Source organism: Nonomuraea sp. bgisy101, from assembly GCF_057708945.1.
The window spans coordinates 1-57,003 of record NZ_JBYITD010000036.1 but is presented as its reverse complement, the minus strand read 5'-3'; the positions used below and the strand labels follow the sequence as shown (position 1 = coordinate 57,003).

The window sequence follows — 57,003 nt, the reverse complement described above, 5'->3', positions numbered from 1 at the left end:
GGTGAGCGTGCCGGACGCTCGGGCAGCCGTCCGTTCCCCGCCGCGAGCACCCGCAAGGTGGCCGTCATGATGGCGGTCCTGCGCGCCGCGCACCGTGGCGAGGTGGATCTGGGGCAGCGTGTCACCATCGACGAGCGCTACCGTGATCGCGTCTTCACCGGCTCACTCCAGCATCTGGAACCCGGGCTGTCCCTGTCGCTGCGTGAAGCGGTGACCCTGATGATCATCCTCAGCGACAACCTCTGCACCGCCCACGTCATCGACCTGATCGGGCTGGACGCGGTCAACGACCTGTGCGCGGCGGCCGGCCTGACCGGCACCCGGCACCGGCACGCGCTCATCCCCCCGCTGGCCCCCGACCACCCGGTGGACGCCAGCAACGTCACCACCCCCGACGACCAGGCCCGCCTGCTGGGACTGGTCGTCAGCGGCGCCGAGGGCACCGACGAACGGCTCGGCTGCCCGCCGTCCCTGTGCTCCTTCGCCCTCGACGTCCTGCGCGGCCAGCAGTTCCGCGACGCACTGCCCGCGCTGCTGCCGTATGGAACCCCGATCGCCCACAAGAGCGGCGTCGGCTGGCGCGACGTCAGCGACGCCGGCGTCTTCTACACCGACGGACGGCCCCGCTACATCCTGGCCGTCTACACCGACGAGGTCCCCGCCGTCCTGCCGGACGGACTGCCGGGGGCCGCCCTTGCGCGTACCCACATCGCCACTCTCAGCCGGGCGTGCTGGGAGGAGCTGCAGCCGTGAGGAGACCCTTATGACCCCACTGACCGGCCGCTTCGCAGCGGCCTGCCTGGCCGTCACCACCGCGTGCGCGCTGACCACGGCGTGCGGAGGCGGCACCGGCACCGGCCCGACCTCCACCGCACAGAGCGGCGCCGTCCTCCGCTTCGCCTACACCGCCTTCCCCTCGACGCTCGACCCGCACAAGGCCTCCACCGCATGGGACGAGCTGTACATCCTCCCCGTCTACGACCGCCTGGTCACCATCACACCCACCGGCCAGATCGCCCCGATGATCGCCGAGTCCTGGACCGTGGACAAGCAGAAGGCCACCTTCACCATCCGCGGGGGAGCCACCTTCCACGACGGCACCGCGCTGGACGCCGAGGCCGTCCGCGCCAACCTCGACCGAGCCATGAACGACCAGGCCTCCACGGCCAAGCCGTTGCTGAAAATGATCACCTCGGTGCGGGCGGAGGCGGGGAAGGTGACCATCGAGTTCACCGGCTCCGAGGCCGACCTGCTCAACGCGCTCGCGCATCGCGGCGGCGCGCTCGTCAGCCCGCGCGCCTTCACCAAGGCCGACCTCGACCGCGCGCCCGTGGGGTCAGGCCCGTACCAGGTCACCGGCTACCGCAGAGACGACCGCGTCACCTACCGACCCTTCGCCGGCTACTACGACAAGAGCGCGCAACGGCTCAAGGGGCTGGAGATGACGTTCGTCAACGAGGACGACACCCGGCTCAACGGACTCAGGTCAGGCCAGTACGACGCCACCCTCATCCGGCCCGAGCAGGTCGGCGCCGCCCGCGACGCGGGACTGCAGATCAACGAGTTCCTCACCGGCCTGGTCTACCAGCTCAACATCAACTCCTCCCGATCGAAGTTCGCCGACAAGCGCGTACGGCAGGCACTCAACTACGCCGTCGACCGCCGCGCCATCGCCGACGAACTGCTCCTCAACTCCTGCCAGCCGACCGTCCAGCCCGCACCCCAGGGACACTGGGCACACGAACCCTCGCTCGACACCGCCTACGCCTACGACCCGGACAAGGCCAAGAAGCTGCTCGCCGAAGCCGGCGTCCCCGACGGGTTCTCCTTCACCGCCCTGGTGTTCAACAACGCCGCCTTCGTCCAGCTCGCCGAAGCACTGCAGGACGGCTTCACCGCGGTCGGAGTGGAGATGAAACTGCGCCCGATGAGCGCCGACCAGTCGATCGACCTCTACCAGAACAAGGGAGAGGCGGACGCGCTCGTCAGCCAGATCGGCGCGGCGGGCACCGACCCGCGCCTGGTCACCCAGCAGAACTACCTGAAGGACGGGCTCAACAACCCGGGCGACCTTACCGTGCCCGAGATCGAGAAACTGGCCGAGCGCGCGGCCACCGCCGACCGTGCCGTCCAGCAGGAGAACTACCGGGAGATCGTCAAGCTCGTCGCCGACGCCGCGTACAACGTCCCCATCTGCAACCGCAAGCTGTTCTTCGCCACCAACGACAAGGTGAAGGACTTCGACAAACTCCTCACCGGATACGACGACATCCGCGTCGTGGGCATGAGCTGACGATGGTCGTCTACCTGGCCAAACGGATCGCCGGCGCGGCGGTGGTGCTGGCGGTCGTGTCGGTGATCACCTTCGCGCTGGCCTTCCTGGTACCCGGCGACCCCGCCATCCACCTGGCCGGCGAGCACGCCACCAGGCAGGAGATCGCCGCCGTCCGCGCCGAACTCGGCCTGGACCAGCCGCTGGCCGTCCGCTACCTCACCTGGGCCGCCGGCGCGCTCCAGGGCGACCTCGGCACCTCGCTCTACAACTCCCAGCCGGTCAGCGAGATCCTCGCCGACCGGCTGCCTGTGACGCTCTCGCTCGCGGTGGCGGCCATGGCCGTCGCCGTGGCGATCTCCCTTCCGCTCGGCGTCCTCGCCGCGGTGCGGCGCGACGGCAGGCTGGACCGGATCATCTCCTCCGTGACCGCCCTGGCGGTCGCCACCCCGTCGTTCTGGCTCGGGCTCATGCTGATCCTGGCCTTCGCGATCGCCCTGCCGGTCTTCCCCGCCACCGGCTACCGGCCGCTCGAGGACGGCGTGACGGTCTTCGCCGCGCACCTCGCGCTGCCCGCGGTGACTTTGGGCGTGGCCGCCGCCGTCGAGCCGACCAGGCAGCTTCGCGCCGCGCTGGCCGACGTCCTCGACGCCGACTTCATCCGCACGGCCAAGGCCAAGGGACTGCTGCCCGCCGCCGTCGTCAGCCGGCACGCACTCCGCAACGCCGCGGTGCCGTACGTGACGGTGATCGGCCTGGAGACGGGACAGCTGCTCGGCGGCGCCGTCGTCGTGGAGTCCGTCTTCGGGTTGCCGGGGCTCGGAACGCTGGCCGAGATCACGGTGACCCGGCAGGACCTGCCCGTCCTGCAGGGCATCGTGATCGTCAGCACGGTCGTCGTGGTGGCCGCCAACCTCGCGGTCGACCTCGCCTACCGCTGGCTCACTCCGGGAGCAGCCGCGTGACCATCATGACTCTGAGATCGCGGGGCGGACGGACGTGGGGCAGGCGGGTGGACGTCACGCTCGCCGTCGTCCTGCTGGCCCTTCTCGTCCTGGCCGCCGTCCTGGCCCCGATCATCGCGCCGTACGACCCCACCGACCAGGATCTGCTGCACCGGCTGGAGGGCCCGGGCGCCGCCCACTGGCTCGGCACCGACGAGTCCGGCCGTGACGTGCTCAGCCGGCTGCTGTACGGCACCCGCGTCTCGCTCGGCGCCTCCCTGCTCGCCGTCGCGGTTGCGGTGACCTGCGGCGTACCCTCCGGCGTGGTGGCCGGCTACCTGGGCCGCGGCTTCGACCTGGTCGTCTCGCGCGTCGCCGACGCCGCCCTGTCGATCCCCGGACTCGTCCTGGCCATCGCGATCGCCACCGCCCTCGGCCCCAGCCTCACCAACGCCATGATCGCCGTCGGCCTCGTCTACGCGCCCGGCTTCTACCGGGTCGCGCGCGGCGCGACGATCGCGGTACGCGGGCGGACCTACGTCGAGGCGGCGATCACGACGGGATGCTCCACCCCGCGGATCATCGTCAGGCACGTCCTGCCCAACGTCCGAACCCCGCTCGTCGTCAAGACCTTCCTCACGTTCGGCTACGCCATCCTCGCCGAGGCGAGCCTGAGCTTCCTCGGCATCGGCGTCCAGCCGCCCGAGGCGAGCTGGGGGTCGATGCTGAAGCGGGCCGTGCGGCACCTGGAGCAGGCGCCGCTGCTGGTCATCCTCCCCGGTCTGGTCATCCTCGCGGCGGTGCTCGCCTTCAACACCATCGGCGACGGCCTGCGCGACACGCGGGCCCACAGAGAACGGGAGCCGTCATGACGCTGCGGGTATCGGGCCTGTCCATCTCCGCCGGCGCCGGCGACCGGGCGGTCCCGCTGGTCAGGGACGTGTCGTTCACACTCGGCCCCGGCCAGGCCTTCGGCCTGGTCGGAGAGTCGGGCTCGGGCAAGTCGATGACGGCTCTCGCGCTGCTCGGCCTCCTGCCTCGCGGCGTGTCCGTGACCGCCGGATCGGTGAAGCTCGGCGACACCGAACTGGTCGGCCGCGACGACAGAACCCTCGCCGACCTGCGCGGACGCAGGATCGCGATGGTGTTCCAGGACCCCATGGCCTGCCTCAACCCCGCGCTCCCCGTGGGCCGGCAGATCAGCGAAGTGCTCACCCGCCACCTCGGGCTCGGCCGCTCCGCCGCCCGGCGGCAGTCCGTCGACCTGCTCGGCGCCGTCGGCATCGAGGATCCCGGCAGGCGGGCGGGGGAGTACCCGCACACCTTCAGCGGCGGGATGCGCCAGCGCGCGATGATCGCCATGGCCGTGGCCTGCGAGCCCGACGTGCTGGTCGCCGACGAGCCGACCACCGCACTCGACGTGACGATCCAGGCGCAGATCCTCGACCTCCTCGTCCGCATGCAGGACGAGCTCGGCATGGCCATGCTGCTCGTCACCCACGATCTCGGCGTCGTGGCCGCCACCTGCCACCGCCTGGCCGTCATGTACGCGGGCACGCTCATGGAGGAAGGCCGGGTGGGAGAGGTCTTCGAGGACCCGCTCCACCCCTACACCGCCGCCCTGCTGGCCGCCGCCCCGGAGAACGCCATGCGCGGCCGCCACCCGCTCGCGCTCCCCGGCACCGTCCCCTCGCCGGGGGCGCTGCCGGACGGCTGCGCGTTCGGCCCACGCTGCCCGCACGCGCGCCAGGAGTGCCGGACACCACCGGCCGACCGGAGGGTCACCGACTCCAGACGGGTGCGGTGCGCCAGACACGACGCGCTGACCCTGGAAGGAGTCGACCGGTGAGCATCGTGCTGGAGGCACGCGAACTGACCAGGACGTTCCGTGGCGCGGCACGGCCCGCCGTCCACGAGGTGTCCTTCACCGTGGCGGCCGGCGAGACGCTCGCCGTCGTCGGCGAGAGCGGATCGGGCAAGTCCACCACGGCCAGGATGCTGGTCGGCCTGGTCAAGCCCGATCGCGGCCAGGTACTCCTGGACGGCGATGACATCGCGAACCTGCGCGGACGCGCGCTGCGCTCCCGGCGCAGGGACCTGCAGATGGTCTTCCAGGACCCGCTCGGCTCGCTCAACCCCGCCATGACGGTCGGCGACAGCATCGCCGAACCGCTGCGGCTGCACACCGACCTGGACGCCGCGGCACGCGCCGAGCGCGTCGCCGAACTGCTGCAGCGGGTCGGCCTGCGGCCCGAACACGCCGGTCACCCACCCACGCGGTTCTCCGGCGGCCAGCGCCAGCGCATCGCCATCGCCCGCGCGATCGCCTGCCGTCCCCGCGCGCTGGTCTGCGACGAACCGGTCTCGGCGCTGGACGTCTCCACCCAGGCCCAGATCCTCGACCTGCTCGCCGAACTGCGCGAGACGACCGGCTTCGGCTGCGTCTTCATCTCCCACGACCTGTCGGTGGTACGGCTGATCGCCGACCGGATCGGCGTCATGCGCCGCGGCGAACTCGTCGAGATCGGTCCGGCCCCGCAGGTCTACGAAGACCCCCGGCACGACTACACCAGAGCCCTGGTCGCGGCGGTGCCGTCCCTGCGCGCCCGCCGCCCCCTCACCACACGACCCGTCACGAAGGAGGTGGATGGGTGAACGAGCCCGTCCGGCTGACCGAGATCGACGTCATAGGCGACGGCAGGGCCGCAGGTCACGCCTACGGCGAAGCCGTCCGCCACCTGGTCCGCGACCATCACGGCCTGATCGTCGAAGGGCTGGCCGCCCGCGGCATGCCGGTGTCGGAGGCCAGGAGACACGCGCTGGCCGTACGGGAGGCCACGGCACCGTTCGCGCCCGACCTGGCCGCCGAGGTGGACGGGGTGGGGGAGGGGGCGGGCCTGACCGCCGCCGACGCCTGGATCCTGCAACTCCGCGCGGAGCTGACCGGCTGGGGCACCGCCGTACCCGAGTGCAGCTCGCTCGCCCTGGTCGGCCCCGGCAGACCGGCGGGGCCGCTGGCCGCCCAGAACGCCGACCTGCCACCCGCCTACGGGTCGCTGTTCGTCGTGCTCAGGCGCCGCCCGTCCCGCGCGCCGGCACTCATCACGGTCACCCCGGCAGGGCAGCTCGGCCACCACGGGATGAACGCGGCGGGGGTCACCGTGTTCGGCAACTTCCTGCGTGCCGCGGGCTGGGGGATCGGGGTGCCCCGCTACCTCCTCACCCGCATCGCGCTGGCCAAGACCAGCAGGCGGCGCGCGGCCGACGCGGTGGGCGCGGTGCCCCGCTCGGGCCCGCGCAACCTGCTCATCGCCGACCCCGAAGGCGCGCTCGACATCGAGACGACCCCGTCGGCCGTCGGACGGCTCAAGCCCGTCGACGGTGTCCTGATCCACACCAACCACTTCGTCAGCGACATCTCCGCACACGAGCGGGCACCGAGCGCCTGGCTGCGCAACTCACGGGCCAGGCTGGCCCGCCTCGGCGACCTGCTGTCCGCGGCGGGCCCCACCGCGGGAGTGGCCGAGGTCGCCACGATCCTGGCCGACAGGACCGGCGCACCCGACGCCCTCTGCCACCACGCGGCCGACGCGCCGGACGTGGACATCGCCACCGTGATCTCCACCATCGCCGACATCGGCGCCAGGCGGCTGCATGTGTGCGCGGGACCTCCCGACACCGGCGTCTACACCGTCTACCCCCTGCAGGAGTCATGATGAACGAGCTGGTGTACCTGTCGGCCGCACAGGCGGTGGCCGCGTTCACCGCCCGCGAGCTGTCACCGGTGGAGGTGATGGACGCCGTCATCGAGCGGGCCCGCCACACCGAGGACACCGTCAACGCCTTCGCCGAGCGATGGTTCGAGCAGGCCACCGAACAGGCCCGCCAGGCCGAACGCCGCTACGCGGACGGCACCGCGCGGCCACTCGAAGGGCTGCCCGTCGCGATCAAGGAGGAACAGCCCATCGCCGGGCATCCACACCGCGACGGCTCGCTGATGCTCGCCGACGAGATCGCCACCGTCACCCACCCCATCGTGGACAGGATCGTCGCCGCGGGCGGGATCATCCACGCCCGCACCACCACACCCGAGTTCTGCGCGGGCGGCTTCACCCACAGCGACCTGTGGGGAGTGACCCGCAACCCGTGGAACCCCCGCTACTCCAGCGGCGGTTCCTCCGGCGGCTCGGGCGCCGCACTCGCCGCGGGCACCGCCATGCTCGCCACCGGGTCCGACATCGGCGGCTCCATCAGGATCCCGGCCTCGTTCAACGGCGTCGTCGGCTACAAGCCGCCCTACGGGCGGGTGCCCGGGCTGGCGCCGTACAACCTCGACCACTACTGCCACGACGGGCCCATGGCGCGCACCGTCGCCGACTGCGCGCTGCTGCAGAACGTGATCGCCGGACAGCACCCCCGCGACCCGGTGTCGCTCCCCGCGCCGGCTCCCCTCCCCACCCGGCCGGGCCCGGTGGCCGGGCACAGGATCGCGCTGTGCCTCAACCTCGGCGACTACCCGGTCGAGGCCGAGGTGGCGGCCGCGACCCGGCGGGCGGCCGACACGCTCACCGAGGCCGGCGCGGTCGTCGAGGAGATCGAGCTGCCGTGGAACCGGGCCGAGATCATGCGTGCGGCCTGGGCCCACTACGGCAGCATCTTCGGGCCGTACATCGCCCACGAGGTGAGGACCCGCGGCGACGGGCTGACCCGCTACGCCCGCGACTTCATGGAACGCAGCCTCAAGGCCGCCGCCGAGACCGGCTTCTACCGTGCGCTGGAGGTCGAGACACGCGTCCACGCCGACCTGGCGGATGTCTTCGACCGCTTCGACGCGATCGTCTGCCCCACCTCCGGCACCCCCGCCCTCGTCGCGGGCGAGGACCACCTCGAAACGCCGCTGGTGGTCGACGGTGTCACCCTCGACCACAACCTCGAAGCGCCGCTGACCGTGCCGTTCAACCTGGCCAGCCGCTGCCCCGTGCTGAGCGTCCCGTCAGGACGGTCGGCGACGGGAGTGCCGACCGGCATCCAGGTGGTCGGCAGGCCATACGACGACCACACCGTCTTCGCGATCGGCACCGTGATCGCCGCCGCGCTGCCCTGGTACACCCGCGACGACTGGCGGCCCACGCTGTGAGCCGCCGCCACGGGACCACGCAGACCAACGACGACCTGGGCCGGACACCGTTGTTCCCCGTCCTGCTCGACCAGGTCCGTGACTTCTTCGCCCACATGGAGGGATCTACATGCCGTTGCTGGTCAAGATAGGTGTCCTCGAACTGACAGTCGGCGTGCTGACAGGTTGGTTCATGGTCTACATCACGCGCACGCCACGCGCCGAACGCCTCAGAAGAGGTCTGCGCGACCCCCGCAGGGTGCGGCAGGGACACATCGAACTGCTCATGATGGGCACCATGCTCATCGCCATCGGCGCCGCCGTGCCGTCGGTGCCGACGGTGGCGCTGATCCCGATCGTGGTGTTCTCGTGGGTGGCGCCGCTCTCGTTCTTCCCCGTCGCGATACAGCCGGAGCTGGCCGAGCACCCAGTGATGCGCTGGCTTGACAACGCCATGTTCGTGGGGCTCTCCGCCGGATACGTGGTCCTCGCGGTGAGCGTCCTGGCGGCGTAGCGGGGTCGTGCGATTGCGGGCCGGCCCGGCCGGTGCAGGGTCAGCCCGCAGGATTCCCATGAGGTCGGCCCACGCTGGGCTGCCGGCTGCAGCACGGCCCCCAGCTCAAACGGCGGGCGTTCTTCTTCACGGCATGGTGGGGCGGGGCCGCAGGCCGTGGTCGAAGATCTCCAGGCTGCGCTCGATCTCGGCGCCCACCTCGCCGGGATCGATGCGGCAAGTCGATCGCCAGCGGCGACCAGGATGCTCAGCAGCCGTGCGTTCGCCGGTCTGTGGATCACCGGGAGCGCTGAAGGGGCCGGAGAGGAAGGTCTGGGTGCGGCGGGCATCTGCGGTTGGTTCGCCATGTGGTCAACCTGGAATCCGATCCGAAGGCTCGAGAGGTCGAGAGCGACCGTGACGGTCCTGACATAAGGCGCCGCTCTCACGGCTACGGCCACGGCCGGAGCAATCTGAGTCATCACCGGCAGGGCAGAGGGCCGGCTCGTTCCGGTTCCTCATCCGTGACCGGGATGCCAAGTTCACCGCCGTCTTCGATGAGATCTTCGCCGGCGAGGGTGTCACGGTGCTTAAGACTCCGCCGCGGATGCCGCGAGTAAATTGCTATGCCGACCGCTGGGTGCGCGCCGTGCGAGCTGAGTGCACCGGCCAGATGCTGAACTGACCCGATGAAACGCCAGCTCAGACCACATGTACGAGTTTTGAAGCAGTACAGGCGAACCGTCGCCCGAAAGTCAGCGCCGGGAGCTGGGGTCGGCTGCCGATTGAGCCAGACGGAGCAGCGACAGCAGGGCGGTCCGCTGGTCGACGTTGAGCACCGAGATGATCGGCGCTCTCTCGAACAGATGGGTTAGGAGACGGCCCCGAAGGTCCTGCCCCGACGCGGTGAGAACGAGTCGCTTGGCCCTTCGGTCATCAGGGTCGGGTTCCCGCCGCAGGAAACCGCACTGCTCGAGAGCATCTGCGATCCCGGTAACGTGGGAGGGTTCGCAGTGCAGTTGGCCGGCTATCTGGCCCATACGCTGAGGTTGCCCAAGCTGAAGCAGTGTGTGAGCCTGCGGCACGGTCACGCCGACTGCGGCGGCGGTCTCCTCAAAGTGAGCCCGCAGAGCCGCATCCGCAGCGAATAGGCGTTCCACGATCTCCTGGCCCTCGGGGTCTGGCCAATCGATGTATTGTTCCGCCACGACTTCCCCCGCCGCCCTCACTGTTTCAGTTATTGAACTATCTCATGCCTCTTGTGTGTTCCAAGCACAAGGGGTAAAGCAAGTCCTTACCCGAGGGTGGGACGGCGAAGGAAGGCCGGCATCATGCCAGGTCGATACCCAGACACGCGCTGACTTCCTCCTGCCGCGCATGGAGCAAACCCGCCGCCCCTGGGTCACTTGCATCACGGCCACCGCACGCAGGCCGTGGCCCGGCTGGAGGAGCTCGTGTCGAACCTCAGGTGGCGGCGGGCCGGTGCGACATCGAGCGGTAGACGAACTCCGCGTCGTTCTTCCTGGTCAGCTCGGTGATGAGGCCGTGGTCGGGGGAGAGGGCACAGGCCGGGTCGGTACGGCCGGCGTCACCGGTCAGCGCGAACGCCTGGCAACGGCACCCGCCGAAGTCCTCGGTCTTGCGTGGGCAGCCACGGCACGGCTCGGGCATCCAGTCCGTGCCGCGGTAGGCGTTGAAGGCAGGCGACTCGGACCAGATCCACTCCAGCTGGTGGTCGCGCACGCTGGGCAGGTCGAGCGGCAGGCCGTACGCCGCCGGGCAGGGCAGCACCCGGCCGTCCGGCGCCACGGTCAGCGAAATGGCTCCCCAGCCGCCCATGCACGGCTTGGCCACGCCGTCGAAGTAGTCGGGCACCACCCAGATGAGTTCGACGTCGGTACGGTGGCGCCAGGACTCGACCACCCGGGCGGCCCGGGCGAGCTGTGCGCGGCTGGGCATCAGGGCTCGCCGGTTGACCAGGCCCCAGCCGTAGAACTGGGTGTTGGCCAGTTCGATCCTGGCCGCGCCCCAGGCGATGCCGAGCTCGATGATCTCGTGGACCGTGTCCAGGTTGTGCCGGTGCAGCACGACGTTGAGGCCCAGCGGCAGGCCCGCGTCCTTCACCACGGCGGCGGCCCGTTCCTTGGCCGCGAACGACGCGCGTCCGGCGATCCGGTCCGACGCGGCCGCCGTATGCGCCTGGACGGAGAGCTGCACGCTGTCGATCCCGGCCGCGGCCAGTTCGGCCAGTCGGGCGGCGGTCAGCCCGACGCCGCTGGTGACCAGCTGGCAATAGATCCCTTCCGCTGCGGCGACGATCTCGGCGAGGTCGCGTCTGACCAGCGGCTCGCCGCCGGAGATGTGGGCATGGACCACGCCGAGCGCAGCCGCCTGCTTCATCACCCGGCTCCAGTCCGCGGTGTCCAGCTCGGCGGACCTGCGGACCAGCTCGGCGGGGTTGGAGCAGTACGGGCAGCGCAGCGGGCACCCGTGCGTGACCTCGGCGAGCATGGCCCAGGGCGGTGGCACGGTCGCGTTCATCGCAGCCACCCCTGGCCTCGGAGGTCGTCGAGGAAGTCGGTGACGTCGTCGGGGCCGGCCTGGGGGAAGTGTCGCGAGATCTCGGTAGCCGTGCGGGTGCCGTCGCACAGCCGCACGATGGCCGCCGCCGTGTCGTTCAGCACCACGATCCGCTCGGGCACGATCAGGAGCTCCGCCTGCCGGATGTCGCAGTGACGCAGCCGGGCCGCGGGAGCCAGCGCGGGCTTCCAGCTCATGTGTACGCCCGGTCGACGGCGTCGAGCAGCGTCCACAGCACCTCGCACTTGTACTCCAGCGCCTTGATCGCTTTCGTCCTGTCCGCCTCGGTACGAGCCCAGTCGAGGACCAGCGCGAGCGCCTCGCCGCTGTCGCGGCGGCCTTGGCCGACCCGGGCGCGGAAGTAATGCAGGCCTTCCGGGTCGATCCAGGGGTAGTGCTTCTCGAACGCGGCGATCCTGGTACGCATCAGGTCGGGCGCGAACAACTCGGTGAGGGAAGAGGCCACGCACTCCAACGGGCTGCCGGTGCGGCACAGGTTCACGTAGCCGTCCACCGCCAGCCGTACGCTGGGCAGGACGCCGGCGCCGGACCACAGGTCGGCGCGCGGGATGCCCGCCGCCTCGCCGAGCTGCAGCCAGCGCTCGATGCCGCCCTCGCCGGGCTCGGAACCATCCTGGTCGGTGATCCGGTGGATCCAGATACGGCGCAGCGCCGGGTCCTCGAGCTTGGCGAGGATCAACGCGTCCTTGATCGGGATGTGCCGCTGGTAGTGGAACCGGTTGAGGATCCAACCGCGCAGCTCCTCCTTCGACAGCAGCCCGTCGTGCATCCGCCGGTTGAACGGGTGCAGGTGGTGGTAGCGGCGTGCGGGTACGGCGCGCAGCGCCTTCTCGAACTCGTTCACAGGTCGATCACCATTCCGTCTCGCGCCACCTCGACGCCCAGGCCCTCGTGCAGCGGCGAGCCCGGGTCGACGAGCGGATTGGTGTTGTTCAGGTGCGTGTAGAGGCAGCGGGTGCCGAGCCGGGCCAGCCGGCCCCTGGTCGCCTCGATCGGCAGGTGGCCCATCTGCGTCGCGGTCCGTTGGCCGAAGGACAGCGGCTCTGCGTCGGTGTAGAAGGTGCCATCCACAAAGAGGACCTCCGCGTCGCCGGCGGTGACGTCCGGCCAGACGCCCATGGCCGGTGCGTAGAGCAGGCCGGCCCAGCGCAGCGCACTCACCCACGCGCCGGGCGGCCGGGCGGAGGCGTATCTCGGCCGCTTGCCGGAAACGGGCACCGCCTCGGCTCCGATGTCCGCGAAGGTCAGCCACTCGATGGTGACGTACGGCTCGAGCATGGCGAGGATCTCGTTCACCGCCTGCCGTACCGTGTCGGTAGCGACCACCCGGAGCGTGTCGGCCTCGCGCAGCCGGGCCAGGCCCAGGGTGTGGTCGAGTTCCGCGTCGGTGAGGATGACACCCGCGAGCGCGCTGGACCTGCCTTCCGGGCGCAGCCACGCGCACGTCTCGATTTGCTCGCCGATGTCGGGCGTGGCGTTGACCAGGAAGACCTGCCCGGACCCCGCCTCGATCGCGAGCGAGGCGTGCAGCCTGCGCCACGACGGGTTGGCCCGGGCGCCACGACAGCCCGGGCAGCCGCAGTTCCACTGCGGAACGCCGCCGCCCGCGGCCGTACCCAGGACCTGCAGGCGCACCGCGGTTCCGGCCCTACCTGGTGGCCAGGAGGTAGGCCGACATCTCCATCGAGGCCTCGACCACCTGGTACGCGGGCTTGTGCCAGATGACGTCCTCAGCACGTGCTCGCTGCTTCTTGGCGTGGACGGGCCGCTCGAGCTTGTCGCTCTTCTGCTTGTCCATGGGTCTTCTCCTCGGAGTCTGTCCCACATGGATACAGGTGAATAATGGCCCAATCCCGTGCTGGTTTATCCCATAAAACTGCAAATGTCGTATATAGCGGGACATGTGCTAACTCGTGTATGGCACGGCGAGAATCGCGCCCGGGTTGGCCAGCGCCGTGGTCGGCGCGCCGTTCGCGCCCCTGGTGATCCCGCTGCTGTCGGTCGCGATGTAGAGCGTCTTGCCGTCGGCGCTGAGCGCAGTGTCGCGGTAGCGGTTGATCGTGTCGAACAGCTTCTCCCGGTGTTCGCCGTCGTCGTCCATGCGGTAGACCGCGCCGTCCTTCATCGAGGTGACCAGCAGGTCGTCGCCGGCCACCTCCACACTGGCGGGGGCGATGGTGGGCCAGCAGATGTAGGCCGAGACCGGGTCCGGGCACGTGCTCGTGGTGCCCAGGGCGTACCCGGTGTCCACGGTGGTGCCGTACGTGGTCAGCGGCTTCTCGAAGTTCTGGTCGAACGCGCTTTCCTTGGTCTGCGGCACCTGTACGGGCACCTGGGCCGGGTCCGCGGTGAACGTGAGCTTGGCGCAGCCGCCCTCGGCCTTGGACCAGTTCGCGTAGGCGTAGTTCCTATCGTCCTTGTTACCGGCGACATCGGGCCAGCCGTAGTTCTTGCCCGCGTCGATCTCGTCCAGCTCGTCGTCGGTCGCCGGGCCGTGCTCGGCGACGTAGAGATCCCTGCCCTTGAAGGCCAGCCCGTTTGGGTTGCGCAGGCCGTACGCGAAGACATGGCTGCGCACGCCGTTGAGTTCCGGGTTGTCGCCGGGCACCGACCCGTCCAGCTCGATGCGCAGGATCTTGCCCTTGTAGAGCCCGAAGTCCTTGGCGTCGACTTGCTCCTTGGTGGGCAGCGACTGCGCCTGGTTGGGCACGCAGTAATGCTTCTCGTAGTTGGCGCCCTGGTCACCGACGGAATAGTAGAGCTTGCCGTCCGGGCCGTAACGCAGCCTGGCCGCCTGGTGATCGTCTCCGGAAGGCAGCCCGACGATCACGTCTTTCGGCTCGTTCAGTCTGCCGTCCGCCCAGGTGTACCTGGAGATCTTTGTCGCGTTCCCGCCGTTGCCCTCGTAGGAGTAGGCCAGGTAGACGTAGTCGGATCTGCGGCCCTTGCCGAAGTCGGGGTGCAACGCCATGCCGAGCACGCCGTCCTTGCCGTGTGGGCTGTGCACCGCGGTGCCGGTCAAGTCGAGCACCACGCTCGCCGCCCCCGTGTCCGGCTTGACGCGCTTGACCTTCAGCCCGCTCTTCTCCGTCAGCCACAGGTAACCGTCCGGCCCCATGAGCAGCTCGTAAGGATCGGCGAGCCCGCTGACCACCACCTTGGGCTTGGCACCGGCCTCGGAGCTCGCCGTCGGCGCGTTTGCCAGACCTACCGCCTGCAGGCCGGTGCGCCCGTGGTAGTGCCGCACGAACCGATCAGGCCTGCCACGGGTGGCCACAGCACAGGCATAAAAAGTCGCTCTCATGCAGCCATATATCTCCCAATAATGCACACATCGCTACATATCGATGTATTTAGGGGCAATTATTAATTTCGTCCTGACGGGAGCTTGTATTCACGGCGCACAGCCGCGACGGCGCGGGGAGCGGGTCGCGGCCGGCGGCGTGGATGCGGTGGTCCTTGCCCCGCACCCGGTGGGATCTTCGCGTGGCGACGCGTCGCAGGCCACGTCGGTATTGGAGGTGGCCAGAAGCACGAAGGGCAAGCGCGCGATGATATGTCCTACCTTGATCTTTAGCCCGGCACTGGTTGTTCGGATGGTGCGGGAGAACCCGGCCCGGGGGGCACATCGGCGGATCCAGGGCGAGTCGGCCCGCCTGGGTTACGCCATCGCGGCCTCTACGGTGTGGGAGATCCTCATGCGGCGGGTATCGATCCGGCGCCGGGCCGGGCTGAGCCGGCGGCAGTTCCTGTCCGCTCAAGCCCACGCGATCACCGCGTGTGACGTCGTGGTGGAGGCCGAGAATGAACGCCATCTGCGAGCGGGTCATCGGCGCGCCGTGAACTCCTGGACCGGATCCTGATCCTCGGCTCCGTCTGGCTCGATCGGCAGCCGGCCCCCGCTCCCGGCGCTGATTTTCGGGCGACGGTTCGCCTCCCTCTCTACGCCACTGCTGCCCATGGCGACCGCATGCGCACTGCGTTCCCGCTCGCTCGGTGCTGCTCCTCTCACGACACCGCAAGTTGGACCCCCTGGCGTCGGCTGCGATAACTTCTGGTAGAACATATTTCAGTCACTGAAGTATTGAACGTTCTACGCGAGGAGCTTGCGTCCATGTTCATCGCCACCGCCGTCCTATCCCTCCTGCTGGCTCTCGCCTTCGCCGGAGCCGGCTTCCCGAAGCTCTCCGGTAAGGACGACATGGCAGCCCAGCTCAGCAGGCTCGGGGTGTCAGCCGGGCTCATGCGCGTCATCGGCGCGCTGGAGATCCTCGGAGCCGTAGGGCTGATCGCCGGACTGTGGATCGAAGTCCTTGGGGTCGCGGCCGCGACCGGACTGACGCTCCTCATGGCCGGCGCCGTCGCCTCTCATATCAAGGCCCGCGACACCGCCAAGCACACCCTGCCGTCGCTGGTCCTGCTGATTCTCAGCGCGACCGCACTCGGCCTCGGGCTGGCCGGCTGAAACATGACCAGCACCGCCCGACGCCTCCGCGACAGGGCGCAGCTGTACCGACTCAACCCCCCGAAACAAGAAAGAGCATTGTGATGACCACTCACGCCATGACCGAGACCGGTCTCCCCATCGACACCCGTTTCGAACGGCCCGCCACGGAGGAGCAGCTCCAGCGGACCGCGGCCGCCCTGCGGGAGAAGGGCCACGCCGTCGAGATCGTCGACACAGCAGCCGACGCACGTGCCGTCGTCAACCGGCTGCTGCCCGGCGATCGGAGCGTCCTCACCGTCTCCAGCGAAACGCTCCGCCTATCGGGCCTGGACGATGACATCAATGCTTCCGGCCGGTTCGACGCCGTGCGCCCCAAGCTCATGCGGCTGCGCGAAGAGGGGCGATTCGATGAGATGCGTGCCGTCGGCTCCGCCCCCGACGTCGTGGTCGGGAGCGTGCACGCGGTGACCGAGGACGGGCGGCTGCTGACCGCCTCAGGTAGCGGCAGCCAGCTCGGACCCTACAGCTTCGGCGCGGGCCGGGCCTTCTGGGTCGTCGGTTCTCAGAAGATCGTGCCCGACCTCGACACGGCGCTGCGCCGCATCGAGGCCTACGCCTACCCGCGCGAGGACGTCCGCGCCCGCCAGGCCTACGGCACGCCGGCTCTGCTCTCCAAGATCCTCATCATCGACCGCGAGATGTTCCCCGACCGAGGCACCGTGGTCCTCGTCCGCGAACCCATCGGGTTCTGATCACCCATGCTCCTGAGTGAGGACTTCATGACCAGCTCCACCCGAAACGACACGATGACGATCGAGGTCTACGCCGACATCGTCTGCCCGTGGTGCTACATCGGAAAGCGCCGACTGGAGCGGGCGTTGCGCAACTTCCGGGGAACGGACGGTGTCCGGATCGTCTACCGGCCGTTCCAGCTCGATCCGGGCGCCCCGGCCACGGGCACCCCGGCTCGCCGGCACCTTGGTCAGAAGCTGGGGTCGCAGGTCGGCACGGTCCTTGAACGCACCTCGCGGATGGCGGCGCGTGAGGGGATCGAAATGAACTTCGATCATGCACTGATCGGTAACACCCTCGACGCCCACCGAGTGCTACGGCTGGCCGAGGCCGAAGGGAAGCAGGCAGGGGTGCTGGAGCAGCTGTTCGCCGCCTACTTCACCCACGGCCGGGACATCACCGACCACGCCGTGCTCGCCGACGCGGCGGCCGCCGCGGGCCTGGACCGCCGGCACGTCTTGGACATGCTGGCCGGATCCACAGGCGTACGCGAAGTCACGGCGGAGATCGCGGCCGCGCACGCACGCGGAGTCAGCTCTGTACCCACCATCGTCGTCAACGGCCGCCACGCGATCCAGGGCGTCCAGGAGATACCCGCGCTGCTCGACGCGCTCGAACGCGCCCGCGACGAGGCCGGGGCCGGGGATGCCGAAACTGGCGACACCACACCCAATCCAGCCGGCGTGGCCGGCACCTGCACGATCTGACCACGGGCATGACCATGACTTTCCTTTACCGCTGGCATCGGGCGAGGTTGCACCCGATGCGGCGACCGCGTCCCTGCACCGCACCGCACCAGACCTCTGCGCTCCTTGATTGTTCGACCCTGTCGGCTGGTGTCAGGAGCTCGATGGGCGGATGGGCAGGAGTCGCACCGTGGTGAGACGGGTGCCATACAAGTGGCTGGTCGCCACCGCGTTCGTGTTCGGGCTGTTCATAGAGATCCTCGACATGACTGTGCTGAACACCGCATTGCCCGCACTCGGCCAGCACTTCGGCGTCGGGACCGAGACGCTGCAGTGGCTGGTCACCGGCTATCTGGTCAGCATGGCGGTGTTCATCCCCGCCTCCGGGTGGGTCGCCGACCGGTTCGGCACCAAGCGCACTTTCCTGTTCGCGCTCGCGGTCTTCACCGCCGCCTCGGCCTGGGGCGGGATCGCCGGATCGCTCGGCGAGCTGATCGTGGCCAGGGTCGTCCAAGGCGTCGGCGGCGGGCTGCTGACCCCGGTCGGCACCGCGATGCTGTTCCGCGCCTTCCCGCCGGCCGAGCGGGCAAAGGCGTCGGCGGTGCTGTCCATACCAACCACCATCGCCCCGGCCTTCGGCCCGGTGCTTGGCGGATGGATGGTCGACAACGTCAGCTGGCGATGGATCTTCTTCCTCAAAGTGCCGATCGGCGTGCTCGGTCTGCTCTTCGCGATGGTGGCCCTTCGCGAGGAACGCGCGGATCGTCCTGGCCGCTTCGACATCGCCGGGTTCCTGTCCGGCGGTGCCGCGCTCGCGCTGCTGCTGCTCGGCCTCGACGGTGGCGCTCGAGAGGGGTGGGGCGCCGCCCCGGTGCTCGTGCAGCTGGGCGCCGGGCTCGCGCTGGCGGCAGTGTTCGCCACGATCGAGTTGGCCCGCAGCGAGCCGATGATCGACCTGCGCCTGCTGAAGGACCGGCTGTTTCGGACCGGCAACCTGCTGATGCTTCCGGCGTCAGGAGCGCTGATGGGCGCGTTGTTCTTGGTGCCACTGCTGCTGCAATATCAGATGGGCGTCGACGCGACCGGCTCCGGCCTCGTCACGATGTTCCAGGCACTGGGCATGATGGCCTTCCTCCCGTTGGCCGGCCGCCTGTACCCGAAGGTCGGCCCTCGCCGCCTGCTCGCAACAGGATTCGGCATCATCGCCGCCGCCCAGGCAATGCTGATCATGGTCGGACCCGGCACTACCCTGTGGGCAGTCAGGCTGGCGCTGTTCGCCATGGGCGCGGGCATGGCACTCACCGTCATCTCCCTGCAGGCCGCCACCTTCGCCACGATCACCCCCACGGCGATCGCCCGAGCCTCGTCGGTATTCTCCACCACCCGTCAGGTCGCCAGCGCCGCCGGCGTCGCCGCGGTCGCCACCTTGCTCACCGCGCGAACCGACTCCAGGCTCGCCGACCTCGGTGCCCGCGCCGCCGATCTCGCCGGCAGGCAGGAAGCGCTCTTCGCCGCTTACCACGACATCTTCCTCGTCACCACCGCGCTCGCGCTGATCGGCTTTCTCATCTCCCTGCGCGTGCGCGACAGCGACGCCATCACCACCATGCGCCCGGTTTCGACGGCGTCGAACGCCGATCAACACAGGCACCCCGACAGCGGGCATCGCACGTAGCCGTTACCCAGGTCTCCGGGCGCCGCCGGTGGCGCCGGGGACTTCATCGACCCACCCTCCCAACCACAGCCAAGGAGCAGCCAGCTTCGCCACGATCCCCTCCGCGGGCGATCGCACGGGCCTCGTCGGTATTCCCGCCATCCGCCATCCGCCAGGTCGCCGGCGCCCCCGGCGCCGCGAGCGCCGCCTTCCCGCTCACCGGCCTGGCCCGGGCCGCGCTGGAGATCCTCTGGTTCGGCGGCGGCACCCTGGCGCTCTACACCGGCCTGACGACCTCCGCGGCCGTCTTCTTCGCGCTCTTCGTTCTCAACGCGGTACTCCGCATCGTCTGGAAACAGGTCTGATCATGGGAAAGCACATCGTGGTGGGCTCCGGCCAGGTCGGCACGCACGTGACCACCAAGCTCCTCGCCCAGGGGCATGAGGTCACCGTCGTGACCCGGTCCGGCAGCGGCCCGGAAGGGGCGGTCAGGGTCGCCGCGGACGTGGCCGACAAGGGGAGGATGATCGAGATCGCCCGAGGGGCGGATGTCCTCTACAACTGCGTCAACCCGAAGTATCACCGCTGGCTCACCGACTGGCCGCCGATGGCCGAGTCCTTCCTGGCCGCCGCCGAGGCCAGTGATGCTGTCTACGTGATGCTCGGCAACCTCTACGCCTACGGTCCCGTCTCGGTCCCGATGACCGAGGACCTGCCGCTCGCCTCGACCAGCCCCAAGGCGCAGGTACGCGCGAAGATATGGGCCGACGCCCGCGCCGCTCACGAGGCCGGCCGGATCAGGGCGACCGAGGTCCGCGGCTCGGACTACTTCGGTCCTGGCGCCACCGACCAGTCTTACCTGGGCGACCGGTTCCTCGTCCCGCTCAGGGCGGGCAAGACCATCCAGCTCGTCTGGCCGGCCGACGTGCCGCACAGCTTCACGTACCTGCCGGACGTGGCCGACGCCCTGATCATGGCGGGCCGGTACGAGCGGGCCTGGGGTCGGCCCTGGCACGTGCCGACCGCCGAGCCGGTGACCTTCCGTCAGGTGGGGGAGCGGGTGGCGGCGCTGCTCGGCCGTCCCGCGCCTCGCATGGCGCAGTTGCCGTGGCCCGTGGTGCGGGCGGCCGGTCTGTTCTCGCCCCTGATCGGCGAGCTCGGGCACGTCCGCTACCAGTTCACTGAGCCGTTCGTGCTCGACTCGTCGGCCTTCCAGCGCACGTTCGGCGTGGCGCCTACTCCGATCGACCAGGCGCTCAAGGCTACGCTCGACGGACGAAGTCAGCCGTGATCGGCCTGGGTGACATCGCGGAGAAGGCGTACCTGCCCGTGCTCGCCGCCCAGCCCGCCCTCGACCTCCACCTCTGCACCCGCAACAGCGCCCGCCTCAACTGGTTCGGCGATGTCTGTGGTGGGCCGCGTCCAGCGGCCCACCGTAGGTAGCGACGGAGCCGGCACCTACCGTATCGCTGGCCGGTCGACGAGCGTGGACGAGGCGATCAAGGTGGGGTCGGCGCGGCGTTCGTGCGCGCTGCCACCGACGCGCACCCGGAGATCGTCGAGTCACTGCTCAGCGCTGGGGTCACGATCGCGTACACGCTGGAGGAGTCCTAGCGCCTCGTACGGCTGGCGAAGGCTGAGAACGGACGAGGGCGCCGGCCAGTACCGTTCCGGCAATCGAAAAAGGATATAAAGGTGACGGTATACGCTCTCGCATTGGAATCCGTGACGAAGGTCTACGGTTCCGGTCGTCATGCGGTAACTGCGTTGAACGATGTGTCGATGGGCGTGCCGCGCGGGACATTCACCGCGATCATGGGTCCCTCCGGCTCGGGTAAGAGCACGTTCCTGCACTGCGCGGCCGGCCTCGACAAACCCACGATGGGTCGCGTGATCCTCGGCGACATGCCCCTGGCCAGCCTCAACGAGGAGCAGCTCACCGAGATCCGCCGGGAACGGGTCGGGTTCGTCTTCCAGGCGTACAATCTGCTCGACTCGCTCACCGTCGCCGACAACGTGGGCCTGCCGTTCCGGCTGGCCGGCGCCCCGGTCCCCGCCGACCGGGTGCGCACCGAGCTGGTAGGCGTCGGGCTCGCCGACATGGGCGAACGTTACCCAGCGCAGCTCTCCGGTGGTCAGCGGCAGCGCGTGGCCATCGCCCGCGCCCTCATCACCGGACCCGACGTGATCTTCGCCGACGAGCCGACGGGCGCGCTCGACACGCGTACCGGCAAGCAGGTCCTGCAGCTGCTGCGGGGGATCGTCGACCGGACCGGCCAGACCGTGGTGATGGTGACCCACGACCCGGTCGCCGCGTCGCATGCGGACTCGGTGACGTTCCTGGCCGACGGGCGGCTGGCCGGCGAGCTCACCGGGCCGACGCCGGAGAAGGTGGCCGACCGGATGACCAGGCTGGGTGAGTGGTGAGCCGCAAGAGCAACGCCAGGGCGGTGAACCTGCCGAAGGCCAAGAAGAAGGTCCGCACGCTCTCGCGCCAGAACCTCTCGCTGGCCTGGAGCACGATTCGCGGCCGCAAGGGCGGCTTCGCGGCGGTGCTGATCGCCGTCGCGGTCGGCTCCGCCGTGATCACCGCCTGCGGCGTGTTGCTGGAGACCGGCGCCGGCTCGGGAGTCCCGGCCGAGCGGTACCACGACGCGGCCGTGGTCGTCGGCGCCTACCAGGCCATGCCCGTCGAGGGCGACACGGACCTGCGGCTTTCCGAGCGGGTGCGGTTGCCCGCCGACACGGTCGCGAAGGTCGCTGCGGTCAAGGGCGTCAAGTCCGCGGTCGGGGACGTCAGCGTCCGCACGACCGTCCTCAAGGGGAACTTCGTCCTCGACGGCCCGTCCGTGTACGGGCATGGCTGGTCCGCCTCGGTGCTGGCGCCGTTCACGCTGCGCTCGGGCACCCAGCCGCGATCGGCCAACGACGTCGTGCTCAACACCGACCTCGCCAAGCGTGCCGGGGTCGCCGAAGGGGGCACGGTCACGCTGGTGATCGGGTCGACGCCGGCGTCGTACCGGGTCAGCGGCGTCGCCGAGCCCGCCGTCTCGCTCGACCGGCAGTCTGCGGTCTTCTTCACCGACGACCAGGCGGCGCGGCTCCACGGCGAGCCCGGCAAGATCGACGCGGTCGGCGTGCTGGCCGCAAACGGGGCCGACGCGGGCGACCTCGCCAACCGGATCAAGAAAGCTGTGCCAGGCATGGTCACCTATACCGGCGACGACCGAAGCGACGTCGAGACGCTCGACGTCGGGCAGATGCGGTCGTTCGTCATCGAGGTGGCCAGTGCGTTCGGCGCTACCATGATCCTTCTCGTGATCATCGTGGTTGCCGGCACGCTGGCGCTGTCGGTGCAGCAGCGCCGCCGCGAGCTGGCCCTGCTGCGGGCCGTCGGTGCCACGCCCCGGCAGGTGCTGCGCATGATCGGCGGTGAGGCCGTGCTGGTCGGCGGGATCGGCGCCGTGCTCGGCGCCATCCCCGGCGTCCTGCTCGCCATACTGCTGCACGCCGTGTTCACGGCGGCCGGCGTGCTGCCGTCCGGATTCTCGCTGGTGATCACGCCGTTGCCCGTGCTGTTCGCCCTGCTGACCTGCGTCCTCGCGGCCCGGCTCGGCGGTTGGCTCGCGGCCCGGCGCGCCGCAAAGGTCAGTGCCGTCGAGGCGCTCGGCGACGTGGCCGTGGAACCGAAGAAGCTCGGCTGGTTCCGGCTCTCGCTCGGCCTGCTGCTCGTGCCCGCGGGCCTGGCCGTCGCGATCGTTCTGCCGATCGTGCTGCCCGGTGAATCGGCCATCGACGGCGCCGCCGGCTCCGCCCTGATCCTGGTGATCGCCGTCGCCCTGCTCGGACCGCGGTTGTTCGGCGGCGTCGCGACGCTGCTCGGCCGGCACCCGGGCGGCGTCACCCGGTTCCTCGCCATCGCCAACTCCAGGGCCCGGGCCCGTCGGCTCAGCGCCGCCACGACCCCGCTGATCATGGGCGTGACCATGGCGTCCGCGCAGCTCTTCAGCGGCACGACGCTGGCCGCGACCGCGCACGACCAGGCCGCCGACGGCGTGATCGCCGACCACGTGGTGACCTCCGACAGCGCGGGGATCTCACCCGACCTGGCAGGGGCGCTCCGCGGCGTCCCGGGCGTCCGCACGGTCGGCCCGGTCGCCCGAACCTCGGTGATCCTCACCTGGCCCGACGGCGACAGCATCCAGTACAGGGTCTCCACGGCGCAGGGCGTCGACCCCGCGGCCGTGCCGGACACCATGTACCTGGACGTGCTGCGCGGCGACCTGAGCGGTCTCACCGGGTCCACGGTCGCGCTCAGCCGCCTCGTCGCCGGCACGGTCGGCGTCGACGTGGGCGGCAGCGTCGACGTGCACCTCGGGGACGGTACCGTCGAGAAGGCCAAGGTGGTCGCGGTCTACGAGAACGGGCTCGGCTTCGGCGACGTCACGCTGCCCCACGACGTGGTCGTCGCGCACACCACCGACCATCTCGACCAGTGGCTGCTGGTGCACTCCGACCGGGGCGTGAACCTGAGCGCGGCGTTGAAGGCGTACCCGACGGTGAGGGTGCGCGACGCCGCGGCGGTCACCGCCGCACCGACCGATGACACCGGCGACGGCGCGATCAGCCTCGTGCTCAACGCCGTGCTGCTCGGCTATCTCGCGATCGCCGTCGTCAATACGCTGGTCATGGCGACGATCTCACGGGTACGCGAGTTCGCCCTGCTGCGCCTCGTCGGCACCCGCACCAGCCAGGTCCAGTCGATGATGCGCCAGGAGACGGGCATCATCGTGATCTGCGCGGTCGTCGTGGGTACGATCGCCGCGCTGCCGTCGCTGATTGGGATGAGCTACGCGATACGCCACTCGGTGTTTCCCTCCGTCCCACCCCTGATCTACATCGGCATCGTGATCGTGGCCGCGGTGATCGCCTGGCCCGCCGTGATGCTGCCGACCCGGCTAGCGCTGCGACCGCCGGCCGTGGAGGCGATCGCGCGCCCCGAGTGACACGACCTATCGCAGGTGAGGCGTGGCTCGGCCACGCCTCACCTGTTTTGCGCGTCCCACGCGGGACCCACGCTGAGCGGGCAGTTTCCGCACCGCTCAAGCCCGGAGTCGCCGCGGCGGCCGCCCGTACCATCAGCGGACTGCTGGCCACACATACCGGCTGATCAGTCGCGGGCGGGGGCGCGTCGTCCCCCGAGGGGCGCGCCACCGCCGCGCTCTTCTGCTGCATCTCCGCCTCCACCCTTCTCCTGCAGAAGCGTCTTGGGCTTCAGCGTCGGCGCGGCGTCGACCGTCTTCTCCGTCGGCGCCCTCACCGCCCCTGTGTCCACCCTGGCCGGCAGCCGTCTCGTCGGCCGCTACAGCCCTCGGCTCCTGCTCCTGGCAGGGCCGGGCCTCATGTTCGCCTCCAGCGTCGCCGCCCTCGGTCTCACCCTCACCGGACACCTCACCCGAGCCTGGGCCCCGGGCCTTGTCGGTGCCGGTTTCCTCGGGCTGGGCCAGGTCTTCGCCACCGCCATTGGGCTCGCCCTCGAGGAAACCGCGGCGCGTTTGCGCTTGCGGGTCGCGGCCGACAGTTCGCTGATGTCGGCGAGGTAGGCGAGGTAGGCGCGGATCGGGTCAGCGGTGAGGTCGGCGAGTTCGCCGTCGCAGTGAACGGTGAGCTGGAGGTAGGCGCGCACGGTGTGCGCGGAGGCGTTCGCGTTCTTCCGGGTGAGGAGGTCGTCCAGATGCCGGACGAGCATTGCCAGCGGCAACGACTACCCGTGCTATGCATCACCCCTGAATCAGCGCAGGTCACGCAAGAACACCCGGACGTCGTCAATGAACGAATCGGGCATCTCCCGGGCGGAGAAGTGACCGCCGCGGTCGGACTCGCTCCAGTGAGTGATGGTGGATGTCCGTTCGGCGATGGGGCGCACGGGCAGGGTGATGACGTGGGCGAAGACCGCCACCCCGATCGGTGGCGGGCAGGGCAGCGGACCGGCAGGACTGTCGCGGTGGATGCGTGCGGAGGAACCTGCGGTTCCGGTGAGCCAGTAGATTCCGTCCCTTCGACCGCGCTGCCGGCTCCCGAGACCGCGTGACCGGGCTGGCCCCAGGGCAGGGGGCAGCCCGGTCACGAGCCTGTCGCGAAGCCCTGAACTCAGGTTCTGGCCGCCCGGCCGGCCGTGATCGTGTCGAAGTCCGGGATGCGCTGGGCGATCGGGTCGCCGGTGAAGTCACCGATCCAGCCGTCGTCGTCGTGGAAGAAGCGGATCGCGGTGAAGTCCGGCCGCGTGCCCATGTCGAACCAGTGCGTGGTGTTCTTCGGGACGCTCAGCAGGTCCCCGGCCTCGCACAGCACCGCGTGCACCTTGCCGTTCGCGTGCAGGTAGAAGATTCCGGAGCCGGCCACGAAGTAACGCACCTCATCGTCGTCGTGGGTGTGCTCGTTCAGGAATTTTTGCCTGGCCACCGCGGCCCGCTCCGGCCAGTCGGCGCTGTCGTCGGGGTGGAGTCGGGCGACGTCGACGAACGTGTAGCCCTCCTCGGCGATGACGCGGTCCACCTGCTCCCGGTAGGCCGCGAGGATCTCCTCCTGGCCGGCGCCCTCCGGCAGGTCCTCGACGACCTCCCAGTGCCGCAGGACGACGTCGATCTCCTTCAGCGTCGCCGCGATCTCCGCGGCGTCCTCTGTCTCCAGCAGCGTCTCCGGCTGCGCGCCGTCGGTGTGAACGGTCAGGTACGTCATGAGCTAAAGCCTACAATACATGCATGAATAGTGGGATATAGTCCGCTGTGTGAACCTCGCAAGACTTGTGGGCGTCGCGGCGCTCCTCGCCCTGGCCGGCTGCTCTCAGGGCGTGCCCGCCGCAGCCCCATCCGCTCCACCGCCCTCGCCGTCCACGGCTGCGGCTACCCCGACCGCCGCCGTACCCGCCAAGTTCGCCTCGGGCGACGTCCGGATCTCACTCGTCCGCCAGCTGTCCTCCGGCGACTACTTCGAGCAGTGGCTCGCCGGCGCCCAGGCCGAGGCCAAGGCGCTCAACGTGAAGCTGGAGATCTCCAGCGGCGACGGCAACAATGACAAGCAGGCGCTCAATCTGGAGCAGGCCGTCACCGCCAAGCCCGACGCGATCATCGTCGACCACGGGTTCGCCCAGACGGTGCAGCCGGCCATCAAGAAGGCGGTGGCCGCCAAGATCCCGCTCGTCGCGTTCGACGTCGATCCCGGCACCGCCGAGGCCGTGACGCTTACCCAGGACGATCACCAGATCGCCAAGCAGGTGCTGGGCGCACTGAAGGCGGACACGGGCGGCTCCGGCGAGGTCGTCTACGTCTACGTCGCCGGCTTCGCGCCCCTGGACCGGCGCAATGAGACCTGGGAGCAGTTCAAGAAGGACAACCCGGGCATCAAGCAGGTGGCGCAGATCGGCGTGGTCAACGGTTCGACCGCCTCGGCAGTGGCCGACCAGGCCAAGGCGGCGCTCCAGGCCCACCCGGGCGTCAAGGCGATCTTGGCTCCGTACGACGAGTTCGCCAAGGGCGCAGCACTGGCCGTCAAAGAGCTCGGCCTGGCGGACAAGGTGAAGATCTACGGGGCGGACATGTCCACCGCCGACATCGGCGTCATGACCGAGCCGAACAGCCCGTGGGTGGCCACCTCGGCCACCGACCCCGCCAACGTGGGCCGGGTCGCGGTACGGGCGGCCGCCCTGCTGGTCGCCGGCGAGCAGGTGGACCGGGCGCTCACCGTGCCGCCGTCGCTGATCAACCAGAAGGGGCTGCGGGATGCCGGCATCTCCAGCGTCGAGCAGCTCACCGCAGCCTTCCCCGGCCTCACCACGCCCGACGTGGCGCGCGTACCGTGGGCGGCGTCGTGACCTTCGCGGTCACGTCGGTCTCCAAGGTGTACGGCGCCACCACGGCCCTGTCCTCCGTCACGCTGGACCTGCGGCCGGGCGAGATCGTGGGGCTGATCGGCACCAACGGGGCCGGCAAGACCACGCTCATCAAGATCCTCTCCGGGGCGACCGCGCCCAGCTCGGGGACGCTGTCGTACGAGGGCAGGCCACTGGCGTTCGGCGACCCGCTGGACGCGCAGGAGGCCGGGGTGCAGACCGTGCACCAGAACATCGACGACGGCGTGGTGTTCGGCGCCAGCGTGGCGGAGAACCTCATGCTCGACGCGCTGGCGACGGGCGGCCCGCGGGGGTGGTTCCTGACCCGTGCCCAGGTCCGCGCCGCCGCGTCCGCCGTCGCGCCCGGGCTTGGACTGCCTCTGGACGCGCCGGTGGAGAGCCTGCCGGCGAGTGCCAGGCAGCAGATCGTCATCGCGCGCGCGCTGGCCCGCCGCGCCCGGCTGCTGATCCTCGACGAGCCCACGTCCACGCTGTCGGAGGTCGAGGCGGGCGCGCTCGCCTTCCGGGTGCGGGAGTCGGCGGCCGCGGGCGTGTCGGTGCTCTATGTGTCGCACCGGCTGTCGGAGATCGAGGCGCTGTGCGATCGGGTGGTGGTTCTCAGGGACGGTGAACTGGTCGCCATGTTCGCCGCGCCGCTGGACCGGACGGCGATCGTGGCCGCCATGCTCGGCCCGGCGGGCGCGGTGCCCGCACCCCGGGAGGCCGTTGCCCATGTGGGTCGGGAAGTGCTGATGGCCGACGGGGTGCGGGCCATGCCGGGCGGGGACGCGTTCGGCTTCAGGGTGCGCGCCGGCGAGGTGCTGGGGGTGACCGGGCTGGTCGGGGCGGGGAAGACCGAACTGCTCGAACAGCTCGGCGGAGCCCGGCCGCTGGTGTCGGGAAAGCTGTCGCTCGGCGGCGCGCCGTACGAGCCGAAGGACCCCCGCGACGCGATCGCGGCGGGAGTGGCGTTCGCGCCGGAGGAGCGGGCGGCGCAGGCGATCGTGCCGGGCTGGTCGGTGCGCGCACACGTCACGCTGCCGTGGCTGCGGCGGCACATCCGCTCGGGGCTGCTGGCGCGCCACTCGGAGTCGGCGGCTGCACGGCACGTCATCGACCTGTTCGGCGTGCGCGGCCCCGGACCTGATGCGCCGATCGAGGCGTTGTCCGGCGGCAACCAGCAGAAGGTCGTGGTCGGCCGCTGGCTGGCGGGGAGTCCGCGGCTGCTGGTGCTCGACGAGCCGTTCCGCGGGGTGGACGTGGCCGCGCGGGCGGACATCGGCCGGGTGGTCAGGGAACGCGCGCGGGAGACGGCCGTCATCGTGGCCTCTTCCGACCCTCAGGAGTTGCACGACCTGGCCGACCGGGTGCTCGTGCTGCACGAGGGCAGTCCGGCGGGCGAACTGCCGATCGCCGACGCCACCCCGGACCGCCTGGCCGTTCTCATGTCGGGCGCCGCGACGAGATCGGGAGGCCGGGAATGAGCGCCACCGTGCAGGGCGGGAGCCGTGCCGCGCCATCCCGCCGGGTCGCCTCGCGGGCCGCGGCCGTCGCCTACCGATACGGGCTGCTGGGTGTGATGGCCGCCATGATCGTCCTGTTCTCCCTGCTGCGGCCCGCGTTTGCCACCTACCCGAACGCCCTGGTCGTCCTGCAGTCCGTTGCCGTGGTCGGGATCGTCGCGCTCGGCGTCACCGTCTCCATGACGACCGGCGGGTTCGACCTGTCGGCAGGCGCCTGCGTTGGTGCGGTGGTCATGGTGACCGCGCTGACGATGGTCAGGTTCAACCTGACCGGCGGCACCGCGATCGTGGCCGGCCTGCTCACCGGCCTGCTCGTGGCCGGCGTCAACGTGTTGCTGACCGTCGTCGCCAAGGTACCCGACCTTGTCGCGACGCTGGGCACGCTGTTCCTGTTCCAGGGGCTGGCGCTGATCGTCACGGGCGGGCAGTCGGTCGCGCCGGGCATGACGGTGGACGGCGCGCCCGCCCCCGGCCGCTACACCGAGGGGTTCGCCTGGCTGGGCGGCGGCACGATCGTCTCCGTGCCGGTCCCGGTGGTGGCGTTCGCCCTGCTCGCCGCCGCTGTGTACGTGCTGCTCAACCACACCCGCTGGGGTCGTGCGCTGTACGCGATCGGCGGCAACGCCGAGGCGGCTCGGTTGGCGGGCATTCGGGTGGCCCGCTACCGCGCTCTGGGGTACGCCGTGTCGGGGGTGTGCGCGGCGATCGCCGGCATCCTCCTGTCGGCCAGGCTCGGCAGGGGCGACGTGGGCGCCGGGGACCCGTACCTGCTGCAGTCGGTCGCGGCGGCGCTGATCGGTTTCGCGGTGCTGGGCGCCAACCGGCCCAACGCGCTGGGCACCGTGGTGGGCGCGTTGTTCATCGGTGTCATGATCAACGGCCTGACCATGCTGAACGCTCCCTACTACGCGCAGACCTTCGTCCAGGGCGCGCTGCTCGTCGGCGCGCTGGTGGCCAGTTACACGCTCAGGAGGATCCGGTGAGCTACGAGCTCCTCACTGTGGAGACGGTACCCGGCTACGTTGCCGCGCGCCCCGCGCTCGCCCCTTTCGGCGCGGTCACGCGGGTGCGCGAGGTGGGCGACGGCAATCTCAACCTGGTGTTCGTGGCCGAGGCCGAGGGTGGCGGGTTGGTGCTCAAGCAGGCGCTGCCGTACGTGCGGGTGGACCCCACCTGGCCCATCACCCCGGAGCGGAACGGCATCGAGGGGCGCGCGCTGCGCTTGCACAACGTGGTCGCGCCCGGCCTCGTGCCGGAGCTGTACGACGCCGATGCCGAGCGGCACGTCATCGTCATCGAGGACCTGTCGGACCACCGGGTGTGGCGGGGGGCGCTCAACGAGGGGCTACGGCACGATGGTGTCGCCGAGGACCTCGGGCGGTACGTCGCGAAAGTCGCCTTCGGCACCTCGGTGTTCGGGCTCGGCGCCAAGGGGCACAAGGCGGCGCTGGCCGCCGCTGCCAACCCGGAGTTGTGCGAGATCACGGAGGATCTCGTCTTCACCGAGCCGTACATCTCGCACGAGCACAACCGGATCCTGCCCGCTAACGAGGCGGACGTGGCCGCCTACGCGGGCGATCCAGACGTGCGGGCGGTCGTCGGGGCGGCCAAGCTCGCGTTCATGACGCACACCGAGGCCCTGATCCACGGCGACCTGCATACCGGCTCCGTCCTGGTCCGCGACGAGCCGCACTCGGCCAAGGCGTTCGACGTGGAGTTCGCCTTCTACGGCCCGGTCGGGTTCGATGTAGGCGCGCTGTGGGGCAACTACGTGCTGGCCGCCGCCCGCGCTCTCGTCTTGGGTGAGGACGCGTACGCGGCTTGGGTGCTGGCGCAGGCGGCCGAGACCTGGCAGGGGTTCGCCGAGGAGTTCGCCGCGCTGTGGCGCGGGCGGGCCGACCCGCGGATCATCGACCTCGACCGCTACATCGCCAAGGTGTACGCGGACGCGGTGCCGTTCGCCGCGGCCAAGGCGGCCCGGCGGGTGATCGGCTTCTCCTCGGTCAGCGACATCGAGACCCTGCCGGAGGAACTGCGCGTACGCGCCATCCGCGCCGTGCTGGCCGCGGCCAGGCTGCTGCTCACCGGCGACCCTCCCCAGGGCGAGCCGAAACCGCTGTTCGACCGGGTGGGACAGGTCCTGGCGGAGGCAGGCAGGTGATCGGCGACCTCAGCGCCGAGGACTTCGACCGGTTCATCAACGCGGCCAGGCGGGCTGTCGAGTCGACCGCCGAGGAGCCGCCCGACGTGCCCGAGGTGTGGCATGAGGCGGTGGACCGCGATGGGCCGGCTCGCGCGATCGCCGTGCTGACGTCGGCTACGTCAACACGGGAGTGGCCGGTGGTCTTCTGGACGAGGCGTAAGCCTACGCCGCGCTGCCGGAGAAATATCACGATCTACCTGAGGAGGAGCGCCTGGCCTGGGTCAGGAGGCCGGCCGAGGAGCTCAAGAAGGAACGCGACGCCCCACGGCAGGACGACGACCCGTCAGGCAACGGCCAGCGCGTAGGCGAGTAGCCATTCCACGCACTCGGTGACGTGCCTGGCGTGCTTCAGGTCCGTGCCCCACGCGTACAGACCATGATCGGCCACGATGACGGCCGGCGTGCGCGGGTCGTAGGCGGCCTCGAACCGGTCGCCCAGTTCACGCATGTCCTGGCTGTTGCGGATCACGGGGATCGTCACCTCATCGTCGTGGGCCAGGCGGCCGATGCCTTTGAGGGTCTCCACGTCCCGCAACAGCACCCCGCCTGGCCAGCGGCGCGCGGCCACGACCGCGTTGATCGCATGCACGTGTACGACCGCGTCGGCGTCGGTCAGCGCCGCGACCCGGGCGTGCAGCCCGGCCTCGGCGGACGGCTTGAGCGGCGCGACCCCCTCCACCGGCACGGCCTCACCACGCGGGCCGACCACGGCCACATCGGTAGCCAGCAGCTCGCCCTTGTCCAGCCCGCTGGCGGTGACCGCCAGCCGCAGCGGTTCGCGGGAGACCACCTCGGAGATGTTGCCGGAGGTGCCGCGCATCCACCCGTATCCGGCGAATCTGGCCGCCTCAACCGCCAGCCTTGCTCCTGCCGCGTGCACCTGGTCGGAGGCGACAGTGGTGTCGACGCTCATACTTCAAGCTCCTCGAAAGTCGTGATGACGGAGTGGGGGCCGAACGAGGTGGCCGCGTTCGGCTCGCCCGGCCTGCGCACGCCGGCGGTGCGCCAGCCGGCCGCCGCCGCGGCGTCCAGCTCGGCCGGGACGTCGGACACGAACAGCGGCCCCGCGGGGTCGCCGAGCGTGTCCGCGATCCGGGCGTATGAGGTGGGCTCCCGCTTGGGACCGGCGCTGACGGTGTCGAACCAGTGGTCGATCAGTACGGACAGGTCGCCGTAAGCGGTGTTCGCGAACCAGGGCCGCTGACTGGCCACCGATCCCGAGGAGAACACCGCCAGCCCGTGCCCGGCCGCGTGCCAGGCACGCAGCGCCGGCGGCACGTCGGGGAAGAAGTGGGCGGTCAGCTCGCCCGCCGCGAAGCCCTCGGCCCAGATCCGCCCTTGCAGCGTCTTGAGCGGGGTGGCCTTGACGTCGCCGTCCATCCAGCCGTGCAGCACCTTCACGGTTTCGGCGGTGGTGGCGGCGCCGATCTCCGCCAGGGCCGCGCGCACGTCAGGGTCGTCCCGGTGGGCGTCGAGGTACGGGCCGAGCCGTGGTCGCGCGTAGGCGTACAAGCCGACGTGCACGGACTCCGTCGAGCTGGTCGTTCCCTCGATGTCGAGCACGATCGCGGTCACCGGGCCAGCACCTCCACGAAGTCGGCCACGAACCTAAGCGCGTCCACGGCGGTGATCACCCGCGTAGGCGGCGCGGGCTCGTACGGGAAGGCCGGGGGCAGCCCGTCGTGCGTGCGCATCAGCCTGGCGCGGTACAGGAAGCCGTCGCCGCGCACGTTCACCGGGCCGTCCGTCCAGGCGGTGGCGAAGGAAGGGTCCAGCAGGACGCCCGCGGCCAGCGGGTCGTGCAGGGGGATGATCCTGCGGCCCCACTCGTTCTGGTAGAAGTCCAGGTACGCGTCCAGGATCTCGGTCGCGAAGCGGGCCACGGGGGTGCCGGACGCTTTCAGCGCCGCGATGGCGTGCTCGTCCAGGATCGTGCGCGCCGTGACGTTCACTCCCACCATGACCAGCTCGCGGCGCGGCGCGGCGAAGACTGCCCGCGCCGCCTCGGGGTCGTTGTTGATGTTGGCGTCGATCATCAGCAGGGTGCCGGGCGGGGCGTAGGGGCCAGAGCCGCCCATGAGCACCACCGAGCGGTATTTGGTGAACAGCTCGGGGTCCTGGCGCAGGGCCAGCGCCAGGTTGGTCAGTGGGCCCAGAGCGAGCAGGTCCAGCTCGCCGGGGTGCTCGTTCGCCAGCCGCACCAGCAGTTCGGGGGCGGGTTCGTCGGCCACCCGCGGGAGGGAGCGGTCGTGGCCGAGGTCGCCCAGGCCGTCCTTGCCGTGCACGTACCCGGCGATGTGGGCTGGGCCGCGCAGCGGCTCGGCGGCCCCCCTGGCGATGGGGACCTCCAGGCCGAGCAGGCGGGTGACGTGCCCGATGTTGCGGATGGCGTCCTCCTCCGTGCAATTACCGTAAACGGAGGTGACCGTCACGATCTCAGCGTCGGGGCGGCCTGCCAGATACAGCAGGGTGTGGGCGTCGTCGATGCCGGTGTCGGTGTCGACCACGATTCGTCTCATGAAAGCTCCTGGGGACGATGGACGCCGCGCTCGGTCACGATGCGGGTCACGAGATGGGGTGGGGTCACGTCGAAAGCCGGGTAGTAGCCGGCCACGCCGTCGGCGGCGGTGCGGCGGCCGAGCGTGTGCAGCACCTCGTCGCCGTCGCGCCGCTCGATCACCACGTCCGCGGCGGTCGGCGCCTGCGGGTCCGGGGCGTCGATCAGCGCGTAAAACGGGACGCCGAACGCCTTGGCCGCCAGCGCGACGCCCAGCGTGCCGACCTTGTTGATCACATGGCCGTCCAGCGTCACCCGGTCGGCGGCGGTCAGCGCCACGTCGGCCAGCCCGTCGGACAGGGCGGCGGCGACCATGCCGTCGGTGATGAGCGTCGGCCGGTAGCCCATCTCGACCAGCGTCGCCGCGGTCAGCCTGGCGCCCTGCAGGTAGGGGCGGGTCTCGGTGCAGACGAACTCCAGCCGCTTGCCCGCCGCCTGCGCCGCCCGCACGGTCGCGATCAGGAACGCGTCGGCCCAGCAGTGAGTGAGCACCCGCGTGCCATCCTTGAGGAGCGAGGCGGCATGCTCCCCGAGCGTGGCGCTACGAGCCCGATAGCCGTCCTCATGCGCTCGCGCCGCCCCCTCAACGGCCGCCACCAGCGCATCCCCGGCGAGCTCCGCCCGCCCGCCCACGCCCACGGTCGCCGACAGCACGGCGTGGACCGCGTCCCTGATGTGGTTGTTGGTAGGCCGAGTAGCCACCAGCCGAGCCCCCACGGCTCGCAACCGCGCCGCCGCCTCCTCCGGCGGATCATGCCGGGCTTCACGAGCCCCCAGCACCATCCCCGCCGTGGCCGCGAACAACGGGCCCGAGCTCTGCGTCACCATCTGCTCGATGGCCACCGCCACCGCTTCGCTGGTGACACACCGCACCCAGCGCAGCTCGAACGGATAGACGCGGCGATCCAGAACCTCCACCGCATCCCCCGCGAACCTCACCGAGTCCGCCAGCACCGGCTCGTTCATACCGTCATCTCCTTCCGCCGCCGCGCCGCCGCCACCACGACCAGGGCCAGCAGCGTGATCAGGTAGGGGGCCGCGTCGGCGGCCTGCTGCGGCAGCCCGAGTCCCTGAAGCCGGAACCCCAGTGCCTCGGCCGCCCCGAACAACAGGCACGCCCCCAGCCCGAGCCACGGCCGCGAGCCGGCGAGCATGACCGCCACCACGGCCACCCACCCACGCCCCGCGCTCATCCCTTCGCTGAACATCGTCACGTTGCCCAGCGCCAGCTGTGCCCCACCGAGCCCGCACAGCGCCCCCGTCCCCAGCACCGCGGCGTGCCGGTAGAGCGGCACGCGCAGCCCGATGGACTCGGCCGCCTCCACGTGCTGCCCGATACCGCGCAGCCGCAGCCCCGACCTGGTGCGCCCGAGCCACCACCCCGCCCACGCCACCAGCAGGAACGCGACCGGCACCAGCGGCGACTGCGGCCCCAGCGCCGGCAGGTCCAGCCCCAGTACGGCGAGCGTGGGCAGCCCGGCCAGCTCGGGCGAGCTGAAGGTGCCGCCGCTGCCGAACACCTGCCGCATGAGGAACGCCGTCAGCCCGAGCGCGAGCAGGTTCGTCCCGACCGCCACCACGACCGGGTCCGCGCGGAACGTCACCGCGGGCACCGACAGCAGCAGGGCGTACAGGGCGGTGGCGAGCACCGCGCCGGCCACGCCGAGCCAGGCGCTGCCCGTCACGTGGCTGAACAGCACCGCCGTGAATGCGCCCCACAGCAGTTGTCCTTCCAGGGCCATGTTGAAGACGCCGGACACCGAGCACAGCAGTCCACCTAGTGCGGCCAGCACGACGGGAGCGGTGGCGGTGAGCACCGCCGCGAGAAACACGCTCACCGGCGCCTCGCCTCCGGCACGGTGCTCATGCGCGCCTCACCACCAGCCGGTCGCGCATGACCGCGGCCGCGGCGACGATCACAATGATCAGGCCCTGCACGACCTGGGTGAGCTGGCTGGGCACGCCCGCCTCCCGCTCCATGCCCTGCCCGCCGGCCTGCAGGATCGTCAGCAGCGCCACCGCCCACGGGATCGCCGGCGGAGAGCCCGCGGCCAGCAGCACGGCCGCGATCGCGGTGAAGGTGTAGCCAGGCGCGGTCAGGGCACCGTCCACGAACCGGTACGGCGGGCCGAGCACGATCAGACCGCCGACCAGCCCTGCGAACGCCCCGCCCGCGGCCAGCGTCACGGCGGCCAGCCGGTCCACCTGGACGCCGCCGTACCGGGCGAACTCGCGGTTCGCGCCGAGCGCCCGGATCTCGTAGCCGGGGACCGTGCGCGCGTCGGCGTACAGCCAGAGCGCGGTCAGCACGGCGACCATGGGGAGCGCGATCGTGACGTACGCGCTGGAGCCGAGCGCAGGCAGCCGGGCTGCCTCCGGTAGGAGCGGCGTCTGCGCAAGGCCCGTGCCCAGCTCTGCCAGAGGAAATCTGGCCAGGTAGGAGGCCAGTGAGACCGCCGGCGCGCTGAGCAGCAGCGTGCTGACGATCGCAGGGATGCCGAGCCGGGTGCGCAGCGGCGCGGACAGGCCCGCCAGCAGCGCCCCCGCCAGCGTCGCGCCCAGCAGCGGCACCACGTACGAGCCGCCGGCATGCAGGGCCAGCGCCGCCGCCACGACGCCGCCGAGCGACAGTTGGCCGTCGCCGCCCAGATTGAACTCGCCCGCCCGCAACGGGATCGCGAACGCCAGCGCCATGCCGAGCGTGGGGACGTACGTCGCAAGGGTGTACTCGAGATTGCCGTCCATGAGCGCGCCCCGCACCAACGCCGGGTAGGCGACCGACGGGTCGACACCGACGGCGATCATGACGAGCGTGGCGAGCACCAGCGCGCCCGCCACCGACAGCACGGCGGGTGACTGCACCAGCCGCCGCACGACCACCCACGCCCGCCGATCCGCCTCCCTTCTCAGGCCGGGTGCAGGCGTTCTCAGCGGCTTCTTGACACGTGTCATCCGCTCGCCTCCCGACGTGCCGCGCCATGGGGGACGACGGAGCTTCCGGCCGCGCCGCCGGGCCCGACGGAATCCGATGCCGCGCCGCCGGGCCCGACGAGGCCTCGGGCCGCGCCGCCCGAGGCCTCGTCGAGCTGTGCGGCGCCGGTCATGGCGGTGCCGAGGCGTTCGTCTGTGGCCTCCGCCACGGGCAGCTCGGCGACCAGGCGGCCCTCGAACATCACCAGCACCCGATCGGCCAGGGCACGCAGCTCGGACAACTCGCTCGACTGCAGCAGCACCGCCCGCCCGGCGTCGCGTGCCTCGGCCAGCAGTGCGTGGATCTGCTCCTGGGCGCCCACGTCCACCCCTTGCGTCGGCTCCTCGGCCACCAGCACCGGCGTGTCCCTGGACAGTTCCCTGGCCAGCACAGCCTTCTGCGCGTTACCGCCGGACAACTGGGCGATCGGCGCCCGCACCGAGGAGGCGCGAATGGAGAACCGCTCCACCAGGGTTGCGGCCCGCCGCCGCACCCGGCCCGGACGCAGGCGGAGCCCACGCTGCTCGCCCATCAGCAGGTTGTCGGCCAGCGACATGCCGGGGGCGGTCGCCCGCCCCGTGCGATCCCCGGGAACGTAGGCCACGTGCCTTTCCCTGCCGCCCCCTATGGGGCTTCCATCCAGGAGTACCGCACCCGAGTCGGTCCGCCGCAGTCCGGTCAGGGCTTCCACGAGCTCGCGCTGCCCGCTTCCCGTCACGCCCGCGAGCCCGACGATCTCACCGGCCCGCACCCCGAACGACACCCCGGCCACCGCCGCCACACCGTCCCGGTCCCGAACGTGCAGGTCGCGTACCTCCAACAGGTACGGACGCCGTACGCCGCCCTCGACCGATGCCAGGCTCGCCTCCGCCGGCTGCGGACGCGCCTGCCGCACACCCCCCAGCGAGCGGCCGATCATGGCGCCGACCAGCTCGTCCACCGACGTGGCCGCCGTGTCGAACCGGCCGGTCACCCGCCCTCCGCGCAGCACCGTGACCCGGTCGCTCGCCGCCAGCACCTCCTCCAGCTTGTGCGTCACCAGCAGGACCGACACGCCCCCACCCGCGAGTTCCCGCACCATGCGGAACAGGCCCGCGGCCTCGCCGGGGGTGAGCACAGCGGTGGGCTCATCGAGGATGAGCACCTCGGCCCGCCGGTAGAGCGCCTTCAGGATCTCCACCCGCTGCCGCACTCCCACCGGGAGATCGCCGACCATCCGCGCCGCCGGGTCCACGCCCAGCCCGTGCCGTCCGGCCAGCTCCGCCACCGCCCGGTGCGCGGCCGCGCGATCAAGTACGCCGCGCCGCACCGGCTCCGCGCCAATCACGACGTTCTCCGCCACGCTGAGGCCGGGGAAGAGCCGCAGCCGCTGGTGGACCATGCCGAGGCCGTGCGCGATGGCGTCGGCGGGGGAGCGCAGCCGCACCGGAACGCCCGCGCGGAGCACCTGGCCGGCGTCCGGCTGGTGCAGCCCGTACAGGATGGACATCAGCGTGGATTTGCCCGCGCCGTTCTCGCCGACGACGGCGTGCACCTCACCCGGCTGCACTGCCAGGTCGATACCGTCGTTGGCCCGCACGGCGCCGAAACGCTTGGTGATGCCCACCAGTTCGACCGCCGCGCTCATCCGGCCAGCGGGTCGGCGACCACGATCTGGCCCGCCACGATGTCGTCCCGGACCTGCTTCACCTTCGCGACCACGTCAGGGTTGGAGGCGACCGCGCAGCCGGAGGAGGCCAGATCGTCGCCGAGCGCGTTCACGCCGACGCCACCCTCCTTCAAGCCGTACACCTTGACGCCACCCGCCTTGCCCGCCGCGATGTCCTTGATGGCGGCGCTCTCCGCCACGTCCACGTGCTTGAGCACGTTGTCGATGACGGTGCCCGGGCTCTGCTTGCACTGGTTGACGTCCACGCCGAACGACTTGGCCCCGGCGGCGGCCGCGGCCTCGAAGACGCCCTGGTTGCCGCCCGACGCGGCGGCGGCCACGATGTCGGCCCCCTGGCCGGTGAGCGTCTGGGCCTGCGACTTGGCCCTGGCAGGATCGCTGAAGGGGTTGTTGCCGCCGACGTACAGCGGCGTGCCGGTGGCGGAGGCTTTGACGGACTTGGCGCCGGCGAAGAACGGGGCGATCCAGCGGTGCACGAACGGCGAGTCGAGCGCCGCCACCACGCCGAGCTTGCCGCTCTTGGTCAGCAGGCCCGCCTCAACCCCGGCCAGGTACGCGGCCTCGTGCTCTTTGAACGACACGCAGGTCAGGTTGGCCGGCTGGTCCTTGGCGCATGAGTCCACCTGGAGGAACTGCTGTCCGGAATGCTGCTTCGGCACGGTGGCGAACAGGTCGTCGAAGGAGAAGCTGACGCCGACGATCACGGTCGGCTTCGCCCTGACGGCGGCGTCGAGGTTCTGCGCGATGCTCGTGGGGTCCTTGCTCTCGTAGAGCTTGAACGAGGCGCCGATCTCCTTGGCCGCCGCCTCCGCGCCCTTGACGCTGAGCTGCAGGAAGCTGTTGGCCCCCACCGGGTTGGGCGTGATGAGGATGACGGACTTTCCGGGGGTTGAGGCGGCCGGCCGCTCGGATCCGCCGCACGCGGTCAGCATGAGTGCGGCGGCGGACAGAACGACCCAAAAGGGGATGATGCGCATGCCTGGGAGCATAACATGTATATCCAGTAGGAAATGTTGACTTATTCGGTGGGGAGTCGCATCCGCCGTAGCGGCGGCACCGCCGCGACGAGCCCGTGATCTTGTTTGCGGACGCCGCCCCAGGCAAACCACAGCTCAGAGCTGTCGCGCCTGCGATTTGACGCGGTACAGGTTTCCTGCGTCGGGAACCAGACCCGGAGGCCCGAAGGGCCAAGCGGCTCGTTCTCACGGCGCCGGGGCAGGCCTTCGAGGCCGCCTCCTGGCCCTCTGTTCGAGGACTGGCTGCGCCGCACCAATTGGCAGCCCGCGGCCGCGTCCGACGGCTGGGGCGCCTGACCCGGGCTCCGGCAAGGTGTCACTGACGACCCGAGTGTCCGTTTTCCGGAGGTGAGTGGCACGGTGTGCACGTAGGCGCGTCGATGGGTCGTCGTCTGAGCAACGAACGGGCGCGACCTTCGAGATCATGAGGTTCTCGCCGCCACATGATCACCTGAGAAGGCCATGCCTGTCTTGTCATCATCGCATCAGCGGTGCCCTGGGCCACCTGACCGACCAGGGTCCGCTGGTCGGTCAGGTGCTGACTGCGGCGGCCTGCTGGAATGCTTCCAGCGCAGTCACCCGGCCAGGGAGTAGGTCGCCCGCGCGGCCTCGGGGATCAGGCCTGGCAGGTCGATCCGCGCGGTCTGCGGCATCTGCCGCAGCACGTCCGCGAGCTGCTGGCCGACCCCCTTGAGGAAGTGCCTGGCGTCCTCGTCGTCGCCGTTCCACAGGTCGGAGAACTCCCAGCCGCCCTTGTTGACCACCGCGTCGAAGCGGCTCTGCGCGGTCGTGATGATCTCGGCGGCGGCGGTGAGGCCCTGCGCGACCTGGCCGTGGGTGGCGGCCAGTCCGCGGACGTTCTCGTAGATCCGCCGGAGCGACTGCTGGGCGTGGTCCGCCGCGGCTCCCCGCCAGGGCGCGTCCCTCATCTCCTGCGCGCGCGACATCAGCCCGTGCGCGACCTCGACCAGCCCGTTGGCGATGCCGGTGACCGTGCTCGCGTAGGAGGTCAGTCTCTCCGGCTTCCAGCTCATGAGCTTGGACCTGATGTAGGCACGGCTGTCGTCGTCCATCCAGGGCTCGTTCGCCACCCAGTTCCCGATCACGTCGTCGACGTTCTCATACGGTGTGATCAGCCCGATCGATCCCGACGGGTAGGCGTTGGTCACCGGGTAGCGGTCGGCTCGATCCGAGATGCCCCCACCCCCGTGCTTGGACAGCCAGGGGTCCTTGTCGGCCAGTTCGTAAGTGCGCCCGCTCGTCGCGACGCCCCTGGCCGCCACCGCCGTCTCCATCATCGCGTCCTTGGTCAGGAAGCACAACGCATCCTCGAAGCTGCCGACCAAGGTCGTCCAGGTCTGCGCGGCCAGCCACCCCGTCGGGTGGTAACCCATGCGGTCAGCGAAGTCGCTGTAATGCGGCTTGGGCAGGCGCTGGTAGACCCCCTCGAACTCGGTCATGAAGTGCGTGCCGATGGCCTGCAGCCGGGCGTGATCGACCTCGTACCCGTCGACGCGCTCGACGCCAAGCCCCGGCCAGTAGGGCTGCCGCTGCGGATAGGGCTCCCACGCCGACCATTCGTCCTGGAGGGTGGGTAGGGGCTCACGGGGCATGATCGTTACGCTATGAGCCCACGTTGACGGGCAGATGAAGATCAGATGGACGTAACCCCAAGGGCAGGTTCCCCTTCGTACAGGACGTTTCGCGCGATCTCCTCACCCAGTCCAGGCACGGCCGCGATCAGTTTGTTCACGGGCACTAAGACACGCAGCAAATCACGCACCGAGCTGAACCTGGCGCTCTTCCTGACCCCAGTGGTCCTGATCGCCACCATCGCCGTCGGACTCCTGCTTCTACCGTGGCTGATCTTCATCTTCGGTCTCTGCGTACCGCTCAGCCGAGGCCTCGGATGGCTGCTGGACCGTCACCGGCCCGCGTGCCCGGCCCGCTGGATCGCTCTCGCCCTGTTCATCGTGTCCACTTCGACCTCCTGGCTTCTTGACCGGCCAGTCTCCGCTTGGAGCGCTCCATGTACCCCGTTCACGCCTTGCCGACCTCGTACTTGTTCAGCTTGTGATCTACGACGCTCACCGCGGTCTGGTCGAGGCGATCGCCGCCCGCCGCCTCGACGGCCGCCTGTCAGTCTGATCGCGGCCGCCGCGAGGTAGGCATCGCGGTCCCAGGACACCGCAACTGCATCGAAATGTCCTCGGGCTCGTTGCCGTCTTCGGCCGCGCTGGCGTGTCGGGCTTGTTGTGTGCGGCTGTTGAAGGGCAGCCCTGCTCGAAGGCGTCCGACCGGCTGCCGGGCTGGAGATGCTCTGCCGCTCGACCAGCACGAACCGCCCCGCGCACGAACGGCGCCATTCGCGGAGTGGTCCTGCGAATGGCGCCGATGCCGCGGCCCTCCTACCCCTGCTCGACCTTCCAGGCCCTGGTGATGGTCTGGTCGATCGAGTTACCGGCGGAGTCGGTGGCCTGCACACGCAGGGTCACGAACTCGCTGTTGCTTGGCGCGTTGGCCTCGTAGGCGGCCGTCTTGCCGCCGCTGACCTTGCGGCTGCCCAGGTCGGTCCACGTGGCCCCGTCGTCACCGCTGACCCAGGCGTGCACGGTGAACTTGTCCGATCCGCTGTATCCGGGCTGGTAGCCGGGGAGCAGCTTGATCGAGTAATCCGATCCGGCCCGGACCGTGTTGTACGGGTCTAGTGCCACGTCGTAGCGTACGTCGACCATGGGCAGGATCTCGCCGAACTCGTTCCCGGCCGGCTCCTGACCGTCGAGCCGGGCGGCGAACTCCCAAGCCGTACGGCTTGACGTGGACAGCGGCCTGATCGACTGCGTCGTGTCGAGCTCTATCCGATACCGGCCGGGCGTCGGCGATTGCAGGGTGCAGCTGCTGATGTACGCCGTCTCGCAGAGCACGTTGCCGTCCTTCAGGTACCGGATGTTCGATTGCGGCCACTCAGGCAGGTGGTGATACCCGTTGCCGATCCGGAGCGGGAACAGATTGAACGAGATATAGCCATACCCCCATTGCGCGTACGCCTGTGCGGTCAGGTTCGGCCCGGGGCCCGTGGGCCCGGGCGCGATCGGCGCGGAGAAGTAGTCCTCGGTGACAGTGGCACCGGCCGCGTACTCGCGCGAGCTCTCCTCGCGGAGCCCGTTGGTCTGGCTGACGAACTGCCAGCGCACGCCCGGCGAGGCGTACTCGGTGCGGGTGAACGGAGCGACGACCTTGGTGTCTTCCTTCATCAGATGGTTGGGAGCGATGCCGTTGACGTGGTACAGCGTGCCGGGTGTGTCCGCACGGTACCGAGCCGTGATGGTGGCCAGATCCCTCGGCCCCGTCTCGAAGACGGTGTCCGTCGGCATCTTGTCCTTGACGATGTAGGACAGGTCGTACAGGAAAGGAGAGACCGGGTCACCGCCGGTCTCCACGGTGGTCCGTTCCTTGGCGGCAAGCGCGCCCAGCCGCTTACCGTCCTCGTGGGTGAGCACCGCTACCGGCACCGTGGTCGGCTTCTCCACGGCGCGGCGGGCCGGCCCGGCGTCGGCCACGGTGACCAACACACCGGTGGCGCCCGCCGCCGCGGCGTCGGCCGCCACCTGGTCGAGCGGCGTCGGTGCACCCCATTCATCGATGGCGAGGGTCTCGTCGACCAGCGCCACCTTGCCTCGGACGCCGGCCGCGGCCAGCTCTGCCGGGCTGCCCTTGCCCGCGTCCACCACCTGATACGACCCGGGTGACCGGAACGTGGCCGTGCATCGCAGGACGGCGTAGCAGGCGTTGGAGTACTCCAACGGGTAGACGGGATGCAGTTCTTGTGCCCGCGGGCCGGTGATCTTCATGGTCAGAGCGGGAGCGACCAGCATCGTGCCGAATCCCATCGTGAAGGTGCCGGTGGTGGCCGTGGTCGTGCCGGGCAGCACATAGACCTCGGCCGGGCTGACGTTGCCGTGGAACCTCTGTCCGATCACGCCGAGGTCGTAGCCGGGCGTTCCGACACGCCGGTCCCAGCCCACGCTCATCCGGTCGACCGCCTCCGTCGGCTGACGGGTGGGGTATTTCACGCGCTGGGCCTTCCGCGCGTCGAAGATCAGCTCCCGAGGTCCGTCCATGACCAGCTCCGGCTCACCGGCGATGGTCTCTGACAGTTTGGAGTACGGCTCCTTGGCGGTCCAATCCGAAATGTTGGTCATCAGTGCGTACCGGCGGCCGCGCGCCACCATCGGGTCGTAGCCGAGCCCGATGAAGTACGCCGTTCCGTGGTCGTACAGGCCGAGCCAATCCTGGCCGGTCTCCAGGTCCATCAGGCTCAGCAGCGAGCAGCACGTGGTGTGGGCCGGGGCGCCGGTGCGGTCGATGCCGCGGACCTTCAGCTGGACCCGCTCGACGTCCTTGGTCCAGCCCAGCGTGGTCCGTACCACCCCGTCACCGTGTCGGGCCTCGAGGAAGCCGTAGTACGCCCCGAGCTCCAGAGCTCCCGGGTTGACCGTGACCGTCACCGTGGCGGTGCCTCCGGCCGGCACGTCCACCTGCGACGGGGCCACCGTGACCGCGTCGCCGGGCGCGAACGGGGTGGCCTTGACCACCTTGGCATCCATCTTGGACAGCGTGACGCCCAGGGTGGCTTGCACCGCCTCGGCACCGGTGTTCCGCAGGGTCACCGTCCCGGTAGCCGTCTCGTAGGGAGGCTTGATCATGCCTAGGTTCAGGGTGCCGGTCGCGGTCAGGCCACCGGCCACGGCCTGAGCCAGGTCCATCATGCCGGCGCCCTCCCGGGTCACCTCGCCTTCCTCTCCCGGGTTGGCCGTGCTGACCAGCGCGTCGCGGATCTGGCCGCGGCTCCAGCCCGGGTGCTGCTGCGCCAGCAGCGCGGCGCCGCCGGCCACGTGCGGCGCGGCCATCGAGGTGCCCGACAGCGACTGGTACTTGTTGTTGCCGACGTCGCCTCCGAGCTTCGAGCCGGCCGCCCTGGCGGCGGCGATGTTCGCTCCCGGCGCGGTGATCTCCGGCTTCACCGCGTTGTCGCCCAGCCGCGGGCCCCAGCTGGAGAAGTAGCTGCGCTCGTAGGGGGCGGTCTTGTTCACGCTTCCCACGGTCAGCGCCTGGTCCGCGCTCCCCGGGCTGCCGACCCAGTACGGCGACTCGGCGGCGCCGTCGTTGCCCGCCGAGACGACGAACAAGGCGCCGGTGGTCTCCGAGATCCGGTTGACCGCCTGCGACAGCGGATCGGTTCCGTCGCTCGGAAGGCCGCCCAGGCTCATGTTGATCACTTTGGCACCCTGGCCGGCCGCCCATTCCATCCCGGCGATGATGTCGGAATTGGCACCGGTTCCATCGGCGTCGAGTGCCTTGGCGACTACCAGCTCGGCATCCGGTGCGACGCCCCGGTGCTTGCCGTCGGACGCCGCGCCGGACCCGGCCGCGATCGACGCGACGTGCGTGCCGTGCCCGTTGTCGTCCGTCGCGGAGGAGATGCCGGGCACGAAGCTTTGCGATGCGGCGATCCGGCCGGCGAAGTCCGGGTGATTCTGGTCGATGCCGGTGTCCACCACACCGATCTTCACGCCCCTACCGGTCAGTCCCGCCGACCAGGCGGCCGGCGCGCCGACCGCGGGCACGCTCACGTCCAGTGACGCCTTCGCCCGGCCGTCCAGCCAGACCTTCTGCGTGTCTCCGCCCCTGAGCGCCGCCCACGCGTCGATCGTCTTGCTCTTGTCGACTGCCAGCGCCTGGCCCTTGACGCTGGCCAGCGTCCGCTTGCGTGACGTGCCCTTCGGCGCGGCCGGCACCGCCGCCCGAGCCTGCGTGTTCTTGTAGATGGCGATGACCGGCAGCTGCTTGGTGTGCGCGTCGTCGTAGCCGTATTCGGCGAGCTTGGTCAGGTTGAACAGCTCGTGGTCCAGCTTGCCCGCGGCGATCTGGCGGACCACGTCGCCGGTAAGCGCGAAGAGACCTCCTGACCTCTGCTGGAAGGTGATGTCGCCCACGGGGGCGACATCGTGGACGACGTCACCGATCGCGCTGCCGTCGGCCGCGGTCCGTAGCCGGACCACATCACCGGTCAGCAGCGTGAAGTACTTCTCCTCCGATGGTTTGGCGGCGGCCTTGGTGCCGATGGAAGCAGAGGTGCTGGGGGATGGTTGAGGCGCAGAGGTGGGGGGCGCAGCGGCCACGGCGGGCCCGGCCGCCGTGGCCATCAACGCGCCCGCTAACAGCGCGGACGCGCTCGAACGGAAGAAACGCATGGGGGACCCTTTCGGAACTTTGCCTGACCTTGCGGAGGGAGACCGGTCCTCAGAGCCGGCTGAAGATCGGTCCTCGGAGCCGGCTAATGAGGCAGCTCACAACGGCACCCACCCGTCCTCGTCCGGTTCGATGGGTTCGGGTGGTGTCGCGGCCTCCGGTTCCACTGACGGACGCTGCTCGGTCGGGTCGCGGTCGGTCGATCCGATCTCCTCGTCCGGCGCTGATGGGCTGACTGCCGATGGTTTGGTCTCTTCCACACCGACAGGCTCGGGGAGTGAGTGAACCGCTAGCTATTAGGGAAACCCTCCATCTTTGCCCGCCGCGCGCCCCAGCAGATGCACCAGCTCCGTGCGCGAGCGGGCTTGGAGCTTGCGCATCACCGCAGCTAGGTGCTTCTCCACTGTCTTGGTCGAGACGAACAGCGCTTGCGCGATTTCCTTGTTGGTCCGCCCGGCGGTGGCCAGCTCCGCCACTTGACGCTCGCGGGGAGACAACCCCGCGCCGTAGCCCTGACGCCCACCGCGATGGCGGGCCGGGAGCGCGACACCGTGCCACCGAGCGACACCGGCGGCACGGTCGTGGTCCCACCTCGCGCCGAGCCGCTCGTAGGCGGCCACGGCGTCCCGCAGCATCGAGCCTCCCCGCCCGTCCCCGTCGGCAAGCAGCAGGCCGGCCGCCCGCTCGTTCGCCCTCGCCGCTTCGTACGGTGCGGACACCTTGGTGTACTCCTCGGCCGCCGCCACGAACTCGTCCGCGCGGCCGTCCAGCACACCCCGGGCGTAACACAAGGCAGCGGAGGCGAGCGGGGCATCCAGATCACGCAGCTCTCGCTCCACGCGATAGGTGAAGCGTCGCGCCTCCTCGTACTCGTCGGCCGCCGCCCATACCTCGACGGCCGACGGCAGCGCCCAGCCGACCGATGGCCAAAGACCCTGCACGTCGAGCGCGTCCAGCAGAACCCCGACGCAGTGGAGCGCACCCTGTCTGTCACCTCGCGCCAGCGTGGCGCGTGCCCACCCGCCGACCGCCACCGGCACGACCTCGTACGCCCCGATCTCCACTGCCAGCTCGGTGACCCGCCGCAGCCGCTCATGTGCGTCGTCGACCGCGCCGTACGCCAGGTCGAGGCCACCGCCGACCAGCTCGATGTCCATGCGACTCGTCGCGTAATGGGCCACGTCGGCGAGGAGGTCGTCGACCTCGCCGCGCAATCCGTTCCAGCTACCGCGGCAATACCGCAGCAGCGCGAGTCCGCTGCGGAGCATGACCTCGAGCCGCCGGTTCTGCTGCACGGCCGAAGCGCGGAGTCCACTGGTGAGCATCGACTCCGCCATGTCGAAGTGGCCCGCGTAACAGGCGGAGATACCGACCGAATAATGGGCGTTAGCCTCGCGACGCTGCTGAGGGGAGCCGCCGGTGATCTTCAGCATACGATCGGCCACACCACGCCACGACGGGTCCCCGATGTCCAGGAAGACAGAACCGGCCTTGCCCAGCACGAACACCTCAAGAAGCCGGTCGTCGACCTCGTCAACCAGTTCCAGTGCCTGGTTCAGCCACTGCACACACTCTGAGATCGGGCCGCCCGGACGAGGCGTGACGCCCAGGCCCATCAGCGCCCACGCCCGCAGATCCGGACGGTCCTGGAGATCACTGATCGCGGCCATGAACAGCTCCCGCTGCCGGGCCGGGTCCTGGCCCGCCTGGCCCAAGGCGACGGCCACCAGGAACCGCAACTCTCCGCGCACCGGCCCGGCCAGGTCATCGTCCAGAAGGTGGTCCAGCAGCGCGATGACCTCCCGCGCATGCAGCGTGTCCAGTGCGGCCCACCCGAGCTTGACCGCGACCCGACCGCGCAGCTCGCCCGTCATCGGCGCATGTCGTACGACCTCGGCGAGCAGGCGGACGGCCTCGTCCTCGTGCCCCAGCGCGATGGCCTGCCCGGCCGCCTGTTCCGCGGCCGCGGCCCACTCGTCGAGGCGGCCCGCCTGCCTGAGGTGATGAGCCACCTGACCGAGAAGAACGGGGTCGAGGGCCCGCAACGCCTCGGCCGCCCGGCCGTGCAGCTCGCGCCGGCGGGGACTGCTCAGGGTTTCGTAGACCGCCTGGGCCGCCAGCGCGTGGCGGAACCCGAACGCTTCGCCGTCCTCGATCAGCAGGCCCGAGCCGACTGCCTCCTCCAGTCCCTCGATTCCACCCGCGTCCTCGGCGACGGACCGCAGAACCGGTAGCGCAACGGGGGTCTGCAGCACAGCTGCGGCCTCGGCCAGCCGCTGAGCACCGGTCGGCAGCCGGGCGATCCGTTCCAGCGTCGAGTCCCTGACCCCCCGGGGAACCTCGAGCTCCTCCAGCACCCTGCGGGTCCAGCGGTCACTGCGGCGTACCAGCGAACCGCGCTCACGCACCAGAGCCAGCACTTCCTCCACCGCGAACGGCAAACCGGCGGTGCGCTCCCACAGATAGCAGGCGAACTCCTCCGACATCTGGTCGGTGTCCAGGATCGCGGTCGCCAGAGCGCCGGTCTCGCCCTGGTCCAACGGTGCCAGCACAAGATGGGCTCTACTCGTACCAGGTGGCAGCCTGACCGTCGAGGCCCGCACCGCCGCGCTGACCTCCTCACCCCGATAGGTGAGCACCACCGTCAGCCCAGGCGGCGGATCGCCCAGCAGGTAGGCCACGAAATCGGTGGTCTGCTCCTCCGCCCAGTGCAGGTCCTCCAGAACCAGCACCGCCGGCGAAGCCGTCACCAGCACATCCGCCAAGCCCCGGAAAATCCGGTGACGCTCGGCCATCCGATCGTCCAGTGGATCGGGTGCGGCCGGCAGCACCTCCGCCAGCTCCGGCAACAACGGCCGCAACGCCCCGGCCACCCCGCTGAGACGCAGCCCCCGCAGCTCGTCCCCGATGCCGCGCACCGCCTCGATCACCGGGCCCAGCGGAAACGACTCGCGGAACTGGTGGCATCGGCCCAGCAGCACCCGGTGGCCGGCGACCTCGGGCCGGCTGAGCAGCTCCGACACCAGCCTGGTCTTGCCGACCCCCGCCTCGCCCTCGACCGACACCACCGCCGGTGGACCCGTCACCGCCGCCACCAGCGTCGCCAGTTCCTCAACGCGCCCGACCAGCGTGGGCGACACGACTCGCTTCCCGGCAGTGCTCCGCGCCGCCCTCACAGGCGGACGATCCGACGAGTCATGCGGCGGTGTGATCCTCACACTCCTACAAAACCCGCTTTGTGATCATTTCAGGTGAATTTCAGATAAAAATGGGCTACCGATGCGCTGGCGCCCTGGCATGCTCGTGCGCGACTTCCCCGGCACGGCGTTCTCCCCGGACGGGCGCATTCTGCTCACCGGCGGCCAGGACCGTGGCATCCGGCTCTGGGACCCATCTTCGCCGCGTTCAGTCCGGACCGGCGCACGGTCGCCACCACCGGCCCTAACTACCTGCGGTTGTGGGATGTGCAGACCGACCGTCAGCAGGGAGACTTCATCGAGGAACTGCCGCAGGTGCTCGCGTTCTCTCCGGACGGCCACTGGCTCGCCGGCGGCTCGGCCGATGACACCGTACGGCTGTGGGATGTCTCCACCCATCGCCAGATCGCCGTCTTCGGCCACACCGGCTGGGTCGAAGCGGTCGTGTTCTCCCCGGACGGCAGAACGCTGGTCAGCACCGACGCCTTCGGAGCGGTGAAGCTGTGGGACCTGGCACCCACCGCCAGATCGGCATGTTGACCGGCCACACCGGTGAGGTGAACTCCGTGGCCTTCGCGCCCGACGGCGGCACCCTGGCCAGCGCCGGCGCCGACCAGTCCGTGCGGCTCTGGGACACCGCCACACACCGCCGGATAGGCGAGCCGGGCATCCATGCCGGGGACGCGCAAGGCCTGGCCTTCTGACCCGACGGCAAGACCCTTGCCACCGGCAGCAGCGATGGCGTCGTCCGGTTCTGGGAGGTCAGCACCCGCCGCCAGACCGGCACGCCCCTCACCAGCCAGACCTCCGGGATCGAGGCGGTCGCGTTCTCGCTCACCGGTACGAACCCTCGCCATCGGCAACGCCGACGGAAGCGTACGGCTCTGGGACGTCGGCCACCCAGACGACGTGCTCTCCGCTCTGTGCCGCCAAGTGGGACGATCCCTCACCCTCGCCGAATGGGCCCTCTACATCCCGGCCGGCCCCGAATACCGCAAGCTGTGCCCCTGAGATGCATCAGAACGGTATTTACGCAACACCCGCCTGCTCGACCTTTTAAGGCTGTCCCGCTCGAAAACCGATCCGAGACGAGCGGCCCAGGAGCTGTCGCAGGCCGTGGACGCCCACCGGGTACTCGACGAGATCACTCGGCAGATCCAGGCGCCGCCCGGTGAGCTGGTGCACAAGGCCGCGGAGGCTGGCGCCGCACTGCTGGGCGGCATCGACGTGGGCTCGGTACTGCTGGGCCGCTGGGCGAAGTACCGCAGTTAGCAGCTCTAAGAGGGCTCGAACCATCGACGGTGACATCGGCGCCGCCAGCGGTAAACACCTCGGCCCCGCGCCCGCGAGGCCGAGCGCTTTGATGTCAGCGATCATATCCATGAGCGAAAGCTGCATGCCGGTGACTCTGGTCCGCCGTCACGTCGCAAGCTCCTACGGGCTAGTGGAACGCCCTGGACCGGCAGAAATTCTGGGGTGGTCAGCGCGCGTTACTCTGCTCCGATGGGTGGGCATAGGCAGTACGCGGATCGTTTTTTGGGCAAATTCCGGGAATTGCGCCATGGGCGCCTGGACGGGCCCTCACTGCGTTTGGCAGTGCGCGATCAGGGTGATGAGAATGAGGGCCTCCTGGTGAGGTATCTGCGTGCGGGCACTGTGCTCGCGGTTACCGCATCATCGGTGCCCGACGTTCTGAGCAGTTCAGAAGAGCCCGTCGCCCACCTGGCGCTCCTGACCGATGGCCAGTGGTTCTGGTACACCGACCTGGCCTATTACGTCGCGCAGTACCACGTGCGGTTGGACGATCGGTTCGTCGAACGTGTCCAGAGCTTCGGAGGGACGCCACCTACAGTCAACCCTGCCGAACTGGCCGCATTGGAGGAGACCTTGCTCGGTGCAACTGATGACAAGTGAGCCACATTCCGGACGATGACGTTTGGAGTATCGGGCCGCGCTTCACCTCGCCGTCATCCTCATCGGGACCTGCGCGGGACAAAACCACAGTGCGTAGAGAGCCGCTCTACTGGAGGTCCGCGCTCGGTATGCGCCGCCAGTCCCATCGCGGATGGCGAGCCAGCAATGCAAGGAACTCGCTGGCCGGGAGGATGTCGTTGTGGTTGGTGTCAACGAGCCCGTCGAGGCCAGGAAGAACCTGCCCTAGGAAGACCCGGGCAGCGTCCATGGACTGGCACGACACATAGACCCCATACGGTTCGCCGATCCGGGCCGCGATCTGCTCCAGTTCCTCAGGCCCGAAGTCGGCCAGGATCCCACCTGAGAGGTCGATGTAATACGAGTACCCCTGCCAGTGCAGTCTCTCGTCGCCCGTCGCAGGGTCTGGCACGAGTTCGAAGGAACGGATCCGCCCCTCAAGCGACGAGCACTCTGCCTTGGAGGCAAGAATGATCACAGATGGCCAGGACACGTGCACCTCCGAAGCGACCGTAGCTGACCTGCCACACCGAGTTGCACGACTTTGCTGCGCTCGGCTGGTGGCCTTCTCTCGCGAAGGGGAACGGGCGGCGAATCGGTCCTCCCCGCAGCAAGCTTGGCGCCGTCGGGCCGACCAAGCTCGGGCACGGCCTGCCCGGCGACCTTCTGCCCTTTATGTGGAATCTGCGGTCGGGCTGTCAAGGTCACTGGCGGTGCCAGCGACGGCTGGCCCGCAGCCGTCCGGGAGGTGGGCGATGACCACGGCGACGGCGTCGTGGGCGTTGTCGGCTTCTTCGATGGCGGGTCCGTCAGGCGAGCGATCGTGCCACCACACGACGCGGTATGTTCCGTTAGGTCGGTGATCGATCATGGGAATGTCGTAGGTGTAGGGGAATCCGGTGCAGCGGCTGAAGTTCAGCGACCGGTGGCTGTGGATGGGGAACAGTGTTCGCAGCCGGGGGTGGGTGTAGGCGGCTTCGATCAGATCGTGATCGACGTGCCGGGCTGAGGTGGTGCGGTAGATCGCCCATTGGGCTTCGACCGCGGCGCCGCGTTCGTGGGCTTCGGCGAGCGGACTGTACTCGACGAACGGGCATGCGGCCTTCAACTCATGCAGACGCGAGCCCGCCTGCCAGAGGCCGATGGCGTCAGCCGCCACGGACAGGTCGCCGGTCTGGGCCTTGGCCATCATGACGCCTCGGTCCCAGAACTCCATCAGGAACCAGCGTTCCTGGCTGGCCGCGTTGGCGTTCACATGCCGGTGACGATCACCGACTCGTGTTGCGCAGTCCCACCATCCGGGCGCGCTGGCGGGCAGCGCTGTCAGCTCATAGCCTGCGTGATTGAGCACGGTCTGCATCGCGGCCTGGAGACTCCCCGCCAGGCTGATCTCTGGATAGAGGCGGACGTAGTTCTCTCGCGGCTGTCGTGTCACGGCTTCAACTGTGCCGCAGCGATGCTGATGTTGAACCGGTCAGGGCGTGTCCGCGCGTTCAGGGGGGACCCTGCCGGACGTGGATGATGGGTAGGAGCGTCGCGGTTGCGGGAGCCTTGATCTGGCGGAGTGTGGGCCCGGCCGACGTGCATAATGCCGATGGTCAGGAACGCGTGGTTGCTCGGTGATTGCGCGCGTGTACGCGGTACCACACGGCACGCGTCGGCACAGGTCGACACGACGACGGGGAGAATCTTCCTAGAGTGCTTCCAGAGCCTGTGGGTGCCCGAAACTCGGCCGTTGGGGCTGACCTGGGGTTTGGCGTTCTCGGTCTGGCAGGCATGATCGCTGTCCATGGCGCTGCGGTTGCTGTATCTGATCTTCGTCCGGCTCGCGGAGTGGGTGGTGCTGCTGGCTCGCTCACAGCAGTCGAAGGACGCGGAGATTCTGGTCTTGCGTCATCAGCTCGCGGTGTTGCGTCGGCAGGTGGCAAGGCCCCAGCCGTCATGGGCGGATCGGGCGGTGATCAGCGTGTTGGCGCGTCTGCTGTCTTCGGAAGATCGTCGGTGGTTGTTCGTGACGCCGGGCACGCTGCTGCGCTGGCACGCCGATCTGGTGCCGCGGCGCTGGACATTCAAGCGCCGCAGCCAGGGCCGGCCCCCCGCGCCTCCGTCTAGGCCTTGGTACTTCGTCTGGCCCGGGAGAATCCGCGGTGGGGTACCGGCGGATTGCCGGGGAACTCGCCGCTCTGGACAACCGGGTCGGGGCCTCAACGGTGTGGCTCATCTTCAAGAAGGCCGGCATCGACCCAGCGCCGCGACGCGCGGGACCAACCTGGACTGCGTTCCTGCGCGCTCAAGCTGAGGGCATCTTGGCGAGCGACTTCTCTCACTGCGACACCGCGCTGTTCAAGCGCCTGTATTGCCTGCTCATCATGGAAATCAGGACCCGCCGGGTGCACGTCCTCGGTGCCACCGAGCATCCCACCCGGGTCGTGGGTTGCGCAGCAGGCCAGGAACTTGATGATCGAGCTGGGGGACAGGGTGGAGGGGTTCAGGTTCCTCATCCGCGATCGGGATACGAAGTTCACCACGATGTTCGACGAGCTCTTCACGGCCGAGGGTATCCGCATCCTCAAGACGCCACCTCGGGCTCCGCGAGCCAACGCGTTCGCCGAGCGCTGGATCGGCGGGCCTGCGCCGAGAAACTCCTCGATCGGATCCTTATCGTCAACGCCCGCCACTTACGACGCGTGCCGGCCATCTACGAGACCCACTTCAATGAGCATCGCCCACCTCGCTCCCTGGGCCAGGCCGCTCCGCTGCGAGCCCTTCCCGACCCGGTCGAGGACGATATCAAGGTCATTCGACGTGACCGCCTCGGCGGGCTGATCCACGAATGCGCGCCGGTCGCAGGCGGGCGAGTTCTTGGCACCCACAGGCACCTGCGCGCTGTCCTGGATGGGTACATCGATCACTACAACGGGCATCGTCCTCACCGAGCGCGTGGGCGACGACCACCCGATCAAGATGAGCAGGTTGTGGTGCCCATGGGAGGCCGGATCGAACGCCGACCGGATACTCCGCGGAGCGATCAGCGAGCACCGCAGAACCGCGTAGCTTGGCCAGAGAAACCCCAGATCAGAACGTATGCGCAAGTTCTGACGCGCTACAGGCTCTGGAAGGGCCAGTGCGACAGATCATTTGAGTTCTCTGTCACGTGCCAGGCGTCGTAGTCGCACGAGAGCGGGCGCGGTCTGATTGGTGGTGTTCGGCGGGTTCCTACGCGCCAGCGACGATTCAGCGACAGATGCCGGGGCGCCGTTTCTTGAGGCGGGGGTTCACTGATGCCGGCGGCGGAGTGCTCGTTGCTCGGCGGCGTCGAGTGCGGGTGTGAGGGGTGCGAGAGTGGTGCGAAGGAGGTCTGGTAGCGAGCCGGACGGCACGACGAGCCCACTGGTTGTGGAGGACGAGGCAGTGGTTTGCAGCCACTGCTCGAGCGCCACGCGAACTGCGGCGGCCACGCTCGCCGCGAGCACCCGTGCGGTGTGCGGGTCGCCATCGCCGAGACGTTCGGCGATCGCGTCGGTGAGGGGATATTCGATCGCGGTGGTGGTTTCGACGAATGCGTCGCGCAGCGCGGGGCGGGTGGTGATCAGCAGCAGCGCGTCCCGGCCGGATGCGTCCGGGACGGTGTACTGATCCACGATCGCCTCGATGACGGCGTCGGCGAGGCCGACGTCGGCGGGCCGGTCGGCCACCGCCGCCGCGACTCGCGCTTCCCGTTCGCCGGCGACGGCGGCGACGATCGCCTGTTCGCGGCTGGAGAAGTAGTTGTTGTACGTCCTCGGTGAGACGCCGGCGGCCTCGGCGATGTCATCGACGCGCACGTTGTCCGGTCCACGCTCAAGAGCCAGCCGCAGGGCCGCCGCACGCAATGCCTCTCGGGTGGCCTGCTTCTTCTGCTCGCGCAGCCCCGTCCGTCTCGTCGTCACCGTCTCAGCATAGCTTGGATGCGTGCGCGCAAATTTGCGTGCACGCATTCTTTTTGTCTAGCCTGGCGTCCTCACTCCATCAGGAAGGACCAGAACGATGAGGGCCAAGGGCATCAGCTATGACACCGGCTTCGTCAAGAACGGAGCGATCTCCCGGAAGCGCTTCGACCCGGATGTGGTCGAGCGCGAGCTGCGCATCATCCGCGATGACCTGCACTGCACCGCGGTCCGTGTCATGGGCGGTGACCCGGAGCGGATTGAGCTGGCGGCGGCGCACGCCGCCGATTTGGGTGTGGAGGTCTGGTTCTCCCCCTACCCCCTCGAACTGACCGCCGAGGAGATGCTGTCGCTGTTCGCGGACTGCGCCGAACGCGCGGAGCGGCTGCGGCGGCGGGGAGCCGAGGTGGTGTTCGTCGTTGGTGCCGAGTTGAGCCTGATGAATCCTGGGTTCCTGCCCGGTGACAGCACCGACGAGCGGGTCGCGTTGCTGAGCCGGCCGGATCGCGTGCGGGAGCAGATCGGCGAGCTCAGCGCACGTGTCAACGAATTCCTCGGCACGGCCGTGGCGCTGGTCCGCGAGCGCTTCGGCGGCAAGGTGACCTACGCCTCCGTGCCGCTTGAGCGCGTCGACTGGGCACTCTTCGACATCGTGTCCATGGATCTCTACCGGTCGGCCGAATTCGCCGACCGTTTCGCCGAAGGTGTCCGCGGCCTGGTCGCGCAGGGAATGCCGGTCGCGATCACCGAGTTCGGCGCGGCCGGCTATCAGGGTGCCGGCGAGCGGGGCGCTCGCGGTTTGGAGATCGTCGAGTACGACAAGGATGGGCCTGTCCGGTTGAACGGTGAGTATGCCCGGGACGAGCCTGGTCAGGCCGCGTATGTGCGTGAGCTGCTTGAGGCATTCGAAGCTGGCGGCGTCGACAGCACGTTCGTGTTCACCTTCGCGCTGTACGACCATGTGCACCGGCCCGACGGCGATCCTCGCGACGACCTGGACCTGGCCAGTTACGGCATCGTCAAAGTCTACGAGGACCAGCTCGGAGCCACCTACCCCGACATGCCTTGGGAACCCAAGGCTGCCTTCACCACCCTCGCCGAGTACTACCGCGGCTGACCACGTCCCAAAGACCGCAACTCGAAGCGAGCCGGACCGGCACCGCCCACGACCCTGCGCTTCAGCGCTCCATCCGTCATGCCCTTTCCGTACGAATCAAGGAGAACACGTGATCACAGATGTCGTCATCGCCGGCGGTGGCCCGAACGGGCTGATGCTGGCCTGCGAACTGAGCCTGGCAGGAGCCCGGCCGGTCGTGCTGGAGCGGCTGATTGAGCCCAGAGAGGAACCGAAAGCGAACGGATTGCTCGGCCAAGTCGTGAAAATGCTCGACCACCGGGGGCTGCATGAACGTCTCAGTGGTAGCCCACAACCTCCGCAGCCGAACTCCAGATACTTCATGTTCGGCGCGATGGGGCTAGACCTGAGCCTGCTGCAGGACAGCCCTGTCTATGCCCTGCCGGTGCCGCAGCGACGCATAGTGCAGGTCCTGCAGGAGCGCGCCATCGAACTTGGCGTGGAAATCCGGCGAGGACACGAGGTCGTCGGCCTATCGCAGGACGACGACGCGGTGACCATCGACGTCGCGAGCCCGGGCGAGGCCTACCAATTGCGGGCCCGGTACCTCATCGGCGCAGATGGAGCTCACAGCACCACGCGCAAGCTCTCCGGCATCAAATTCCCCGGCATCACCTACGACCGGATGACTGTGCGTTCAGCGCATGCGACGGTCCCGGCGGACTGGGTCGATCCTGCGACCGGTGCGCTGAACGTGCCCGGCTACGGCGCCGTCATGCCGTTCATGCCCCACCGCACCGAGCGTGGAGGGTTCTCCTACGCGCCGATGCCTGGCCACCCGCCGCTGGTCAGCACCACAGAGTGGGACCAGCCCACGACCGACGCTCCGATGAGCCTGGAGGAGTTGCGGGCGAGCATCCGCCGCGTGCTCGACGTCGACGTGCCGCTTGGTCCGCCCGACGGCCAAGGACCGCACGCGCTGCGTCGGCTGGCCGGCGGTAACACCCGGGTCGCCGAACGCTTCGCCGACGGCCGGGTGTTCCTGATCGGTGACGCCGCCCACGTGTACGCCGCCACGGGGGGCGGTCCAGGGCTCAATCTCGGCCTGCAGGACGCGGTCAATCTCGGCTGGAAACTCGCCGCCGAGATCCGGGGAAGCGCCCCGTCCGGGCTGCTGAACAGTTACGAGACAGAGCGGCGATCGGCCGCCCAGCGCATGGTGCTGAACGCGCAGGCACAGGCGGCCCTGATCGCCCCCGGCAGCGATGTCACCGGACTGCGCGAGGTGTTCACCGAACTGCTCCGCGACCCGGACACCGTGCAGCGCCTGGCCGAGCTCACCGCGGGCGCCGACGTCCGCTACGACATGGGCGGACGCGAGACGCACCCGCTGACCGGCCGGTTCGCCCCGGACATGGACCTGCACACCCCCACCGGGCCGGTCCGGCTGGCCGAGCTGACCAGAACCGCACGCCCTCTGCTGCTCGACCTGACCGAAGAAGCATCACTGGCGGAGTCACTTGCCCTACGGCACGAGCAGGTCGATATCGTCACGGCGCGCTCCCAGACCCCCGCGCCCACCGCCCTGCTCCTTCGACCGGACTGCTATGTGGCCTGGGCATCTGCATCACCCCGGCCCGATCCCATGGAGATCGAAACACTCCGGGCAGCCTTGCAGCAGTGGTTCGGAATTTGAAGCGGTACAGGCAACACCGGCACCGCGCCCCAGGCCGACCGCAGGCCCCGTAGTCGCTGGACCAGCCCGCCGGCTCCGTTCAGCTCAGGTCGG

General features: G+C 69.8%; 54 protein-coding genes (1 of these 54 only partly in view). 31 read left to right on the top strand and 23 right to left on the bottom strand.

The genetic code is table 11. From position 1 onward, the window contains the following. From AC3EO4_RS44990 to AC3EO4_RS44950, 9 genes are all read left to right on the top strand, one after another. Positions 1 to 753: the 3' portion of a serine hydrolase gene (locus AC3EO4_RS44990; RefSeq protein ID WP_379567728.1), read on the top strand. 87 nt of this gene lie to the left of the window's left edge; 753 of the gene's 840 nt are visible here — the last part of the coding sequence; its start codon lies beyond the left edge, outside the window; it ends in the stop codon at positions 751 to 753. 10 nt (positions 754 to 763) lie between these two features. Beyond that, positions 764 to 2,293, top strand: coding sequence for an ABC transporter substrate-binding protein (locus tag AC3EO4_RS44985; RefSeq protein ID WP_431901958.1), 1,530 nt, complete (start codon positions 764 to 766; stop codon positions 2,291 to 2,293). Positions 2,294 to 2,295: 2 nt separating this feature from the next. Next, positions 2,296 to 3,237 carry an ABC transporter permease gene (locus AC3EO4_RS44980; protein WP_431901955.1) on the top strand — a complete coding sequence of 314 codons (942 nt, stop codon included), beginning with the start codon at positions 2,296 to 2,298 and terminating at the stop codon, positions 3,235 to 3,237. A 5-nt stretch (positions 3,238 to 3,242) separates the two neighbouring features. Then, on the top strand, positions 3,243 to 4,088 hold the full coding sequence (locus AC3EO4_RS44975; protein ID WP_379567745.1) for an ABC transporter permease: 846 nt from the start codon (positions 3,243 to 3,245) through the stop codon (positions 4,086 to 4,088). Further along, positions 4,085 to 5,065, top strand: a complete 981-nt coding sequence (locus AC3EO4_RS44970; RefSeq protein WP_431901953.1) for an ABC transporter ATP-binding protein — start codon at positions 4,085 to 4,087, stop codon at positions 5,063 to 5,065. Before AC3EO4_RS44975 ends, AC3EO4_RS44970 begins: the two co-directional genes overlap by 4 nt. Further along, entirely contained in the window at positions 5,062 to 5,871 is an 810-nt protein-coding gene (locus tag AC3EO4_RS44965) for an ATP-binding cassette domain-containing protein (protein ID WP_431901950.1), read from the top strand. The genes AC3EO4_RS44970 and AC3EO4_RS44965 overlap by 4 nt, the downstream gene beginning before the upstream one ends. After that, positions 5,868 to 6,932 carry a C45 family autoproteolytic acyltransferase/hydrolase gene (locus tag AC3EO4_RS44960; protein ID WP_431901946.1) on the top strand — a complete coding sequence of 355 codons (1,065 nt, stop codon included), beginning with the start codon at positions 5,868 to 5,870 and terminating at the stop codon, positions 6,930 to 6,932. The genes AC3EO4_RS44965 and AC3EO4_RS44960 overlap by 4 nt, the downstream gene beginning before the upstream one ends. Continuing rightward, positions 6,932 to 8,353 carry an amidase gene (locus AC3EO4_RS44955; RefSeq protein WP_431901943.1) on the top strand — a complete coding sequence of 474 codons (1,422 nt, stop codon included), beginning with the start codon at positions 6,932 to 6,934 and terminating at the stop codon, positions 8,351 to 8,353. Before AC3EO4_RS44960 ends, AC3EO4_RS44955 begins: the two co-directional genes overlap by 1 nt. Before the next feature lie 109 nt (positions 8,354 to 8,462). After that, positions 8,463 to 8,846: a hypothetical protein gene (locus tag AC3EO4_RS44950; protein ID WP_379567714.1), complete on the top strand. Its 384-nt coding sequence runs from the start codon at positions 8,463 to 8,465 to the stop codon at positions 8,844 to 8,846. A 734-nt stretch (positions 8,847 to 9,580) separates the two neighbouring features. Here the strand turns inward: AC3EO4_RS44950 and AC3EO4_RS44945 are convergent. The 7 genes from AC3EO4_RS44945 to AC3EO4_RS44915 form a co-directional block, all read right to left on the bottom strand. Beyond that, positions 9,581 to 9,910: a MarR family winged helix-turn-helix transcriptional regulator gene (locus AC3EO4_RS44945; protein WP_431902021.1), complete on the bottom strand. Its 330-nt coding sequence runs from the start codon at positions 9,908 to 9,910 to the stop codon at positions 9,581 to 9,583. A 379-nt stretch (positions 9,911 to 10,289) separates the two neighbouring features. Next, a complete protein-coding gene (gene pqqE, locus AC3EO4_RS44940) occupies positions 10,290 to 11,366 on the bottom strand; it encodes a pyrroloquinoline quinone biosynthesis protein PqqE (protein ID WP_431901940.1) in 1,077 nt (358 codons plus the stop codon). Further along, positions 11,363 to 11,602, bottom strand: coding sequence for a pyrroloquinoline quinone biosynthesis peptide chaperone PqqD (gene pqqD, locus AC3EO4_RS44935; RefSeq protein WP_379578429.1), 240 nt, complete (start codon positions 11,600 to 11,602; stop codon positions 11,363 to 11,365). Before pqqD ends, pqqE begins: the two co-directional genes overlap by 4 nt. Beyond that, entirely contained in the window at positions 11,599 to 12,270 is a 672-nt protein-coding gene (gene pqqC, locus AC3EO4_RS44930; RefSeq protein ID WP_431901938.1) for a pyrroloquinoline-quinone synthase PqqC, read from the bottom strand. Before pqqC ends, pqqD begins: the two co-directional genes overlap by 4 nt. Continuing rightward, complete coding sequence (gene pqqB / locus AC3EO4_RS44925; RefSeq protein ID WP_431901935.1) at positions 12,267 to 13,061, bottom strand: pyrroloquinoline quinone biosynthesis protein PqqB; 795 nt, start codon at positions 13,059 to 13,061, stop codon at positions 12,267 to 12,269. Before pqqB ends, pqqC begins: the two co-directional genes overlap by 4 nt. 13 nt (positions 13,062 to 13,074) lie before the next feature. After that, on the bottom strand, positions 13,075 to 13,224 hold the full coding sequence (locus tag AC3EO4_RS44920) for a hypothetical protein (protein WP_379578435.1): 150 nt from the start codon (positions 13,222 to 13,224) through the stop codon (positions 13,075 to 13,077). A gap of 108 nt (positions 13,225 to 13,332) precedes the next feature. Then, entirely contained in the window at positions 13,333 to 14,673 is a 1,341-nt protein-coding gene (locus tag AC3EO4_RS44915; protein ID WP_431901933.1) for a glucose/sorbosone family PQQ-dependent dehydrogenase, read from the bottom strand. A 196-nt stretch (positions 14,674 to 14,869) separates the two neighbouring features. On the opposite strand from AC3EO4_RS44915, the gene AC3EO4_RS44910 reads away from it, so the two are divergent. The 10 genes from AC3EO4_RS44910 to AC3EO4_RS44865 all read left to right on the top strand — a co-directional run bounded on the left by AC3EO4_RS44910 (position 14,870) and on the right by AC3EO4_RS44865 (position 24,608). Continuing rightward, a complete protein-coding gene (locus tag AC3EO4_RS44910; RefSeq protein ID WP_431901931.1) occupies positions 14,870 to 15,289 on the top strand; it encodes a hypothetical protein in 420 nt (139 codons plus the stop codon). A gap of 251 nt (positions 15,290 to 15,540) precedes the next feature. Next, positions 15,541 to 15,891 carry a DoxX family protein gene (locus AC3EO4_RS44905; RefSeq protein ID WP_431901928.1) on the top strand — a complete coding sequence of 117 codons (351 nt, stop codon included), beginning with the start codon at positions 15,541 to 15,543 and terminating at the stop codon, positions 15,889 to 15,891. Positions 15,892 to 15,974: 83 nt separating this feature from the next. After that, a complete protein-coding gene (locus AC3EO4_RS44900) occupies positions 15,975 to 16,625 on the top strand; it encodes an LUD domain-containing protein (protein ID WP_431901927.1) in 651 nt (216 codons plus the stop codon). A gap of 54 nt (positions 16,626 to 16,679) precedes the next feature. Beyond that, complete coding sequence (locus AC3EO4_RS44895) at positions 16,680 to 17,372, top strand: DsbA family oxidoreductase (RefSeq protein WP_431901926.1); 693 nt, start codon at positions 16,680 to 16,682, stop codon at positions 17,370 to 17,372. Positions 17,373 to 17,544: 172 nt separating this feature from the next. Continuing rightward, positions 17,545 to 19,026, top strand: coding sequence for an MDR family MFS transporter (locus AC3EO4_RS44890; protein WP_431901924.1), 1,482 nt, complete (start codon positions 17,545 to 17,547; stop codon positions 19,024 to 19,026). 346 nt (positions 19,027 to 19,372) lie between these two features. Further along, positions 19,373 to 20,296 (top strand): NAD-dependent epimerase/dehydratase family protein, encoded by a 924-nt coding sequence (locus tag AC3EO4_RS44885; protein ID WP_379578449.1) that lies wholly within the window; start codon positions 19,373 to 19,375, stop codon positions 20,294 to 20,296. Next, positions 20,293 to 20,448: a hypothetical protein gene (locus AC3EO4_RS44880; protein WP_431901921.1), complete on the top strand. Its 156-nt coding sequence runs from the start codon at positions 20,293 to 20,295 to the stop codon at positions 20,446 to 20,448. Before AC3EO4_RS44885 ends, AC3EO4_RS44880 begins: the two co-directional genes overlap by 4 nt. A gap of 324 nt (positions 20,449 to 20,772) precedes the next feature. Beyond that, positions 20,773 to 21,432 carry an ABC transporter ATP-binding protein gene (locus tag AC3EO4_RS44875; RefSeq protein ID WP_431901919.1) on the top strand — a complete coding sequence of 220 codons (660 nt, stop codon included), beginning with the start codon at positions 20,773 to 20,775 and terminating at the stop codon, positions 21,430 to 21,432. Further along, entirely contained in the window at positions 21,426 to 24,011 is a 2,586-nt protein-coding gene (locus AC3EO4_RS44870) for an ABC transporter permease (protein ID WP_431901916.1), read from the top strand. Before AC3EO4_RS44875 ends, AC3EO4_RS44870 begins: the two co-directional genes overlap by 7 nt. A 261-nt stretch (positions 24,012 to 24,272) precedes the next feature. Next, complete coding sequence (locus tag AC3EO4_RS44865; RefSeq protein ID WP_431901915.1) at positions 24,273 to 24,608, top strand: hypothetical protein; 336 nt, start codon at positions 24,273 to 24,275, stop codon at positions 24,606 to 24,608. A 188-nt stretch (positions 24,609 to 24,796) separates the two neighbouring features. On the opposite strand, the gene AC3EO4_RS44860 is transcribed toward AC3EO4_RS44865, so the two are convergent. Continuing rightward, positions 24,797 to 24,964 (bottom strand): hypothetical protein, encoded by a 168-nt coding sequence (locus AC3EO4_RS44860; protein ID WP_431901912.1) that lies wholly within the window; start codon positions 24,962 to 24,964, stop codon positions 24,797 to 24,799. A gap of 191 nt (positions 24,965 to 25,155) precedes the next feature. Then, positions 25,156 to 25,743, bottom strand: coding sequence for a 1,2-dihydroxy-3-keto-5-methylthiopentene dioxygenase (locus AC3EO4_RS44855; protein ID WP_431901909.1), 588 nt, complete (start codon positions 25,741 to 25,743; stop codon positions 25,156 to 25,158). A gap of 49 nt (positions 25,744 to 25,792) precedes the next feature. Between AC3EO4_RS44855 and AC3EO4_RS44850 the strand changes: the two genes are divergently transcribed. Genes AC3EO4_RS44850 through mtnK form a run of 4 tightly spaced genes read left to right on the top strand, consistent with a single transcriptional unit; the run spans position 25,793 to position 30,577 of the window. Continuing rightward, entirely contained in the window at positions 25,793 to 26,875 is a 1,083-nt protein-coding gene (locus AC3EO4_RS44850; RefSeq protein ID WP_431901907.1) for a substrate-binding domain-containing protein, read from the top strand. Further along, the gene (locus tag AC3EO4_RS44845; protein WP_431901905.1) at positions 26,872 to 28,377 is read left to right on the top strand and encodes a sugar ABC transporter ATP-binding protein; all 1,506 of its coding nucleotides are present in this window, start codon (positions 26,872 to 26,874) and stop codon (positions 28,375 to 28,377) included. Before AC3EO4_RS44850 ends, AC3EO4_RS44845 begins: the two co-directional genes overlap by 4 nt. Then, the gene (locus AC3EO4_RS44840) at positions 28,374 to 29,399 is read left to right on the top strand and encodes an ABC transporter permease (protein ID WP_431901903.1); all 1,026 of its coding nucleotides are present in this window, start codon (positions 28,374 to 28,376) and stop codon (positions 29,397 to 29,399) included. Before AC3EO4_RS44845 ends, AC3EO4_RS44840 begins: the two co-directional genes overlap by 4 nt. Next, entirely contained in the window at positions 29,396 to 30,577 is a 1,182-nt protein-coding gene (mtnK, locus tag AC3EO4_RS44835; protein ID WP_431901900.1) for an S-methyl-5-thioribose kinase, read from the top strand. The genes AC3EO4_RS44840 and mtnK overlap by 4 nt, the downstream gene beginning before the upstream one ends. A gap of 325 nt (positions 30,578 to 30,902) precedes the next feature. On the opposite strand, the gene mtnB is transcribed toward mtnK, so the two are convergent. The 11 genes from mtnB to AC3EO4_RS44780 form a co-directional block, all read right to left on the bottom strand. Beyond that, entirely contained in the window at positions 30,903 to 31,532 is a 630-nt protein-coding gene (gene mtnB / locus AC3EO4_RS44830) for a methylthioribulose 1-phosphate dehydratase (RefSeq protein ID WP_379578468.1), read from the bottom strand. Then, positions 31,529 to 32,194 (bottom strand): acireductone synthase, encoded by a 666-nt coding sequence (gene mtnC / locus AC3EO4_RS44825; RefSeq protein WP_379578470.1) that lies wholly within the window; start codon positions 32,192 to 32,194, stop codon positions 31,529 to 31,531. The genes mtnB and mtnC overlap by 4 nt, the downstream gene beginning before the upstream one ends. After that, positions 32,191 to 33,138, bottom strand: coding sequence for a nucleoside hydrolase (locus AC3EO4_RS44820; protein ID WP_379578472.1), 948 nt, complete (start codon positions 33,136 to 33,138; stop codon positions 32,191 to 32,193). Before AC3EO4_RS44820 ends, mtnC begins: the two co-directional genes overlap by 4 nt. Continuing rightward, on the bottom strand, positions 33,135 to 34,142 hold the full coding sequence (locus AC3EO4_RS44815) for a s-methyl-5-thioribose-1-phosphate isomerase (protein ID WP_379578474.1): 1,008 nt from the start codon (positions 34,140 to 34,142) through the stop codon (positions 33,135 to 33,137). The genes AC3EO4_RS44820 and AC3EO4_RS44815 overlap by 4 nt, the downstream gene beginning before the upstream one ends. After that, a complete protein-coding gene (locus AC3EO4_RS44810; RefSeq protein ID WP_379578476.1) occupies positions 34,139 to 35,014 on the bottom strand; it encodes an ABC transporter permease in 876 nt (291 codons plus the stop codon). The genes AC3EO4_RS44815 and AC3EO4_RS44810 overlap by 4 nt, the downstream gene beginning before the upstream one ends. Before the next feature lie 25 nt (positions 35,015 to 35,039). Next, positions 35,040 to 36,128, bottom strand: coding sequence for an ABC transporter permease (locus AC3EO4_RS44805; RefSeq protein ID WP_431901894.1), 1,089 nt, complete (start codon positions 36,126 to 36,128; stop codon positions 35,040 to 35,042). Next, on the bottom strand, positions 36,125 to 37,774 hold the full coding sequence (locus AC3EO4_RS44800; protein WP_431901892.1) for an ABC transporter ATP-binding protein: 1,650 nt from the start codon (positions 37,772 to 37,774) through the stop codon (positions 36,125 to 36,127). The genes AC3EO4_RS44805 and AC3EO4_RS44800 overlap by 4 nt, the downstream gene beginning before the upstream one ends. Further along, a complete protein-coding gene (locus AC3EO4_RS44795) occupies positions 37,771 to 38,793 on the bottom strand; it encodes a BMP family ABC transporter substrate-binding protein (RefSeq protein WP_379578482.1) in 1,023 nt (340 codons plus the stop codon). Before AC3EO4_RS44795 ends, AC3EO4_RS44800 begins: the two co-directional genes overlap by 4 nt. A gap of 614 nt (positions 38,794 to 39,407) precedes the next feature. Further along, positions 39,408 to 40,445, bottom strand: a complete 1,038-nt coding sequence (locus tag AC3EO4_RS44790) for a WXG100 family type VII secretion target (protein WP_431901889.1) — start codon at positions 40,443 to 40,445, stop codon at positions 39,408 to 39,410. Between the two features lie 795 nt (positions 40,446 to 41,240). Then, positions 41,241 to 45,086 (bottom strand): S8 family peptidase, encoded by a 3,846-nt coding sequence (locus AC3EO4_RS44785; protein WP_431901887.1) that lies wholly within the window; start codon positions 45,084 to 45,086, stop codon positions 41,241 to 41,243. Positions 45,087 to 45,380: 294 nt separating this feature from the next. After that, on the bottom strand, positions 45,381 to 48,224 hold the full coding sequence (locus tag AC3EO4_RS44780; protein ID WP_431901884.1) for a helix-turn-helix transcriptional regulator: 2,844 nt from the start codon (positions 48,222 to 48,224) through the stop codon (positions 45,381 to 45,383). A 324-nt stretch (positions 48,225 to 48,548) separates the two neighbouring features. Here AC3EO4_RS44780 and AC3EO4_RS44775 point away from each other — a divergent pair, with 324 nt between their 5' ends. The 4 genes from AC3EO4_RS44775 to AC3EO4_RS44760 all read left to right on the top strand — a co-directional run bounded on the left by AC3EO4_RS44775 (position 48,549) and on the right by AC3EO4_RS44760 (position 50,195). Next, positions 48,549 to 48,821 carry a WD40 repeat domain-containing protein gene (locus AC3EO4_RS44775; RefSeq protein ID WP_379578492.1) on the top strand — a complete coding sequence of 91 codons (273 nt, stop codon included), beginning with the start codon at positions 48,549 to 48,551 and terminating at the stop codon, positions 48,819 to 48,821. Between the two features lie 17 nt (positions 48,822 to 48,838). Next, positions 48,839 to 48,985: a hypothetical protein gene (locus AC3EO4_RS44770; protein WP_379578494.1), complete on the top strand. Its 147-nt coding sequence runs from the start codon at positions 48,839 to 48,841 to the stop codon at positions 48,983 to 48,985. Between the two features lie 412 nt (positions 48,986 to 49,397). Continuing rightward, a complete protein-coding gene (locus AC3EO4_RS44765; protein WP_379578496.1) occupies positions 49,398 to 49,553 on the top strand; it encodes a hypothetical protein in 156 nt (51 codons plus the stop codon). Positions 49,554 to 49,784: 231 nt separating this feature from the next. Beyond that, positions 49,785 to 50,195, top strand: coding sequence for a hypothetical protein (locus AC3EO4_RS44760; RefSeq protein ID WP_379578498.1), 411 nt, complete (start codon positions 49,785 to 49,787; stop codon positions 50,193 to 50,195). A 106-nt stretch (positions 50,196 to 50,301) separates the two neighbouring features. Here the strand turns inward: AC3EO4_RS44760 and AC3EO4_RS44755 are convergent, their stop codons facing one another. Both AC3EO4_RS44755 and AC3EO4_RS44750 read right to left on the bottom strand, forming a co-directional pair. After that, a complete protein-coding gene (locus AC3EO4_RS44755; protein WP_431901880.1) occupies positions 50,302 to 50,691 on the bottom strand; it encodes a hypothetical protein in 390 nt (129 codons plus the stop codon). 195 nt (positions 50,692 to 50,886) lie between these two features. Next, positions 50,887 to 51,648, bottom strand: a complete 762-nt coding sequence (locus AC3EO4_RS44750) for a DUF6193 family natural product biosynthesis protein (protein ID WP_379578502.1) — start codon at positions 51,646 to 51,648, stop codon at positions 50,887 to 50,889. Between the two features lie 354 nt (positions 51,649 to 52,002). Between AC3EO4_RS44750 and AC3EO4_RS44745 the strand changes: the two genes are divergently transcribed. Together AC3EO4_RS44745 and AC3EO4_RS44740 are read left to right on the top strand one after the other, a co-directional pair. After that, complete coding sequence (locus tag AC3EO4_RS44745) at positions 52,003 to 52,512, top strand: hypothetical protein (protein ID WP_379578503.1); 510 nt, start codon at positions 52,003 to 52,005, stop codon at positions 52,510 to 52,512. 596 nt (positions 52,513 to 53,108) lie between these two features. Continuing rightward, entirely contained in the window at positions 53,109 to 53,267 is a 159-nt protein-coding gene (locus AC3EO4_RS44740; protein WP_379578505.1) for a hypothetical protein, read from the top strand. 221 nt (positions 53,268 to 53,488) lie between these two features. Here the strand turns inward: AC3EO4_RS44740 and AC3EO4_RS44735 are convergent, their stop codons facing one another. Then, positions 53,489 to 54,142, bottom strand: a complete 654-nt coding sequence (locus tag AC3EO4_RS44735) for a TetR/AcrR family transcriptional regulator (RefSeq protein WP_431901878.1) — start codon at positions 54,140 to 54,142, stop codon at positions 53,489 to 53,491. Between the two features lie 97 nt (positions 54,143 to 54,239). On the opposite strand from AC3EO4_RS44735, the gene AC3EO4_RS44730 reads away from it, so the two are divergent. Beyond that, positions 54,240 to 55,256 carry a glycoside hydrolase family 113 protein gene (locus tag AC3EO4_RS44730; RefSeq protein WP_431901877.1) on the top strand — a complete coding sequence of 339 codons (1,017 nt, stop codon included), beginning with the start codon at positions 54,240 to 54,242 and terminating at the stop codon, positions 55,254 to 55,256. Positions 55,257 to 55,365: 109 nt separating this feature from the next. After that, a complete protein-coding gene (locus AC3EO4_RS44725; RefSeq protein ID WP_431901875.1) occupies positions 55,366 to 56,910 on the top strand; it encodes an FAD-dependent oxidoreductase in 1,545 nt (514 codons plus the stop codon). Positions 56,911 to 57,003 lie beyond the last annotated feature (93 nt).

Excerpts from the sequence above, each read along its gene's own strand:
- AC3EO4_RS44985 (WP_431901958.1), top strand. The coding sequence starts at position 764 with ATGACCCCACTGACCGGCCGCTTCGCAGCGGCCTGCCTGGCCGTCACC.
- AC3EO4_RS44980 (WP_431901955.1), top strand. The coding sequence starts at position 2,296 with ATGGTCGTCTACCTGGCCAAACGGATCGCCGGCGCGGCGGTGGTGCTG.
- AC3EO4_RS44975 (WP_379567745.1), top strand. The coding sequence starts at position 3,243 with ATGACTCTGAGATCGCGGGGCGGACGGACGTGGGGCAGGCGGGTGGAC.
- AC3EO4_RS44970 (WP_431901953.1), top strand. The coding sequence starts at position 4,085 with ATGACGCTGCGGGTATCGGGCCTGTCCATCTCCGCCGGCGCCGGCGAC.
- AC3EO4_RS44955 (WP_431901943.1), top strand. The coding sequence starts at position 6,932 with ATGAACGAGCTGGTGTACCTGTCGGCCGCACAGGCGGTGGCCGCGTTC.
- AC3EO4_RS44950 (WP_379567714.1), top strand. The coding sequence starts at position 8,463 with ATGCCGTTGCTGGTCAAGATAGGTGTCCTCGAACTGACAGTCGGCGTG.
- pqqE (WP_431901940.1), bottom strand. The coding sequence starts at position 11,366 with ATGAACGCGACCGTGCCACCGCCCTGGGCCATGCTCGCCGAGGTCACG.
- pqqD (WP_379578429.1), bottom strand. The coding sequence starts at position 11,602 with ATGAGCTGGAAGCCCGCGCTGGCTCCCGCGGCCCGGCTGCGTCACTGC.
- AC3EO4_RS44920 (WP_379578435.1), bottom strand. The coding sequence starts at position 13,224 with ATGGACAAGCAGAAGAGCGACAAGCTCGAGCGGCCCGTCCACGCCAAG.
- AC3EO4_RS44905 (WP_431901928.1), top strand. The coding sequence starts at position 15,541 with ATGTTCATCGCCACCGCCGTCCTATCCCTCCTGCTGGCTCTCGCCTTC.
- AC3EO4_RS44900 (WP_431901927.1), top strand. The coding sequence starts at position 15,975 with ATGACCACTCACGCCATGACCGAGACCGGTCTCCCCATCGACACCCGT.
- AC3EO4_RS44895 (WP_431901926.1), top strand. The coding sequence starts at position 16,680 with ATGACGATCGAGGTCTACGCCGACATCGTCTGCCCGTGGTGCTACATC.
- AC3EO4_RS44885 (WP_379578449.1), top strand. The coding sequence starts at position 19,373 with ATGGGAAAGCACATCGTGGTGGGCTCCGGCCAGGTCGGCACGCACGTG.
- AC3EO4_RS44855 (WP_431901909.1), bottom strand. The coding sequence starts at position 25,743 with ATGACGTACCTGACCGTTCACACCGACGGCGCGCAGCCGGAGACGCTG.
- AC3EO4_RS44840 (WP_431901903.1), top strand. The coding sequence starts at position 28,374 with ATGAGCGCCACCGTGCAGGGCGGGAGCCGTGCCGCGCCATCCCGCCGG.
- mtnB (WP_379578468.1), bottom strand. The coding sequence starts at position 31,532 with ATGAGCGTCGACACCACTGTCGCCTCCGACCAGGTGCACGCGGCAGGA.
- AC3EO4_RS44820 (WP_379578472.1), bottom strand. The coding sequence starts at position 33,138 with ATGAGACGAATCGTGGTCGACACCGACACCGGCATCGACGACGCCCAC.
- AC3EO4_RS44815 (WP_379578474.1), bottom strand. The coding sequence starts at position 34,142 with ATGAACGAGCCGGTGCTGGCGGACTCGGTGAGGTTCGCGGGGGATGCG.
- AC3EO4_RS44805 (WP_431901894.1), bottom strand. The coding sequence starts at position 36,128 with ATGACACGTGTCAAGAAGCCGCTGAGAACGCCTGCACCCGGCCTGAGA.
- AC3EO4_RS44800 (WP_431901892.1), bottom strand. The coding sequence starts at position 37,774 with ATGAGCGCGGCGGTCGAACTGGTGGGCATCACCAAGCGTTTCGGCGCC.
- AC3EO4_RS44795 (WP_379578482.1), bottom strand. The coding sequence starts at position 38,793 with ATGCGCATCATCCCCTTTTGGGTCGTTCTGTCCGCCGCCGCACTCATG.
- AC3EO4_RS44790 (WP_431901889.1), bottom strand. The coding sequence starts at position 40,445 with ATGCCCCGTGAGCCCCTACCCACCCTCCAGGACGAATGGTCGGCGTGG.
- AC3EO4_RS44785 (WP_431901887.1), bottom strand. The coding sequence starts at position 45,086 with ATGCGTTTCTTCCGTTCGAGCGCGTCCGCGCTGTTAGCGGGCGCGTTG.
- AC3EO4_RS44760 (WP_379578498.1), top strand. The coding sequence starts at position 49,785 with ATGGGTGGGCATAGGCAGTACGCGGATCGTTTTTTGGGCAAATTCCGG.
- AC3EO4_RS44745 (WP_379578503.1), top strand. The coding sequence starts at position 52,003 with ATGGCGCTGCGGTTGCTGTATCTGATCTTCGTCCGGCTCGCGGAGTGG.
- AC3EO4_RS44740 (WP_379578505.1), top strand. The coding sequence starts at position 53,109 with ATGGGTACATCGATCACTACAACGGGCATCGTCCTCACCGAGCGCGTG.
- AC3EO4_RS44730 (WP_431901877.1), top strand. The coding sequence starts at position 54,240 with ATGAGGGCCAAGGGCATCAGCTATGACACCGGCTTCGTCAAGAACGGA.